At 68.5% G+C, this 53,066-nt stretch carries 48 protein-coding genes; 24 read left to right on the forward strand and 24 right to left on the reverse strand.

Features of this window, described 5'->3' with window-relative positions; all coding sequences use genetic code 11:
- Positions 1 to 268: 268 nt before the first annotated feature.
- Together KQ310_RS09210 and KQ310_RS09215 are read left to right on the forward strand one after the other, a co-directional pair.
- The gene (locus KQ310_RS09210) at positions 269 to 1,105 is read left to right on the forward strand and encodes a hypothetical protein (RefSeq protein WP_259721468.1); all 837 of its coding nucleotides are present in this window, start codon (positions 269 to 271) and stop codon (positions 1,103 to 1,105) included.
- 59 nt (positions 1,106 to 1,164) lie between these two features.
- Positions 1,165 to 1,686, forward strand: a complete 522-nt coding sequence (locus tag KQ310_RS09215; protein ID WP_259721469.1) for a DUF1269 domain-containing protein — start codon at positions 1,165 to 1,167, stop codon at positions 1,684 to 1,686.
- A gap of 63 nt (positions 1,687 to 1,749) precedes the next feature.
- On the opposite strand, the gene KQ310_RS09220 is transcribed toward KQ310_RS09215, so the two are convergent.
- From KQ310_RS09220 to KQ310_RS09265, 10 genes are all read right to left on the reverse strand, one after another.
- Positions 1,750 to 2,271 carry a hypothetical protein gene (locus tag KQ310_RS09220; RefSeq protein WP_259721470.1) on the reverse strand — a complete coding sequence of 174 codons (522 nt, stop codon included), beginning with the start codon at positions 2,269 to 2,271 and terminating at the stop codon, positions 1,750 to 1,752.
- A 185-nt stretch (positions 2,272 to 2,456) separates the two neighbouring features.
- Entirely contained in the window at positions 2,457 to 3,128 is a 672-nt protein-coding gene (locus tag KQ310_RS09225) for a chorismate lyase (RefSeq protein ID WP_399238032.1), read from the reverse strand.
- A 154-nt stretch (positions 3,129 to 3,282) separates the two neighbouring features.
- On the reverse strand, positions 3,283 to 4,449 hold the full coding sequence (locus tag KQ310_RS09230) for a hypothetical protein (RefSeq protein ID WP_259721472.1): 1,167 nt from the start codon (positions 4,447 to 4,449) through the stop codon (positions 3,283 to 3,285).
- 9 nt (positions 4,450 to 4,458) lie between these two features.
- Positions 4,459 to 6,504 (reverse strand): tRNA uridine-5-carboxymethylaminomethyl(34) synthesis enzyme MnmG, encoded by a 2,046-nt coding sequence (gene mnmG / locus KQ310_RS09235; protein WP_259721473.1) that lies wholly within the window; start codon positions 6,502 to 6,504, stop codon positions 4,459 to 4,461.
- A gap of 71 nt (positions 6,505 to 6,575) precedes the next feature.
- Positions 6,576 to 7,493: an S-formylglutathione hydrolase gene (gene fghA, locus KQ310_RS09240; RefSeq protein ID WP_259721474.1), complete on the reverse strand. Its 918-nt coding sequence runs from the start codon at positions 7,491 to 7,493 to the stop codon at positions 6,576 to 6,578.
- An 11-nt stretch (positions 7,494 to 7,504) separates the two neighbouring features.
- Positions 7,505 to 8,617 carry an S-(hydroxymethyl)glutathione dehydrogenase/class III alcohol dehydrogenase gene (locus tag KQ310_RS09245; RefSeq protein WP_399238035.1) on the reverse strand — a complete coding sequence of 371 codons (1,113 nt, stop codon included), beginning with the start codon at positions 8,615 to 8,617 and terminating at the stop codon, positions 7,505 to 7,507.
- 115 nt (positions 8,618 to 8,732) lie between these two features.
- Positions 8,733 to 10,379, reverse strand: a complete 1,647-nt coding sequence (locus tag KQ310_RS09250; RefSeq protein ID WP_259721475.1) for a hypothetical protein — start codon at positions 10,377 to 10,379, stop codon at positions 8,733 to 8,735.
- 39 nt (positions 10,380 to 10,418) lie between these two features.
- Complete coding sequence (dnaB, locus tag KQ310_RS09255) at positions 10,419 to 11,837, reverse strand: replicative DNA helicase (RefSeq protein ID WP_259721476.1); 1,419 nt, start codon at positions 11,835 to 11,837, stop codon at positions 10,419 to 10,421.
- A 115-nt stretch (positions 11,838 to 11,952) separates the two neighbouring features.
- On the reverse strand, positions 11,953 to 12,411 hold the full coding sequence (gene rplI, locus KQ310_RS09260) for a 50S ribosomal protein L9 (protein WP_259721477.1): 459 nt from the start codon (positions 12,409 to 12,411) through the stop codon (positions 11,953 to 11,955).
- Between the two features lie 37 nt (positions 12,412 to 12,448).
- Positions 12,449 to 13,474 carry a fatty acid desaturase gene (locus KQ310_RS09265; protein WP_259721478.1) on the reverse strand — a complete coding sequence of 342 codons (1,026 nt, stop codon included), beginning with the start codon at positions 13,472 to 13,474 and terminating at the stop codon, positions 12,449 to 12,451.
- A 58-nt stretch (positions 13,475 to 13,532) separates the two neighbouring features.
- Here KQ310_RS09265 and KQ310_RS09270 point away from each other — a divergent pair, with 58 nt between their 5' ends.
- Entirely contained in the window at positions 13,533 to 14,342 is an 810-nt protein-coding gene (locus tag KQ310_RS09270; RefSeq protein WP_259721479.1) for a hypothetical protein, read from the forward strand.
- Positions 14,343 to 14,372: 30 nt separating this feature from the next.
- Here KQ310_RS09270 and KQ310_RS09275 read toward each other — a convergent pair whose 3' ends face one another.
- Positions 14,373 to 15,236, reverse strand: coding sequence for a fatty acid desaturase (locus KQ310_RS09275; protein WP_259721510.1), 864 nt, complete (start codon positions 15,234 to 15,236; stop codon positions 14,373 to 14,375).
- Positions 15,237 to 15,477: 241 nt separating this feature from the next.
- Between KQ310_RS09275 and KQ310_RS09280 the strand changes: the two genes are divergently transcribed.
- The 4 genes from KQ310_RS09280 (at position 15,478) to KQ310_RS16035 (ending at position 20,657) form a co-directional block, all read left to right on the forward strand.
- The gene (locus KQ310_RS09280) at positions 15,478 to 16,776 is read left to right on the forward strand and encodes a methionine gamma-lyase family protein (RefSeq protein WP_259721480.1); all 1,299 of its coding nucleotides are present in this window, start codon (positions 15,478 to 15,480) and stop codon (positions 16,774 to 16,776) included.
- A 68-nt stretch (positions 16,777 to 16,844) separates the two neighbouring features.
- The gene (gene gcvH, locus KQ310_RS09285) at positions 16,845 to 17,234 is read left to right on the forward strand and encodes a glycine cleavage system protein GcvH (RefSeq protein ID WP_259721481.1); all 390 of its coding nucleotides are present in this window, start codon (positions 16,845 to 16,847) and stop codon (positions 17,232 to 17,234) included.
- Positions 17,235 to 17,350: 116 nt separating this feature from the next.
- Complete coding sequence (gene gcvP, locus KQ310_RS09290) at positions 17,351 to 20,287, forward strand: aminomethyl-transferring glycine dehydrogenase (RefSeq protein WP_399238049.1); 2,937 nt, start codon at positions 17,351 to 17,353, stop codon at positions 20,285 to 20,287.
- A gap of 172 nt (positions 20,288 to 20,459) precedes the next feature.
- A complete protein-coding gene (locus tag KQ310_RS16035; RefSeq protein ID WP_231598237.1) occupies positions 20,460 to 20,657 on the forward strand; it encodes a hypothetical protein in 198 nt (65 codons plus the stop codon).
- A 105-nt stretch (positions 20,658 to 20,762) separates the two neighbouring features.
- Here KQ310_RS16035 and KQ310_RS09300 read toward each other — a convergent pair whose 3' ends face one another.
- The 3 genes from KQ310_RS09300 to KQ310_RS09315 all read right to left on the reverse strand — a co-directional run bounded on the left by KQ310_RS09300 (position 20,763) and on the right by KQ310_RS09315 (position 23,992).
- Positions 20,763 to 20,981: a hypothetical protein gene (locus KQ310_RS09300; RefSeq protein WP_259721483.1), complete on the reverse strand. Its 219-nt coding sequence runs from the start codon at positions 20,979 to 20,981 to the stop codon at positions 20,763 to 20,765.
- A gap of 277 nt (positions 20,982 to 21,258) precedes the next feature.
- Positions 21,259 to 21,969, reverse strand: a complete 711-nt coding sequence (locus tag KQ310_RS15875) for a rubrerythrin family protein (RefSeq protein ID WP_311134729.1) — start codon at positions 21,967 to 21,969, stop codon at positions 21,259 to 21,261.
- Positions 21,970 to 22,168: 199 nt separating this feature from the next.
- Positions 22,169 to 23,992: a diflavin flavoprotein gene (locus tag KQ310_RS09315; protein ID WP_259721484.1), complete on the reverse strand. Its 1,824-nt coding sequence runs from the start codon at positions 23,990 to 23,992 to the stop codon at positions 22,169 to 22,171.
- A gap of 239 nt (positions 23,993 to 24,231) precedes the next feature.
- Here KQ310_RS09315 and KQ310_RS09320 point away from each other — a divergent pair, with 239 nt between their 5' ends.
- Positions 24,232 to 25,368, forward strand: coding sequence for a branched-chain amino acid ABC transporter substrate-binding protein (locus tag KQ310_RS09320; RefSeq protein WP_259721485.1), 1,137 nt, complete (start codon positions 24,232 to 24,234; stop codon positions 25,366 to 25,368).
- Positions 25,369 to 25,406: 38 nt separating this feature from the next.
- Here KQ310_RS09320 and KQ310_RS09325 read toward each other — a convergent pair whose 3' ends face one another.
- On the reverse strand, positions 25,407 to 27,155 hold the full coding sequence (locus tag KQ310_RS09325; RefSeq protein WP_259721486.1) for a diflavin flavoprotein: 1,749 nt from the start codon (positions 27,153 to 27,155) through the stop codon (positions 25,407 to 25,409).
- A gap of 127 nt (positions 27,156 to 27,282) precedes the next feature.
- Here KQ310_RS09325 and KQ310_RS09330 point away from each other — a divergent pair, with 127 nt between their 5' ends.
- Both KQ310_RS09330 and KQ310_RS09335 read left to right on the forward strand, forming a co-directional pair.
- On the forward strand, positions 27,283 to 27,888 hold the full coding sequence (locus KQ310_RS09330; protein WP_259721487.1) for a divalent metal cation transporter: 606 nt from the start codon (positions 27,283 to 27,285) through the stop codon (positions 27,886 to 27,888).
- Positions 27,848 to 28,624, forward strand: a complete 777-nt coding sequence (locus KQ310_RS09335) for a hypothetical protein (RefSeq protein WP_259721488.1) — start codon at positions 27,848 to 27,850, stop codon at positions 28,622 to 28,624. The genes KQ310_RS09330 and KQ310_RS09335 overlap by 41 nt, the downstream gene beginning before the upstream one ends.
- 36 nt (positions 28,625 to 28,660) lie before the next feature.
- On the opposite strand, the gene KQ310_RS09340 is transcribed toward KQ310_RS09335, so the two are convergent.
- From KQ310_RS09340 to KQ310_RS09355, 4 genes are all read right to left on the reverse strand, one after another.
- Positions 28,661 to 29,254 carry an MEKHLA domain-containing protein gene (locus KQ310_RS09340; RefSeq protein ID WP_311134730.1) on the reverse strand — a complete coding sequence of 198 codons (594 nt, stop codon included), beginning with the start codon at positions 29,252 to 29,254 and terminating at the stop codon, positions 28,661 to 28,663.
- Positions 29,247 to 30,158 carry an SWIM zinc finger family protein gene (locus tag KQ310_RS09345; RefSeq protein WP_259721489.1) on the reverse strand — a complete coding sequence of 304 codons (912 nt, stop codon included), beginning with the start codon at positions 30,156 to 30,158 and terminating at the stop codon, positions 29,247 to 29,249. The genes KQ310_RS09340 and KQ310_RS09345 overlap by 8 nt, the downstream gene beginning before the upstream one ends.
- Positions 30,159 to 30,264: 106 nt before the next feature.
- The gene (cobA, locus tag KQ310_RS09350; RefSeq protein WP_259721490.1) at positions 30,265 to 31,062 is read right to left on the reverse strand and encodes a uroporphyrinogen-III C-methyltransferase; all 798 of its coding nucleotides are present in this window, start codon (positions 31,060 to 31,062) and stop codon (positions 30,265 to 30,267) included.
- Positions 31,059 to 32,477 carry a hypothetical protein gene (locus KQ310_RS09355; RefSeq protein WP_259721491.1) on the reverse strand — a complete coding sequence of 473 codons (1,419 nt, stop codon included), beginning with the start codon at positions 32,475 to 32,477 and terminating at the stop codon, positions 31,059 to 31,061. The genes cobA and KQ310_RS09355 overlap by 4 nt, the downstream gene beginning before the upstream one ends.
- A 78-nt stretch (positions 32,478 to 32,555) precedes the next feature.
- On the opposite strand from KQ310_RS09355, the gene KQ310_RS09360 reads away from it, so the two are divergent.
- A complete protein-coding gene (locus tag KQ310_RS09360; protein ID WP_259721492.1) occupies positions 32,556 to 32,996 on the forward strand; it encodes a hypothetical protein in 441 nt (146 codons plus the stop codon).
- Here KQ310_RS09360 and KQ310_RS09365 read toward each other — a convergent pair.
- Complete coding sequence (locus tag KQ310_RS09365; RefSeq protein WP_259721493.1) at positions 32,920 to 34,479, reverse strand: ferredoxin--nitrite reductase; 1,560 nt, start codon at positions 34,477 to 34,479, stop codon at positions 32,920 to 32,922. The genes KQ310_RS09360 and KQ310_RS09365 overlap by 77 nt on opposite strands.
- A gap of 351 nt (positions 34,480 to 34,830) precedes the next feature.
- Here KQ310_RS09365 and KQ310_RS09370 point away from each other — a divergent pair, with 351 nt between their 5' ends.
- The 7 genes from KQ310_RS09370 to KQ310_RS09400 all read left to right on the forward strand — a co-directional run bounded on the left by KQ310_RS09370 (position 34,831) and on the right by KQ310_RS09400 (position 42,193).
- Entirely contained in the window at positions 34,831 to 35,871 is a 1,041-nt protein-coding gene (locus tag KQ310_RS09370; RefSeq protein ID WP_259721513.1) for an anthranilate phosphoribosyltransferase, read from the forward strand.
- The gene (locus tag KQ310_RS09375; RefSeq protein ID WP_259721494.1) at positions 35,868 to 36,386 is read left to right on the forward strand and encodes a nitrate reductase associated protein; all 519 of its coding nucleotides are present in this window, start codon (positions 35,868 to 35,870) and stop codon (positions 36,384 to 36,386) included. The genes KQ310_RS09370 and KQ310_RS09375 overlap by 4 nt, the downstream gene beginning before the upstream one ends.
- Positions 36,387 to 36,554: 168 nt before the next feature.
- Positions 36,555 to 37,865: a CmpA/NrtA family ABC transporter substrate-binding protein gene (locus KQ310_RS09380; RefSeq protein ID WP_259721495.1), complete on the forward strand. Its 1,311-nt coding sequence runs from the start codon at positions 36,555 to 36,557 to the stop codon at positions 37,863 to 37,865.
- 13 nt (positions 37,866 to 37,878) lie between these two features.
- Positions 37,879 to 38,709 carry a nitrate ABC transporter permease gene (gene ntrB, locus KQ310_RS09385; protein WP_259721496.1) on the forward strand — a complete coding sequence of 277 codons (831 nt, stop codon included), beginning with the start codon at positions 37,879 to 37,881 and terminating at the stop codon, positions 38,707 to 38,709.
- Positions 38,710 to 38,712: 3 nt separating this feature from the next.
- Positions 38,713 to 40,740 (forward strand): nitrate ABC transporter ATP-binding protein, encoded by a 2,028-nt coding sequence (locus KQ310_RS09390; RefSeq protein WP_259721497.1) that lies wholly within the window; start codon positions 38,713 to 38,715, stop codon positions 40,738 to 40,740.
- Between the two features lie 20 nt (positions 40,741 to 40,760).
- Positions 40,761 to 41,594 (forward strand): nitrate ABC transporter ATP-binding protein, encoded by an 834-nt coding sequence (locus KQ310_RS09395; RefSeq protein WP_259721498.1) that lies wholly within the window; start codon positions 40,761 to 40,763, stop codon positions 41,592 to 41,594.
- Entirely contained in the window at positions 41,591 to 42,193 is a 603-nt protein-coding gene (locus KQ310_RS09400) for a Crp/Fnr family transcriptional regulator (RefSeq protein WP_259721499.1), read from the forward strand. The genes KQ310_RS09395 and KQ310_RS09400 overlap by 4 nt, the downstream gene beginning before the upstream one ends.
- A gap of 3 nt (positions 42,194 to 42,196) precedes the next feature.
- Here the strand turns inward: KQ310_RS09400 and KQ310_RS09405 are convergent, their stop codons facing one another.
- Positions 42,197 to 44,386, reverse strand: coding sequence for a molybdopterin oxidoreductase family protein (locus KQ310_RS09405; protein ID WP_259721500.1), 2,190 nt, complete (start codon positions 44,384 to 44,386; stop codon positions 42,197 to 42,199).
- Between the two features lie 114 nt (positions 44,387 to 44,500).
- On the opposite strand from KQ310_RS09405, the gene KQ310_RS09410 reads away from it, so the two are divergent.
- The 3 genes from KQ310_RS09410 to KQ310_RS09420 all read left to right on the forward strand — a co-directional run bounded on the left by KQ310_RS09410 (position 44,501) and on the right by KQ310_RS09420 (position 47,220).
- Positions 44,501 to 45,376, forward strand: a complete 876-nt coding sequence (locus KQ310_RS09410; protein WP_259721501.1) for a VanW family protein — start codon at positions 44,501 to 44,503, stop codon at positions 45,374 to 45,376.
- A 3-nt stretch (positions 45,377 to 45,379) separates the two neighbouring features.
- Positions 45,380 to 46,000: a molybdenum cofactor guanylyltransferase gene (locus KQ310_RS09415; RefSeq protein WP_259721502.1), complete on the forward strand. Its 621-nt coding sequence runs from the start codon at positions 45,380 to 45,382 to the stop codon at positions 45,998 to 46,000.
- 98 nt (positions 46,001 to 46,098) lie between these two features.
- On the forward strand, positions 46,099 to 47,220 hold the full coding sequence (locus KQ310_RS09420) for a GTP 3',8-cyclase MoaA (RefSeq protein ID WP_399238052.1): 1,122 nt from the start codon (positions 46,099 to 46,101) through the stop codon (positions 47,218 to 47,220).
- A 23-nt stretch (positions 47,221 to 47,243) separates the two neighbouring features.
- On the opposite strand, the gene KQ310_RS09425 is transcribed toward KQ310_RS09420, so the two are convergent.
- The 3 genes from KQ310_RS09425 to KQ310_RS09435 are packed head-to-tail and all read right to left on the reverse strand — an operon-like array spanning position 47,244 to position 51,110.
- Positions 47,244 to 48,257 (reverse strand): acetylserotonin O-methyltransferase, encoded by a 1,014-nt coding sequence (locus KQ310_RS09425; RefSeq protein ID WP_259721503.1) that lies wholly within the window; start codon positions 48,255 to 48,257, stop codon positions 47,244 to 47,246.
- Between the two features lie 25 nt (positions 48,258 to 48,282).
- A complete protein-coding gene (locus KQ310_RS09430; RefSeq protein WP_259721504.1) occupies positions 48,283 to 49,809 on the reverse strand; it encodes a metallophosphoesterase in 1,527 nt (508 codons plus the stop codon).
- Positions 49,806 to 51,110: a diacylglycerol kinase family protein gene (locus tag KQ310_RS09435; RefSeq protein ID WP_259721505.1), complete on the reverse strand. Its 1,305-nt coding sequence runs from the start codon at positions 51,108 to 51,110 to the stop codon at positions 49,806 to 49,808. The genes KQ310_RS09430 and KQ310_RS09435 overlap by 4 nt, the downstream gene beginning before the upstream one ends.
- A 36-nt stretch (positions 51,111 to 51,146) precedes the next feature.
- On the opposite strand from KQ310_RS09435, the gene KQ310_RS09440 reads away from it, so the two are divergent.
- The 3 genes from KQ310_RS09440 to KQ310_RS09450 form a co-directional block, all read left to right on the forward strand.
- Positions 51,147 to 52,055 carry an MBL fold metallo-hydrolase gene (locus KQ310_RS09440; RefSeq protein WP_259721506.1) on the forward strand — a complete coding sequence of 303 codons (909 nt, stop codon included), beginning with the start codon at positions 51,147 to 51,149 and terminating at the stop codon, positions 52,053 to 52,055.
- A 21-nt stretch (positions 52,056 to 52,076) separates the two neighbouring features.
- Positions 52,077 to 52,490 carry a phage integrase N-terminal SAM-like domain-containing protein gene (locus KQ310_RS09445; RefSeq protein ID WP_259721507.1) on the forward strand — a complete coding sequence of 138 codons (414 nt, stop codon included), beginning with the start codon at positions 52,077 to 52,079 and terminating at the stop codon, positions 52,488 to 52,490.
- Positions 52,491 to 52,514: 24 nt separating this feature from the next.
- Positions 52,515 to 53,066, forward strand: a 552-nt coding sequence (locus KQ310_RS09450; RefSeq protein WP_259721508.1) for a transposase family protein, incomplete at its 3' end; no start/stop codon positions are given.

Genomic DNA, 53,066 nt, shown 5'->3' on the forward strand with positions numbered 1-53,066 from the left:
CAAATGCCGCAACCGATCTCAAGAGCCAGGCGTCACCGAAGCAAGATTGCCTTTGAGACCATTCCGAGACCGGATTGGGCGTTGGCGCGGAGAGAGTTGGTTCGTTTTGCTCGAAACGGCCTATGTGCAACAGGCTCCTAGGGTCGCGCCATGGACAGCTTTCTCTGGGCCCTGCAGTTCGGCGGTCTCACCATCGCGCTGGTGGGCCTGCGGCGGGAGCGGTGGCTGGCGGGGCGGCGTCGATAGGGTGAATCGAGCAGGTGGCCCGATGAGCGACGAACCCCGTTGGAACTCCCGGCCGGGCAGTGGGCGGCGCGGCGATGACCCGCTGGAGCAGCGGCTGGATCGTTGGGTGAACGCGGGACGGCAACTGGTGGATGGCGTGTCCGGGGCTCGCCCTGGCTCGCGTCCGTCAGGGCGTGGAGCCACCCCCCGAGCCGGTTCACGGCCACGCCTCGACAACCTGGGCCGCTGGATGGGCGACAAGCTCGACTGGCTGCTCGACGACAACGACGACGACTGGCGCGAACCCTGGGAACAGAACGACCGCGGCGGCAGCGACCCCAGAACAGCTCAGCCGTCAGCGGCCCAGGCGTCGTGGCCGTCACCACGCTCTCGTGAGGAACCCTCAACCCGTTGGCGTTCCGGCTCCGGAGCATCCAGCGGCGGATCGTTCAACGCCGAACCCTTCAATGCCGAACCGTTGAACAGCGAATCTTTCAACACCGAACCCTCCAGGGCTGGACATTCCAACCGGGGAGGCGCCAGCCCTGGGCAGGTCAGCGGTGGTCGGCGCCCCCTCGACGCGATCTCCCGGCGCCAACGGACTGGTGGATCCGCCGGCAGCGACCCGCGGATCGCCAGCTCCGCTCTGCGCTCCGCGGAGTCCGTCGACTCCCGATCCGGCCAGGCCAGGCCAGCCGAGCCCAGACCGGCCAGGAGCGGACCAGACACCCAGGAGGACTGGCCCGATCAAACCGACTTCAGCCTGCCCCGCTGGCAGCGTCCCAGCGGCGGCGGCACGACGCCTATGGCTCCCACGGCTCCGATCGAGCCGGAAGCGGGCGGGCGGCCATTGCCCCGCTCCAGCCGTCGCCGGCCATAGAGCTGGCCAAGCGGCGTCCATCCCCCTGCTTAGCCTGAACCTGTACTGGCGCAGAGATCATGAGCAGTCTGGTGGTGGTGAGCTTCCCGAAGGTCGAGGAGGCCGAGCAGGTCCGCCGGGAGCTGGTGGACATCCAGCGGGAGCAACTGATCTCCCTGGAGGATGCCGTGGTGGTGGAGCACGACGCGGAAGGCCAGGTGCATCTGCGCCAGGCGATCAACCTTGCCGCCGCCGGCGCCCTGGGCGGCGGCTTCTGGGGCACCCTGGTGGGTCTGCTCTTCCTCAATCCCCTGCTCGGCGCCGCCGTGGGCGCCGGGGTGGGCGCCGCCTCCGGGTCCCTGTCGGATCTGGGCATCAACGACGGCTTCATGCGCGAACTGGGCGAAACCCTGCCCAAGGGCAGTGCCGCCCTGTGCCTGCTGTTGCGGGAGGCCACGCCGGATCGGGTGATCGAGCGCCTGCGCACCCACGCGCCCCACGCCAAGCTGCTGCGCACCAACCTCAGCCACACCGACGAAGACCATCTGCGCGAGCTGCTCGACAAGGCCAGCAAGCAGGCCGAGGCCCTGCGGCTGGCCTGAGTTTCGCGCGGCACCCCTGGCATGGGCAGGATCGTGCCAGGGGTCTGGCAAAGACTTTCCCAGCTACCTGAGGCTCTCGCGTCGACCAGCCTTGCGCTGACCCTTGCGCTGCGGGTCGCCAGGACGCTGCGGGGGCTGAACCCGGAAGCTGGAGCCGAGCTGGCACAGGGCCAGGTTCACGGGCCGCACCAGCTCCTGGGGCAGTTCTCTGGCCATCTCCTCTGCCGAGGTGCTGATCCCCGGAGCGCCCAGCTGCAGGGCACTGAGCAGATCGGCCCAGAGCGAAACCAGGGAGCGCTGGGCCATGGGCATCAGACCATCACGCTCCAGCACCGCGGCGCAACCCTGGCGGCTCCAGAGGGCGCTGTGATGGTGGTGGCGAGGCGGGCCCATCACGGCCAGACCGAGCCGCAAGGCCTCCACGGTGGGCTCGCCGCTGCGCTCCCTCAGGCCAGCCGCCACCAGGATGCGCCCCGTCTGCACGGCCGAAACGCCATAGAGGCGACCGAGGTCGGTGAGGCTGAGCCATTCCACGGCCGGGCTGGGAGAGGGCAGGCCACTGCGCCGGGAGTGAGAGCTGGCCATGGCGGCATCGATCAGGATGGCCACATGCTCCGACCGCAACGCAGGACGTCAATCTGTCAACAACAAACAGTGACAAGGCGTTACCAACTTCACAAAGCGTTGTGTCCAAGGATTCTGATTGACCTCAGGACGGTCGGCTCCAGGGGCGCCGCCTGCAGAGGCCGCCGACATCAGGACGACCGGCATCAGAGGCGGTGAACCAGCCTCGGGGCGACAGGGGGATGGCTGGGTATCGCGACGGAGGATCCAACCGCCGGGGTGCCGGCGGGCCCGAGCCAGCGCTCCAGCAAGGGAGAGAACACCTCACGGATCACGGTCAGCTCCTGACCACCGCGGAAGAAGCGGTAGTGGCGGCTCCAGAACGGACCCTCCACCCCGAAGCCCTGCTCCAGCCAGGGAGCCTCCACCCGGGCCAGACCATCGACCTCGCGGAACAGCTCCGCCCGGTTGGTGGTGAGGCTGCGCCAGATCGGCAGGCGACGGTCCTGGAGATGGGCTTCCGCCTCCGCCTGATTCCACCAGCTCTCGGCCCAGGCCAGGGTATGGACGCCGCAGCGCAGCCACACCTGGCGGCGCAACAGGGGGAGGGCCAGTTCCGCCACCTCCGCCGGAGGAGAGGCACCGGCGGGAAGTTCAGGCTCGGCCGCCATGGCGATCAGCTCCACCTGCACCGGTGCACCGGTGAGCAGCTGCAGATGGCGGGTCGGGCTGCCATCACCGAGCAACAGCAACTTCCAGGGTCCGCTCAGGGGCTGGGCTGCGGCGGCATCCAGTCCCGCCGTCGCCTCGACCACGTCCTGGTACGGGGCCTGCCAGAGGATCCGAGGCGAGGGCAGCAACGCAGCGGACCCAGTCATGCACAGCCTCCGGCCCGGATAGTCAGCCTAGGCAGCAGCTTCGATCTACCGCGCTGTCCCTGAGCGGGGCGCTGGCCTGCCGCGGAGCGCCTCAACAGGGGAGCGCCTCAACACAGGCCACCCATCGCTGACGCGACAGTGCGCCAGAGCAGAGTCAGAAACCGCTGCTGATGCTGATGCGGCGTTGCTGGCCGCCACGCTCAATCACGGCGCTGTCGCCGGTGGCGGAACGCAATCGCCAGCCAGTGCCACCGATCGACTCGCCCACTCCAGCCGTGGTGGAGGTGCCGCCCATCTGGAAGATGGCCGAACCGCCCCGCCCGGGCACCTGCACCACACCCACCAGCTGGGGAGCATCCCCACCGCCACCTCCGTCGGAGGACCCTGCACTGGCAGTCGCCACCTGGGCAGATCCACCTCCGCCGCCACTGGAGGCCGGGGCAGGGCTGGCAATCGAAGAGCTCACGGGCACCCTCAGCGGCGCGGCAGCCGGAGCACCGCCCTGGGGCAACGTGGCCAGCTCCTCCATCCAGGGCTCCTCGGGTGGCGGCGGCGGCAGGGAGGCGCTGACTCCCTCCTCGGCGGCGGCACCAGGCTTGCCCTCGGCACCTGCGGTGGCGCCAGCTGGAGCAGTGGCGGCCGGACCCAGGGCCCGAAGCCGCTCCACCAGCAGCAGATTGCGTTCCTGACGCAGAGCCTGCTGGGTGGCGTTCCAATGGCCGAGCAGGAGCAACGAACTGGCCCCCATCAGCAGGCAGGTACCGGCAAAACCGGCCAGCGCCATGCCCGGGCGCTCACTGACCCAGTCGCCGAGCTGGCGGTGCCAGGGGATCCGGGTGGACACCACCGCACTCGGCACCACCACACGGCGACCATGTGCCGCCGGGGGCTCAGCGACAGGCTGGTGGTGCGGCTGCGGTGGCTCCGGGGCCAGCGGCGGCGCGGCGGCCATCGGCGGTGCAGCCGCCACGGAGGCTGCCGCGGCCATGGGGGCTGCAACGGCCATCGGCGCTGTGGCAGGTTCTGAAGACACCGGAGTCTGAATTCCAGTCGCCATGGCCTGCATCGCAGTGCCCACGGCCTGCTCGGCAGCCATCGGCGACGACGACGCAGGAACTCCGGTGGCACCAAGCGCCGCTGCGGCGAAGGCCGTGGCCTGGGGCGCCTCCAATGTGGCAGTGCTGAACGCCGATCCGGCCACGGGCGTGTCGCACAACTCCACCTCGATCGTGGGAGCCGGATCGAAGACCCGGTTGAGGAGTTGATCGGCCTTGAGCTCCCAGTAGGCCCGGGAGGTGGGAATGCCTCGACGGGGCGACACGCGTGCGTCTCAGAAAGAGCGCCCTAACGTACCGGCCTTCTCCGGAGTTGACGAGGCGGAGTGGGACGGTGCGGCGGCCGCCTCACGACGCTTGCTCAGCTCGAGCCAGAGCAGCAACGCCGTCACGTCCGCCGGACTCACCCCGGGAATACGGGCCGCCTGGCCGAGGCTGAGGGGCTGAATCGCCGCCAGCTTCTCGCGGGCCTCGCGGGAGAGGGTGGCGATGGCGGCGTACTCCAGGTCGGCGGGGATCGAACGATGCTCCTGCCGTTTCACCTGGTCGATCTGCTGCTGCTGGCGGGCCAGATAGCCGCTGTATTTGATGTCGATCTCGGCAGCTTCCCGCACCACGGCCGGCAGCTCCGGATCGGCGAGCCCATGGCGCACCAGGGCGGTGGCATGGAAACCGGGCCGGCGCAACAGATCAGCCAGCAGGATCGATCCCTTGATCGGCGCACCGGTTTCGGCCTCCACCGCCGCCGCGGCCGGATCGCTCCCCTTGAGGCGCACGGTCTCGAGCCGACGCTTCTCGGCCACGATCGCCTCCTGCTTGCGCTCGTAGATCGCCCAGCGGCGGTCGTCGATCAGGCCCAGCTCGCGGCCCAGGGGAGTGAGGCGACGGTCGGCGTTGTCGCCGCGCAGCACCAGGCGGTATTCACTGCGGCTGGTGAGCACCCGGTAGGGCTCGCGCAGATCCTTGGTGACCAGGTCGTCGATCAAGGTGCCGATGTAGCTGCCTTCACGGGGCACATGCACCGGCTCCTGGCCGCGCAGCCGCCGGGCCGCGTTGAGGCCGGCCACCAAGCCCTGGGCCGCGGCCTCCTCGTAGCCGGTGGTGCCGTTGAGCTGGCCGGCGCTGAACAGCCCCGCGATCCGCTTGGTCTCAAGCGAAGGCTTCAGCTGGGTGGCCGGGAGGTAGTCGTAGTCCACGGCGTAGGCGGGCCGCAGCATCACGCACTGCTCCAGCCCCGGCAGGGTGCGCAGCAACTGCAGCTGCAGGCGCTCAGGCAGCCCGGTGGAAAAGCCCTGGATGTAGAGCTCCGGTGTGTCGCGGCCCTCCGGCTCCAGAAAGATCTGGTGGCTGTCCTTATCGGCGAAGCGCACGATCTTGTCCTCGATCGAGGGGCAATAACGCGGGCCGGTGCTGTCGAGGAAGCCGCCGTAGATGGGGGTGAGGTGGAGGTTGTCGCGGATCAGCTGATGGGTGGCCGCCGTGGTGCGGGTGAGGTGGCAACTCATCGGCTCGCCGCTCACCCAGGCGGCGGGATCGAAGGAGAAGAAGCGGTCGTGGGCATCGCTCGGCTGCTCCTCCAGCTGATCGAGGGCCACGCTGCGGCGATCGACCCGGGCCGGGGTGCCGGTCTTGAGGCGATCGGTGCGGAAGCCGAGGGCCTGCAGGGCTTCGGTGAGGCCTTCGGCGGCCTGCTCTCCGGCGCGTCCGGCCGACATCGACTGGTTGCCCACCCAGATCTGCCCCCCCAGGAAGGTGCCGGTGGTAAGAACCACGGCACCGGCTTCATAGGTGCTGCCGAAGTAGGTGCGCACCCCCAAGATGTGTCCGATGGGGCCACTGATCGGGCCGCCGATGGAGCCACCGATAGGGCCGCTGCCGTGAGAAGCGGCTGGCGGCTGGGTCTGGCCGCTCTCCAGTTCCACCTCCAGACCCGTGACCATCGCCTCGCGCAGGTGCAGGTTGGGGGTGTGCTGCAACAGCTGCAGCATCTGGCGGGCGTACTGGCGCTTGTCGGTCTGGGCGCGCAGGGCCCAGACCGCCGGGCCGCGGCTGGCATTGAGCACCCGTTTCTGCAGGGCCGTGGCATCGGCCAGGCGACCGATCACGCCGCCGAGAGCATCCACCTCGTGCACCAGCTGGCTCTTGGCGGGCCCGCCCACCGCCGGATTGCAGGGCTGCCAGGCGATCCGATCCAGGTTGAGGCTGAACAGCGCTGTGGACAGCCCCAGCCGCGCCGCCGTGATCGCCGCCTCGCAGCCCGCATGGCCGCCGCCCACCACGATCACGTCGAAGGATTCGGTGGGGGGAGCGGAGAAAGCCATGAAAGAAATGTATGGCGCCTGCCACCACTGCGGGGCGCGGGCGAGCTGCCGGCAGCTGAACCGCTGAAACTTCAGCCGATCAGCGCGCGGGCGTGGTGGCGCAGATGGTCGTCGATGAAGCTGGCTATGAAGAAGTAGCTGTGGTCGTAGCCCTGCTGGAGGCGCAGCTCCAGTGGCTGGCCCGCGGCCCTGCAGGCGGTTTCGAGGTCGTGGGGTCGCAGCTGCTCAGCCAGGAAGGGATCAGCCGTGCCCTGATCCACCAGCAACGGCAGCAGCTCCCCGTCAGGGCCCCGCAGGGTGGTGCCGGTTTCGAGCAGGGCACAGGTGTCCCAGGCGGCCCATGGGGCCGGATCGGAGCCGAGCAGATGGCCGAACGCCTTGCGGCCCCAGGGGCAGAGGCTGGGATGGGCGATCGGCGCGAAGGCCGACACGGAGGCATAGCGGCCCGGATGGCGCAGGCCACAGACCAGGGCCCCATGGCCGCCCATCGAATGGCCGGTGAGGCCGCGCCGATCGGAGCGGATCGGCAGCTTCGCCTCCAGCAGGGCCGGCAACTCCTCGACCACATAGCTGTGCATCCGGTAATGGCGGCTCCAGGGCTCGGCGGAGGCATCGGCATAGAAGCCGGCGCCATGACCGAAATCCCAGCCGCCATCGGGATCGCCTGGCACCTCAGGGCCGCGGGGGCTGGTGTCGGGCAACACCAGGGCCAGGCCCAGCTCCGCCGCCAGCCGCTGGGCGCCGGCCTTCTGGCTGGCGTTCTCATCGGTGCAGGTGAGGCCCGACAGCCAATACACAGCCGGCACGGAATCGCCGGCAAGGGCCTGGGGGGGCAGGAACACGCCGAACACCATCGCGCAGTCGAGCTGGCGGGAGTGGTGCCGGTAGCGGCGATGGGCACCACCGAAACAACGGGTCTCACTGAGCAGGGCGAGCGCTGACTCTGCGGGGAAAGACGCCTGGGGAGGAGATCCTGCGGGTGATGTCATGGTGCAGCCGATCAGAAGTGAATCACCGAGCGGATGCTCTGGCCTTCGTGCATCAGATCGAAGGCGCGGTTGATCTCCTCGAGGCCCATGGTGTGGGTGATGAAGGCATCCAGCGGGATCTCGCCCGTCTGGGCCTGTTCCACGTAATCGGGCAACTCGGTGCGGCCCCGCACACCACCGAAGGCCGAGCCGCGCCAGACCCGGCCGGTCACCAGCTGGAACGGGCGGGTGCTGATCTCCTGGCCGGCGCCCGCCACCCCGATGATCGTGGATTCTCCCCAACCCTTGTGGCACGCCTCGAGGGCGGCGCGCATCACATCGACGTTGCCGATGCACTCAAAGGAATAATCCACACCGCCATCGGTGAGGTCAATCAGTACCTGCTGAATCGGGGCGTCATAGTCGCGCGGGTTGAGGCATTCGGTGGCGCCGAGTTGCTGGGCAATCGCGAACTTCTCCGGGTTCAGATCAATGCCGATGATCCGCGTAGCCTTGGCCATCACCGCACCGATCACCACCGCCAGGCCGATCCCGCCCAGACCGAACACGGCCACGCTGCTGCCCGGCTCCACCTTGGCCGTGTTGCGCACCGCACCGATGCCGGTGGTCACGCCACAGCCGAGCAGGCACACCTTCTCAAGCGGGGCCTGCTGGCTGATCTTCGCCACGGCGATCTCGGGCAGCACCGTGTATTCGGAGAAGGTGGAGGTGCCCATGTAGTGGTGGATCATCCGCCCCTTCTGCGAGAAGCGGCTGCTGCCATCGGGCATCAATCCCTGGCCCTGGGTGGTGCGAATCGCCTGGCAGAGGTTGGTCTTGCCGGAGAGGCAGAATTTGCAGCGGCGGCATTCCGGCGTATAGAGCGGGATCACGTGGTCACCCACCGCCACCGAGGTCACGCCGTCGCCCACCTCCTCCACGATCGCGCCGCCCTCATGGCCGAGGATCGCAGGGAACAGGCCCTCGGGATCAGCGCCCGAGAGGGTGAAGGCATCGGTGTGGCACACCCCCGAGGCCACCACCCGCAGCAGCACCTCACCGGCGCGGGGCGGCGCCACGTCCACCTCGGTGACCTCCAGGGGCTGGCCGGGGGCCCAGGCCACGGCGGCGCGGGAGCGGATCATGCAGCAGGAGCCATGGGGTCGTCATCCTCGCGTGGGGCCAGTGCCTGGGGCGAGCCATGCAGCCGCCGTCGGTCAAGCGCGCGATCAGCCGCATCGGTCAGCCGCGTCGGGTCGGTCAGCCGTCGTCGGTGAACTCGTACCAGGCCGCCAGCAACTGATAGGCGGCATTGCGGCGAATCCAGCGGGCCGCGTCGCCGCCCTGATCGGGATGCCAGTGCATCAGATTCCGCCGCCAGGTGGCCCGCACCACGATCCAGGAGCTGCCGGGCACGACCCCAAGCTCCTCACAGGCCTCCTGATAGCTGCTCAGGAAAGGATTGGCGCCACGCCCGCCGGAGGGTTGCAGATCGTCGTTGCGCGCTGCCGCGAAGGCCATCTGCTCCAGCCGATCCACCTGTTGCTGGGCCGCCTCGTTGAGTTGCAGGGCCCTGGCCGCCGCCTCCCGGGCCTGCCCCACCCGTTCGCTCACCACGGTTTCGATCTGATCGACACGCTGACGAGCCGAGGCCACCGCCGCCAGGGCCTGGGCGTGAGCGTCCTGCAGGCCGGCCAGCTCGGCGGCCACCCTGCCCTCCACCTGCTGACGGGCCTGCTGCGCCTGCTGGATCTGCTGCTCCATCTCGTCCAGGCGGGCCGCCACCGCCTCCTGCTCAGACACAGACCCCGCCTGGATGCGCTCGGCCGTGACCAGAGCGGCGCTGGCCTGCTCACGGGCACTGATCAAGCCGGTGGACTGGGCCTGCTGGAACGCCTCCAACAACCTCTGGGCGTCGTGGCGCTGCGCCAGCAGACCGCCGGCGATCTGCTCCACCTGGGCCAGAGCCGCCTCCGCCGTGGTGAGCGCCCCGCCAGCCTGCTGCGATCGGTTGGCGAGAGCCGTCTGCAGATCGGCAGCCACCTGCAGGCGCGCCGCTTCCGCCTCGGCAAGCTGGTGCTCTAGGGCCGTCAGGCGCGTGGCCAGGAGCTCCACGGCGGAGTCATCCCGGCGGTGCAGCTCCCGGGCCACCATCACGGCCTGATGCGCTTCGGCGCGGACCTGGGCCAACTGGTTGTCCTGGCTCTGAACCAGCTGGCGCTGCTGCTGGCTGATCTGGCTCAGCTGCTCCTCCAGGCTGGCGGCGATCCGATCGACGCTCAGCTGGGCGGTGCGCGCCAGCTGCAGGGCATCACCGGCGGGGCCCGTTCCCCTGGTGAGCACACTCTCCAGGTCGGCTTCCGCCCGCGAGCGGGCCTCGCGGCTCTGCTGCAGCAGCTGTTCCAGTTCACTGATCCGGGTGGCCGCCCGCGCAGCGGCCTGTTCCCTGCGGGCTTCAGCCGCCTGGGCGGAGGCCAGCGCCGCCGCCGTTTCGCTCCTCGCCGCACTCAGCTGCAGCTCGGCCTCGGCGGCGCTGGCTGCCAGCGCCTGCTCCGCCGCCTGCGACTGCTTAGCCGCAAGGCTGAGGTCGTTCCTGAGCTGCGGCGGCGTGGTGATCCCGGCGGGGCGGGACGGCATTCCGGCGTAGGGCACGGAACCTTGACGCCGCTGCCGAGCGGGCCCTCCCCGCGGCGTGCGCAGCAGCACCACCCCGAAGCCGGCGAAGACCACCGGCGACACCAGCACCCAATAGGTATCGCGGCTGAGTTCCTGGTTGCCTTCCCGGGACGCCTGCTGGCCGCGGAACAGGATCAGGGCGAACAGCACCGCACCGAGCAGCAGGCTGAACAGGCCGATCGACTGACGCTCGCTCAGGCCCCCGGGGGGCTTGCTGCCGGTTGGGGGCATGGCGGCGACCAGGTGTGCACAACGATAGGAACCTCAGGCTCAGGCGGCCAGGTTGCGGAAGCGGGTGAACTGGGGCTCGAACAGCAGCTTCACCGTGCCCACCGGCCCGTTGCGGTGCTTGGTCACGATCACCTCGGTGATGCCGCGATCGGGCGTGTCGGGGTTGTAGTACTCGTCGCGGTAGATCATCAACACCAGGTCGGCGTCCTGTTCGATCGAGCCCGATTCCCGCAGGTCACTGAGCATCGGCCGCTTGTTGGTGCGCGACTCGACGCCACGGCTGAGCTGGGAGAGGGCCACCACCGGCACGTTGAGTTCGCGGGCCATCTGCTTGAGGCCGCGGGTGATGCGGGAGAGTTCCTGGACGCGGTTATCAGAACCCGACCCCTCCATCAACTGGAGGTAGTCGATCACCACCAGGCCCAGTTCCTTGCCGCTCTCGGCCATCAGCCGGCGACAGAGGGAGCGCATCTCCAGCACGCCGGAATTGGGCTTGTCGTCGATGAAGATCGGCATCTGGCCCAGGGTGTTGATGCCCTGCCCCAGCAGCGGCCACTCCTCCTGCTGCAGCCGGCCGGTGCGCAGCCGGCCGCTCTCGATACCCACCTCCATGGCCAGCAGCCGGTAGGTGAGCTGCTCCTTGCTCATCTCCAGTGAAAACACGCAGACCGGCAGGTTGTGGAGCTGGGCCACGTTCTTGGCCAGGTTCAGGGTGATGGCGGTCTTGCCCATGGCAGGGCGGCCGGCCACGATGATCAGGTCACTGCGCTGGAGCCCCTGGGTCATGGCGTCAAGGTCGTAGAAGTTCACCGGGATACCGGCCACGGCCGTGCCCAGGGAGCGGCTCTCGATCTCGTTGAAGGTGCTGGTGAGGATCTCGGCGGTGGGGGTGAGGCCGGCGCTGGGCCTCTGCTGGCTGATCGCGAAGATCTTCTGCTCCGCTTCATCGAGCACCTGCTCCATCGGCTTGGTCTGCTCAAAGCCGAGCCGGATCACCTCGTTGCCCGACTTGATCAGCTGGCGGCGCAGGTACTTGTCCATCACCAGGCGCGCCACCTGGTCGATCGAGGCGGTCGAGAGGGTGCGTTCCACCAGCTCCACCAGCCGTCCGCTGCCGCCCACCTTCTCCAGGTGGCCCGTATCCGCCAGCCAGGCCGCCATGGCAGTGAGGTCGGTGGGCTTGCCCTGGCTGTGCAGCATCAGGGCGGTGCGGTAGATCTCGCGGTGGGCGCCCAGGTAGAACGCCTCCGGCTGCACCACGTCGGCGATGCGGCCAATCGCATCGGGATCGAGCAGGATGCCACCCAGCACGGCCTCCTCGGCCTCCAGGTTCTGGGGTGGTACCGAATCGGGCAGCGCCTCGAAGCTTGCCTCTGCGGCGGCCCGTGCGCGGCGGCGCGGGCCGGGATCGGCCGCATCGCTGGGACTATCGCTGGGAATCGGAGGCGCGCTCACCATCGGCCGCCATGGAAGGGTGTGGAAACAGCACCGTAGACGGCACACACGACAACGCCGTCAAGGCCCGCAGGCCCCGACGGCGTGACGTTGGCGGCAGCCATGGTCGCCGCAGCGATCAGTAGCTGACCACTTCGAGATTGAGCTCGGCGGTGACGTCGTGGTGGAGCTTCACCTGCACCTTGTAGGAGCCGGTGCGATGGATCTCGGGCACCAGGATGTGGCGGCGATCCACCTCTTTCTTGGTGGCGGCTTCGATGGCCTCGGCCACGTCGCCGTTGGTCACCGTGCCGAAGAGCACATCGTCGTTGCCGGCTTGCTTCTTGATCGTGAAGCGGCCGATCGTGGCCAGGGCGGTGCGGAAGGCTTCTGCCTCGGCCTTGAGGGCGGCCTGGCGTTCGGCCTCCTTGGCCCGGCGGGCCTCCACCTGACGCATCACCGCGGGGGTCACGGGGATGGCCTTGCCGGTGGGCAGGAGGAAGTTACGGGCGTAGCCGGGGGCCACATCCACGAGATCGCCGTCCTTGCCCAGGCTGAGGACGTCCTCGTTCAGTACGACTTGTACGCGCTTGGCCATGGATTCGAAACCGACGCTCTGACGAAAAACCGATTGTTCAACCTACGCCACCGGCCGCGCCCCGCTCCTGGGCATCCGCCAGGGTGGGGCCGCCGAGGGCCGCCTTGGGCAGCCGCACCTTGGTGGCCAGACCCAGGGCCCGCATCAGGCGGATGTGTTCCCAGGTGAGATCGATCTGACCGGGCTCCAGACCCTGCCGGGCCGAATGGGGGAAGGCATGGTGGTTGTTGTGCCAGCCCTCGCCGAAGGTGAGCGCCGCCACCCAGGGGTTGTTGCGGGAGGCATCGCCGCTGGCATGGCTGACCCGACCCCAGCAGTGGGTGGCGGAATTGACCAGCCAGGTGGCGTGATACACGAGCACCAGGCGGAGGGGAATGCCCCAGAGCACCAGGGCCCAGCCGCCGGCACCGGTGACGGTGCCGATCCAGAAGAGCAGGCCGGCCAGGGGGAGCTGCAGGGCCAGGAACCAGTTGTTCAGCCAGCGGTAGTAGGGATCGGCGGCGAGATCACCCGTGAGTCGGGGCACGGCGCCCATGGCCGGGATGTCCTGGAACATCCAGCCCATGTGGCTCCACCAGAAGCCACGGTGGCTGTTGTGATGATCCGCATCCGTATCAGAAAACTTGTGATGGTGGCGGTGCAGACCCGCCCAGTCGATCGGGCCGTGCTGGCAGCTGAGGGCGCCACAGGTGGCGAAGAAGCGTTCCAGCCACTGGGGCACCCGGAAGGCGCGATGGCTGAGCAGCCGGTGATAGCCGATCGTCACGCCCAGGCAGGCGGTGACCCAGTAGAGAACCACCAGCGAGGCCACGGCGGGCACGCTCCAGAAGCGGGGCAACAGGGCCAGCAGCGCCAGCGCGTGGATCGTCGTCATGAAGGCGATGGTGATCCAGCTGCTGCCAGTCGGAATCTTCGGCGTGGGCTCACCGCGGCGGGGGCGACGCAGCCGGGCGGAGCGCTGCAGGGCATCCAGGGAAACGACGGAAGCTGCCTGGTGGCTGCGCAGACCGGCGGCAGGGACGGCAGCCGGGGCGACTGGAGAACGTGTGGCTGTGGCGGTCATAACGGACCGACTCCTGATCAATCGATAAGATGGTAGCAATACGGATCCTGATCAGCAAGTGGGCTATCGAGACAAGCTCGGTGCGGGCCGCGCCGCCTTCGCCCATCTGATCAAGGTGTGGCATGAGCGCAACGACTGGAGTCACCGGGTGCTGCCCGGCCTGGCCGAGGCCCTCGACCTGGGCAAGGTGCACAACTCCCAGATCTCGATGCTGCGCAACGGCAAGCTCGCCTCCCCCGGGCCGGAGGTGTTTCTCGCCCTCGGCAGTGTCAACCAGTGGCTGGCGGCCCAGCCACCCGGCCAACCGCTCACCGCTGACCTGCGCCAGCTGCTGCTGGACACCCCCGAAGCCCTGGAGGCCCTGGCGGTGTCCGCCCAGCCCGTGACCGATCCCCACGGCGGCGTGCTTGGTCCGGGGGAGCTGCTGGAGGTGTTCGTGGGCGTGCGCCAGCCGCCGCCGGCCTTTGATCTGCGCATCGCCGATGCCGAGGCCGCCGGCCTCAGTGCCGCCCTGGCCCTGCTGTTCACCGCCGGCCAGCCCTGGCGGCAGTGCCGCACGCAGCTCCTGGAGGCCTATCCGGTGGCCCGTCGCCAGCGCCGCGAACGCTTCGCGGAGGTGATGGCCGGCCAGAGCGATTACAACGCCAGCGAACTGGATGCCGAACTGCCCGATCTGCGCCGCACCCTGGCGGCCCTGGGGGTGGCGGGGGAACAGGAGCTGAGCGCCGATCAGTTCCTGGAGCTCCTGCGCGACAAGGCCCGGCAGCAACGGATCGGCATGAACGGCCGCTCCATCGACCTGGCGGCGGCGATCCGGCGGGAACTCGGGACGATGCCAGGGCGGGAGACAGGATCGGGCGAAGCCTGAGGGAAGGCTCAACTCAACGGCACTGCGGCGTCAGGCCCGGTAGTGGGCCACACGGACGCGCCGCGCCCAGCCGAAGGCCCGCAGCAACTTGATGTGCTCCCAGGTGATGTCGAACTCGAACCAGCGCAGGCCGTGGCGGGCCGAATGGGGATGGGCATGGTGGTTGTTGTGCCAGCCCTCGCCGAAGCTGAGCAGCGCCACCCACCAGCAGTTGCGCGACAGATCGGGGCAATCGAAATTGCGATAGCCGAAGGCATGGGTGGCCGAATTCACCAGCCAGGTGACGTGATACACGAGCACCAGGCGCAGCGGAATCGCCCAGAGCACCAGGCCCAGGCCACCGCCCCGCACGCCGGCCCGTTCGCCATACCAATAGAGCGCCGCCCCGAGGGGCAGTTGCAGCAGCAGGAACCAGCGGTCGAGCCAGCGGTAGAAGGGATCGCGCTGCAGATCACCGGTGAAGCGCGCCACATGCTGCACCGCCGGAATCTCGTGCAGCATCCATTCGCTATGGGCCCACCAGAGGCCGCGGGCGGCGTCGTGGTGGTCGTTGGGCTGATCAGAGAACTTGTGGTGATGGCGGTGCAGACCCACCCATTCGATCGGGCCGCTCTGGCAGGCCAGGGTGCCCATCAGCACCAGGGTGCGCTCCAGCCAGAGGGGCGCCACGAAGCTGCGGTGCGCCACCAGGCGATGCAGGCCCAGGGTGACGCCCAGCACCGTGACCCAGTAGAGCAAGGCCAGCGCCGCCAACCCCTGCCAGCTCCAGAACTGCGGCAGCAGCGCAAACACGGCCCCCACATGGATGGCCAGCATGAAACCGGTGGTGCCGAGCTTGAACTTGCGTTGCCGCGGCGGCAGCGGCAGGCGCCGGGCCGCCAGGGCGGCGCGGATGCGGGCCTCCTTGCGCTCGCGATGGGCGGTGCTGAGGGCTTCAGCCCCATCGGCCGGATCAAAACCGGGCTCAAAACTGTGATCCGCTTCGGACTGACCGGATCGCGGCGCGGCGGGCACTGAACTCAACGCTTCTGGACTGGAAACCAAGGAACTCTCCGGGTATCTCGTGCCTTGGCTTCTCCGTTCTGTAGCCAATGCAGCCAAGGAAATCTAACGGGCGGCAGCATGGGGCCTGCCGATGCACCGTTCGCCGATGGGCCTGCCCGCCGCCAAGCCCAGCGCTGCCCAGCGGGACTGGGCCCGGCAGCGGCTGGAGACCGCCCTGCAGGGGATCGCCCCCCAGGTGGCGGCGCGCACGGCTGCGGTGCGTCCCCGCCTCGAACGGGTGCTGGAGGCCTTTGCAGCGGAAGGGCTGGGGGTGCAGCACTTCGCCTCGGTGAGCGGCTATGGCCACGGTGATCTGGGCCGGGAGGTGCTGGATCGGGTCTTCGCCCGGGTGCTGCAGGCGGAGGCGGCCGCGGTGCGGCTGCAGTTCGTGAGCGGCACCCACGCCATCGCCGCGGCCCTGTTCGGTGTGCTGCGCCCCGGTGATCGGCTGCTGGCCCTCACCGGCCGCCCCTACGACACCCTCGAGGAGGTGATCGGCATCCGCGGCAGCGGCCAGGGTTCGCTGGCCGAGTTCGGCATCACCTACGACGAACTCGCCCTCACCCCGGATGGGCGGGTGGACACCGATCGGCTGGCGGAGGCCCTGGCCCTGCCCACCCGCATGGTGCTGATCCAGCGCAGCTGCGGCTACAGCTGGCGGCCATCCCTGGACGTGGCGGAGATCGGCCGGCTCTGCGAACGGGTGAAGGCCCTCCAGAGCGGCGTGGTGTGCTTCGTGGACAACTGCTACGGCGAGCTGGTGCAGGAGCAGGAGCCAACGGCGGTGGGGGCCGATCTGATCGCCGGCTCCCTGATCAAGAATCTGGGCGGCACCATCGCCCCCAGCGGCGGCTATGTGGCCGGCCGCGCCGATCTGGTCGAGCAGGCCTGCTGCCGCCTCACTGCGCCTGGCATCGGCAGCGAGGGCGGCAGCGGCTTCGATCTGCACCGTCTGCTCTTCCAGGGCCTGTTCCTGGCCCCGCAGATGGTGGGCGAGGCGCTGATCGGCGCTGATCTGGTGGCCACGGTGTTCGCCGAGCTGGGCTACGCCACCAACCCCGGCCCCGGAGCCAGCCGCAGCGACATCATTCAGGCAGTGCGGCTGGGGAATCCCGATCGGCTGCGGCAGATCTGCCGCGCCTTTCAGGCCGCCTCACCGGTGGGGGCCTATCTCGATCCGGTGCCGGCGCCGATGCCCGGCTATGCCAGCGAGCTGGTGATGGCCGGCGGCACCTTCATCGACGGCAGCACCAGTGAGTTTTCCGCCGATGCCCCCCTGCGGGTGCCCTATGTGCTCTACACCCAGGGCGGCACCCACCACGCCCACGTGGCCATCGCCCTGGAGCGGGCCCTGGCGGCCCTCAAAGCGAACGACCTGATTCCCGATTGACCAACCGGCGCCAGCGCCAGCGGCGGTGCCCTCCTCCAGACTGAGCCAGCACAGCCCCGCCTCCGGCCATGGCACTCCACTTCCCCGACGACTGCCGCTACGCCGACAGCCATGAATACGTGCGCGGCGAGGGCGATCAGCTGCGGCTTGGGCTGAGCGCCTTCGCCATCGACCAACTCGGCGACATCGTCTTCGTGGAGCTGCCCGAGGTGGGGGCATCCCTGAAGCGGGGCGAGAGCTTCGGCAGCGTCGAATCGGTCAAGGCGGTGGAAGATCTGATGGCGCCGATCAGCGGTGTGGTGGAGGCGCGCAACGAGGCGGTGCTGGCCAGCCCGGAGGAACTGCAGAACGATCCCTACGGAGAAGGCTGGCTGCTGGTGGTGCGTCCCTCCGATCGCGGCGAGCTGGACTCGCTGCTGGAGGCGGCCAGCTACCAGGCGAAGGTGGAAGGCGCCTGAGCCGACAAGAGAGCAGGCGAGCCTCCCTAGGATCCCGCCCGACCTTGGGCGCAGCTGCGGTGAGCACGGACTTCCTGGAGCGTCACCTCGGCCCGGGAGCAGGGGAGCAGCAGCGCATGCTCGAGGAGCTTGGTCTGCCAGACCTGGATGCACTCACCGCCTCCGTGGTGCCTGCCGACATTCTTCTGCCTGAGGCTGAGGCCTCCGAAGGCCTGCCGGCAGGCTGCGGCGAAGCCGAGGCCCTGGCCGAGCTGGCGACGATCGCCGCAGCCAATCAGGTGCATCGCAGCCTGATCGGCCTGGGGTATCACGGCACCGCCACGCCTGCCCTGATCCAGCGCCACGTGCTGGAGAACCCCTGCTGGTACACCGCCTACACCCCGTATCAGGCGGAGATTGCCCAGGGCCGCCTCGAGGCCCTGCTCAACTTCCAGACCCTGGTGAGCGAACTCACCGGGCTGCCGATCGCCAACGCCTCGCTGCTGGATGAGGCCACCGCCGCCGCCGAGGCCATGGCCCTGGCGCTGGCGGTCTGCAAGCGGCCGGAGGCCCACCGTTTCCTGGTGGACCGAGCCGTGCTGCCCCAGACCCTGGCGGTGCTGCAGACGCGGGCCGAACCGCTCGGCATCCGCCTGGAGCTGATCGACGCCACCGGCTGGCGGGGTGGCGGGTCATCAGCGCTCGCACCTGATCTCTTCTCGGCCGATCTCTTCGCAGCCGATGTCTTCGGCCTGGTGCTGCAGCTGCCCGGCAGCGACGGCCGCCTCTGGGATCCCACGCCCCTGCTGACCGCCGCCCGGGCGGCGGGGGTGATCAGCATCGTGGCGATCGATCCGCTGGCCCAGGTGCTGCTGGAGCCGGTCGGCAGCCTCGGGGCGGACATCGCCGTGGGCAGCCTGCAGCGCTTCGGTGTTCCGATGATGGGCGGCGGCCCCCACGCCGCCTTCTTCGCCACCCGCGACGCCTTCAAGCGCCAGATTCCCGGCCGACTGGTGGGGCAATCGCTCGATGCGGAGGGCCAACCGGCCCTGCGGCTGGCGCTGCAGACCCGCGAGCAGCACATCCGCCGCGACAAGGCCACCAGCAACATCTGCACCGCCCAGGTGCTGCTGGCGGTGATGGCCAGCTTCTACTCCGTGCATCACGGGCCTGAGGGGCTCACCGCGATCGCCCAGCGGATCGTGGCACTGCGGGCTCGCCTGGCCACGGGCCTGGGCGCGATCGGCCTGCCGCCGGAACCCGGCAGCGGTTTCGACACCCTGGTGGTGCGCAGCCCCAACGCCGCCGCCCTGCTGGCTCGGGCAGCCGGCGCCGGCTTCAACCTGCGGGCCGGCATCGACGGCAGCGGTGTGGCGCCAGGAGGGGGTACGCAGGCAGGGGCCATGCCGGCCGTGGCGATCAGCCTCGATGAGCTCAGCAGCGAGGCCGAAGTCGAGCGCCTGCTGGCCGCCCTGACCGATCCCGATGCAGCCGCCACGCCATCAGACGGAACCACTGCCACGGCCAGCCCTGGCAAGGCCCACCTGCCTGAGCCCCCTGAGCTGGCCAGCCTGCTGGAGGATCTGCCCCTGCGCCGCCACCCCTGGCTGACCCAGGAGGTGTTCCACCGCTACCGCAGCGAAACGGAGCTGCTCCGCTACATCCAGCGCCTCGCCAGCAAGGATCTCTCGCTGGTGCACGGCATGATCCCGCTGGGCAGCTGCACCATGAAGCTGAACGCGGCGGCGGAACTGGTGCCGGTGAGCTGGCCCGCCTTCAGCCAGCTCCATCCGTTCGCACCAGCCGAGCAGCTGGCCGGCAGCCGCCGGCTGGTGGACGACCTGGAGCAGTGGCTGGCGGCGATCACGGGCTTCGCCGGGGTGTCACTGCAGCCCAATGCCGGCTCCCAGGGGGAATACGCCGGGCTGCTGGTGATCCGGGCCTGGCATGCCAGCCGCGGCGAGCAGCACCGCAACGTCTGCCTGATTCCCACCAGCGCCCACGGCACCAACCCGGCCAGTGCGGTGATGGCGGGTCTGCGGGTGGTTGCCGTCGCCTGCGACTCCGGCGGCAACATCGATCTGAACGACCTGGAGGCCAAGGCCTCGGCCCACGCCGGCGAGCTGGCGGCCCTGATGGTCACCTATCCCTCCACCCACGGTGTGTTCGAGACCGGCATCCGCCGCATCTGCGAACTGGTGCATGACCAGGGCGGCCAGGTCTACCTCGACGGCGCCAACCTCAACGCCCAGGTGGGGCTGTGCAAGCCGGGGCTCTATGGCGCCGACGTCTGCCACCTCAACCTCCACAAGACCTTCTGCATTCCCCATGGCGGCGGTGGGCCCGGCGTGGGCCCGATCGGCGTGGCCGCGCATCTGGTGCCGTTTCTGCCCGGCCATCCCCTGGCCGCCTGCGGTGGCACGGCAGCGATCGGCCCGGTCAGCGCCGCCCCCTGGGGCAGCGCCGGCATCCTGCCGATCAGCTGGATGTACATCCGGATGATGGGGGGAGCCGGCCTGCGCCGCGCCAGCCAGGTGGCCCTGCTGGCGGCGAACCTGATCGCCGAGCGGCTGGATCCCCATTTCCCGGTGCTCTACCGCGGTGCCAACGGCCGCGTCGCCCATGAATGCATCCTTGATCTGCGGCCACTGAAGCGCTCGATCGGACTTGAGGTCGATGACCTGGCCAAGCGGCTGATGGACTACGGCTTCCATGCCCCCACCGTGAGCTGGCCGGTGGCCGGCACGGTGATGGTGGAGCCCACCGAAAGCGAGTCGCTGGCGGAGATCGACCGCTTCTGCGCCGCCATGGTGGCGATTCGCGCCGAAGCGGCCGCGATCGAGAGCGGCGGCGCCGACCCGCTCGACAACCCGCTCAAGCGCGCGCCCCACACCCTCGCCGTGGTGACCGCCGACAGCTGGGAGCGGCCCTACAGCCGCAGCCAGGCAGCCTTTCCGGCCGGCCCCCAGCAACGGGAGAACAAGTTCTGGCCGGCTGTCTCCAGGATCGACAACGCCTATGGCGATCGCCATCTGGTGTGCACCTGCCCGACAGTTGAGGAACTGGCCTCCTGATCGTTCAGGGGGTTACATCTTTTGGCGTAATAGCGCATCATTGCGACGTTTCGGGGCTGGTTCCATGGGTAGCGGAGGCAACAGCGAAGATGGCTGGGGGACTCAGACCAACTCAGGACGCACGCTGCGCGCCCTGAACCGCCCTGAGGCCGAAGCGGTCTCGGGCCCCTCCCTGCCCCCTCTCCCCAGCATCAACCGCAGCAGCGGCAGCGAAGCCACCACCCGCAGCGATGGCACCAACGTGGTGCGGGTGCCCTTCGGCGTCCGCCAGCCCCGCCGTCTCCGGCCGACTCGGCCCGATCACTGGGCCACTCTGGTCCTGCCGTTCCAGGTCGGGGGCTCCACCCCGCCACCGCCCCAGGCCGCCTGAGGGCGAGGACCAGGCGCGATCTATCCCGCCCCTGAAACCTGGCACGAACCAGTTCAGGTCAGGAACCTGCACAGGACTGATGGGCGGCTCCCTTGCGGAGCAGGTTCAAGCGGCGAAGCCCTGATCATCAGCAGCCAAGCTCTGATCCAGGAGGCGTCCGTCGATCTCAGCCTTCAGTTGATCGAGTGACGCGGCAGGGAACCGAAACGGCAACACCACCATCGGGCTGCGCTCAGGACGCACCAGCCAGCCGGTTGGAACGATCGGAATCAGCACGAATCCTCGATAGCGCACCACCACGTTGTCCGGGATAACTGGAGCCATTGACGACAGCACCGATGAAGTGGAGTGGCCTCGGAGTTGCCACTCCGCCACACCCAACTCCGTGAAGAGCGTTACAACTCCATAGTGAGGCCATCATGGCCAGAGCATTGGTCGCGAATGTATCGGATTGCGGATCAAGCGCGGCGGATTGAGATGAAGAAATTTGAAGCAATCGTGCCCATGGTGAAGAGACCTGGATGAGATGAAGAGGCCTGGATGAACAGAGTCGTCCATCCAGGCTCACCCCTGATCCAATCCCCGTCCAACCGGCGATGACTCAGGCCGCCAACAGTTCGGGCTCGCGATACGGGATGAAATTGGCCTTGCGGGTGCCGCAGATCGGGCAGGTCCAGTCGTCTGGAATGGCCTCGAAGGGCGTACCGGCGGCGATTCCGGAATCGGGATCCCCTTTGACAGGGTCGTAGATCATCGAACACACCTTGCAGATCCACAGCCCGGGCACCGGGGCCGTCTCGCCGGCCTGGCCCTTGCCTTGAAGCGCTTCGAGGGCAACGCCATAGCGCTCGGCATGGTGGTGCTCGATCGGCGTGAGCAGGCCGAAGTTGCTGGCCGCCTTGCGGAAGATGCCGGCGTGTTCCTCGGATTCGTCGATCTGGTCCTGGAATTCAGCCGCGGCATCGGCATCCCGATCGAGGCGTGCCTGGGCCTCGAACTCCGGGTACATGGTGGTGTACTCGTAGGTTTCGCCCTCAATCGCCAGCTCCAGACAGCGGGCCAGCACAGCCTGCTTCTGCTCCTCGCTCAGACCGGCAGGATCGGCCACCACCAGCTCCGGATGGAGCAGGCGGAAGTGGGCGAAGGCATGCTCGGTTTCCTGATTGGCCGTGTCGCGGAAGAGCTTCGCCAGCTCGGCATTGCCCAGCTGCTTGGCCACATCGGCGAAGAAGAGATATTTGCGGTTGGCCATGCTCTCACCGCCGAAGGCGGCCTCGAGGTTGGCCTGGGTGGAGGGGTTGGACAGATCCATGACGGAAAAACGCAGAGGATGGAGCGCGGAAGGAAGGAGCCCAGAAGGATCAACCCGATCAGGATCGAACGCGAGAGGGATGGAGACCGGGCCCACCGATCTCCAGAGCTTACACGAAGTCATAACCACTTCGAGTTAGGGCCTGAAGGGTTTTGGCGAGCGGGCTTCCTCCTGCGGCCCCCTCACTCCTGCGGCCCCCTCAGTAGTTGGCCCCGCTCCGGCGCTGGTGGACGGCCGTGACTCCCGTGGGATCCAGCAGGCCGCCGCTGCTGAGCTCGGCATAGAGCAGCCAGTGGTCGCCGCACTCCATCCGCTGCTTGACCGTGCCCTCCAGCCAGGCCAGCGCCTCCGGCAGCACCGGATAGCCCCCAGGGCTCTCCTGGAGCTCCAGCCCGGCGAAACGATCCGCTCCCGGCGGAAACGGCTGCAGAAACTGCTTCATCGGGCCGCTCTGCCGGCCTGCCGCCAGCACGTTGAGCGCGAAACCATCCCCCACGTGCAGCAGGCTCTCCAGGGCCCGGTCCCGTGCCACCGCCACCGTGAGACCGGGCGGCGAGAAGCTGGCCTGGCTTACCCAGCTGGCCACCATCGCCCCACTCAGGCGCGTTTCCCCCTCCCCCTTGGAGGTGGTGAGCACACACAGGGAGCCCACCAGTCGGCCCAGGGCCAGCACCGCCGGATCGCTGCGGCTCTCGCTGAGGCCACCGGCGGCGCTGCGGCGCTGGCTGCGGCGCTGCTCCACCAGCAGGCTGCGGCCCAGGGCCGTGCCGGTTTCCTCGATCGTTTTGATCGTGGCGGCATCGGGACTGAACTTGACCTTGATCGGCTCGAAGGCGAACTGGAAGCCGCCATCGCGCAGCTTGCTCTCAAGCAGATCGAGCGCCTCACCACTCCAGCCGAAGCTGCCGAAGACTCCCACCGGCTTGGCCCGATCTCCCTCCGCCAGCAGGGTGCCCAGAGCCGACACGATCGGCGTGGGCGCATGCCCCCCCAGGGTGGGGGAACCGATCAGGACAGCGTCGCAGGAGCGGATGGCGGCGAGCAGCTGGTCAGCGGGCGCAAATTCGCAGTTGATGCTCTCGACCCGTACGCCGGTGCGTCCCACCCCCTGGGCCAGGGCATCGGCGATGGCAGCGGTGTTGCCATAGGCGCTGGCGAACAGCAGGGCCACCGACAGTCTGGCGCGGTCCTGGGTTTCGCCCCAGCGGCGGTAATCGGCCAACAGGCTGCGCCAGCTCTCGGCGATGGCGGGTCCGTGGCCGGGGGCGATGGTGCGGATCGGCAGCTCATCCAGCCGGTTGACCACGGCCTCCACCTGGCGGGCGATCGGCGCCATCAGGCAGTCGTAGTAGTAGCGGCGGTCCTCCTCGCTGCTGTTGCGGTCGCTTTCGGCAAACGCCTCGCTGCAGAGGTGGGCAGCGAAGAACTTGCCGCTCATCAGCAGGCCGGTCTTCTGCTCGAAGGCGATCAGGGCCCCGGGCCAGCGGGGCGTGGGGGTGGGGATCAAGGTGAGCTCATGGCCATCCCCAAGCTCGCGGGTCGCCTCCTGCTTCACCACATCGATGGCGGGCAGGGGCGGAATCAGCGATTCGGGCTGGGTGCTGCCCGGCGGGGCCGGTTTGCGCTGGTCCCACAGCTCCGCCAGCAGCTTGGCACCGGTATTGGAGGCCACCAGCATCAGTTGGGGCCACTGGCTGGCCAGGCGCCGCAGCAGGCTCACCCGGTTGGGGTTGACGTGACCCACCACCACCTTGAGAGCCGCCTCGGCCGGCACCAACCCGGCCAACTGCTCCAGGAACGGTGCGGCGAAGGACTCCCCGGGCGGATGCACCAACACCGGCGGTACCGGCTGGCCACTGGCGGTGGTTCCGGCGGTGAACAAAAAGCTGTTGGCGCTCGTGCCCCGCTCCAGGCCGTACTCCACTTCAAAGCGCAGCCGCTTGGGACTCAGCCCCCGCAGACAGACCAATCCGGGCTCGATCGGCAGCTGAATGACTTGACGTTCAGCGTCGTTCACACCCATCGCTTGCCTTCCCTTGCAGCACGATCTTAGGAAGCGTGGGGAGAGTGGATGGCGGAGCCTTTACTTGCAGGTTAAGGTTCGAAGAGGTTGCGGAAAAACACTGTCGGCGATTCGTTCGTCACCGTTTGTGATTTCCAGGATGCCGGTGTTACTGAGCTTGGGGCATGCTGTTTGTTGCTCCAATGGCGTCCAAAGGGCGTTGTTCAGCAGTCTCCTAAGCACTGACACGCTTTAACTCCATGGATCCAGCGATTGTCCCAGGCCCAGGCCTTTCAAGGGAGTTCTTTTCAGGCGGGGGCTTTCAGCTGGATAACCCGTTCTTTGAAGGCCGCTCACCAAGCGCGCTCGAGCCGATCGTGATTGGCCTGGAGGCCCCGTTGAGCGGCTCCCAGAGAGCCAATGGTCGCGACATGTGGCGCGGCGCCAGATTGGCGGCTGAGGAGCTGAATCTCCAGGGCGGGATTCTGGGGCGCCCCATCGAGCTGGTGCAGGCCGACGACAGAGCTGATCCGAATCGGGCCTTACCCGTGGCGCAGAAGCTCAAGCAACTGGGGGCCGATGCGGTGATCGGCCCCTACAACTCCGGCGTGGGCGTCCTCAACCTGCCCTATTACCTCAGGCACGAGATCGTGCCGGTGCATCTCACGTCCACGGATGACACCAATGGCCAGGGGGTCACCGTCCAGCCCAAGAACAGCCAGATCGCTCCGGTCGAGGAGGCCTACATCCTCGCGCAGGACATCAAGACCGTGTCGATGCTGGTGGACCCTTCCACCTTCACCACGGGGATGGCGGATCGGCTCGAGGCGGCCCTCAGGGCCGATGGGGTGGCCGTGGAGCGAATCAGCATCACCCCGGGGGCCCAGGACTACAACGCGGCGATCCAGCAGGCCCTGGCCAGTAACCCCGGCCTGGTTTATGTGAGCACCTATTACCCGGAGGGCAGTGTCATCGCCAAAGGGTTGGCCGCCAGTGGCAGCAACGCCCAGCGCTTCATGGGTCTGGCCAACGTGGATCCGGCCTTTGTGGAGCAGGCCGGTCTGGAGGTGGCCCAAGCCTGTGTGTTCAGCGGGACGCCTGAAGCGACCCAGTTACCCTCCGCCAAGGACTACGTGAACGCCTATGAGCAGCGTTTCGATCGCACCCCTGGCGTCTGGGGCACCTTTACCTACGACTCCCTGCAGGTGCTGGCCGAAGCCATGGAGCAGGCCGACAGCAGCAATTTTGAACCTGCCCTGGATGCGCTGTTGCAGACCCGCAACTACCAGGGGGAGACCGGCACGATCACGATCGACCCGATCACCGGCAACCGACTGAAGCTGCCCGTCTTCATCCTGCAGGTCAACCAGGATGGGATCTTCACGATCAAAGGCTGAGGCAACGGATGGGATTAGGGGCTGGGATTGGGCCCACTTCAATAGTGGTTGCCCACTTTGCGGTGGTGAACGGCGGTGGAGGCCTCCAGGTCGGAGACGGTGCCCTGTTCCACCGCGGCGTAGATGATCCAGTGATCCGGACCCTCCATCCGCTGAACCACGCGGCAGCCCAGGTAGGCCAGGGCATCGCCGAGCACCGGACCGCCAGCGGCGACGCCGTCCAGGGTGATGACGCCGGCGAAGCGATCGGCACCAGGGGGAAAGCGCTTGAGGAAATGGCGCAACAGCACCTGGTGGTTGTCCTCCCGCAGGATGTTGAGCACAAACCGGTCGCCCACCTGCATCAGGGCCTCGATGGCACGGTCTTTGGCCACGGCCACCGTGAGACCCGGAGGATCAAAACTCGCCTGGCTCACCCAGCTGGCCACCATCGCACCGCTGCGGCTGCCGCCCTCGGCATCGTCCTGGCGGGCCGTCACCACATAGAGGCCTCCTGAGAGGCGGCCAAGCGCCTTGTCGAGGTCGCCGTCGAGGCTCTTCATGGCCGCGATCGTCTTCTCGCGGGTGAGCAGCTGGCCCAGGTCGGTGCCGGCCTCCTCGCAGCGCTGGTAATCCTGCCCATCCGGCACCTGGCGGATGCGGAGCGGCTCGAAGGCGCTCTTCTGGCCGAGGCTGCGCAGCTGGGCCGCGACCGTGTCGATCGGCTCGTCGTTGCCGCCGTAGGCGTCGTAGCAGGCGACCCACTGCTTGGGCTTGAGGGCCGCCAGCAGCGTGCCCACCTGGGCCTGCAGCTCGGCGTCGGGCGCGGCCGGCCAGGTAGGCACCACCACAGCACTGGCCTCGCCGATCAGCGCAGTGAGCTCCTGGGCATCGGTGGCGCGCAGATCCACAAGCTGCACCTGGGCCTCGGCCTTGCCGATGCCGCGAGCGATCGCCTGGCTGAGCCGGTCGCAGAAGCCGTACTGGCTCAGATAACAGACGGCAGCATAGGCCTCCCCCTTGCTGCGCTGGCTGCTCCAGTCGCGGTAGTCACCCACCCAGAGGCCGAGATGCTGCCGCAGCAGGGGGCCATGGCCCACGGCGATGGTGGTGATCTCCGGCAGCCCCTCCATGCGCTTGAGCGCCTGCAGCACGCTGCGGGCATTGGGCCCCATCAGGCAGTCGTAATAAAAGCGGAAATCCGGGGCGATGGCACCGGGATCGCTGTCGTACAGCTCCTCGCTGCAGTAATGCAATCCGAAGGCGTCGCAGGTGTAGAGGATGCCGGTGCCGTGATCAAAGGAAAAGATCGTGTCCGGCCAGTGCAGGTTGGGGGCACTGAGGAAGTCGAAGCGGTGCTGAATCCCACTGGCGGGATGGGTACCCAGATCGAGGCTGTCGCCGCTCTTCACGGCGCGGCTGCGGAAGGGGCGGTGGACCTGGTCTTCGAGGAACTGGATCGCCACCTTGGAGGCCACGATCTCGATCTCGGGATTGCGGTCGAGCAGGTGGCCGATCAGCCCGGAATGGTCGGGCTCGGTATGGGACACGATCAGATGATCGATCGCCAGAGGATCGATCTCCTGCTCGAGCAGCGGCAGCCAGGTGTCGGCGAATTTGAGGTGGCTGGTATCGATCAGGGCCGTGCGCTCACCCCGCACCAGAAAGGCGTTGTAGGTGGTGCCGTTGCGGAGGCCGAATTCGATGTCGAAGCGGCTGCGGTCCCAGTCGAGGGAGCGGATCGCGGTGGTATCGGCGGCGATCACCTCGCACTGGAGGCTCAGACGCGGCGGTGCGACAACGCTCATGAACGGCTCCTCCGGGGGTCAGGACTGTAGGCAGACCGGCCCGCCAGCTGGCGGATTGCGGCGGGCCCTCGATGCCAGCGGGCCACACCATCGCCAAGCTGGAACCCCCTCTGAAGGCGTCATCGCCATGACGGCAGGCGAAGCCGGACAGCCGGATCCGAACGACCAGCCGCAGGCGGCCCTGAAACCGGCCATGCCGCTCACCCTCAAGGGCTTTCGGCAGAGCCTGGGGCCCGGCATCCTGCTGGCCGGCGCCGCCATCGGTGGGTCTCACCTGGTGGCCTCCACCCAGGCGGGAGCCCGCTTCGGCCTCGGCCTGCTCGGTTTCGTGCTGCTGGCCAACCTGTTCAAGTACCCCTTCCTGCTGGTGGGAAGCCGGTTCACGGCGGTCACCGGGCTGAGCCTGCTGGAGGGGTATCAGCGCCAACGCCCCTGGTATCTGCCTCTGTTTCTGCTGATCACCCTGGCCACCGGCGTGGGCAACATCGCGGCGGTGGCCTCGGTCTGCGGCAGCCTGGCCACCAGCATGGTGCCGGCCGGCCGGCCCGGCGGCCTGAGCACACCGACAGGGCTGGCCCTGCTGATGGTGGGGGTCTGCGTGGCCGTGCTGCTGCTGGGCCACTACCGCAGCCTCGATCGGCTCAGCAAGGGCATCGTGCTGCTGCTCACGATCAGCACGGTGGTGGCCGGCGGTGGCCGTGCTGGGCCGGGGTCCGGTCGCTGTCAACGTTGACCTGTTCAGCCCCAGCCCCTGGAGCCTGACGGCCCTGCCGTTCCTGGTGGCCCTGATGGGCTGGATGCCCTGCCCGCTCGATCTGGCCGCCTGGTCGTCGCTGTGGATCTTCGCGCGGCAGGACGACTCGGGCCATCGCGGCTCCCGTGCCGAAGTGGAAGCCGACTTCAACCTCGGCTATCTGCTCACGGTGGCGATGGCGGTGCTGTTTCTGTTGTTGGGGGCCTGGGTGATGCACGGCACCGGGCAGACCTTCTCCCCCAGCGGCGCGCGCTTTGCGCAGCAGTTGATCACCCTCTACACCGCCAGCCTCGGTGGCTGGGCCTATCCGGTGATCGCGATCGCGGCCTTCACCACGATGTTCAGCACCACCCTCACCTGCCTGGACGGCTATCCCCGCTCCACCTCCGCCGGCTTTCGGCTGCTGCGCGGCTTCCGCGGCCACGCCGTCCATGACCGGCGGGAGCACGGGATCTGGATGGTGCTGCACGGTGTCGGGGCCGCCGCGGTGCTCGCCTTCTGGCCCGGTTCGATGGGGGCCCTGGTGCAGCTGGCGATGGTGGTGTCGTTCCTCACCACACCGGTGCTGGCCTGGATGAACCTGCGGGTGATGCAGGGCCGCCAGGTGGCCCCAGCCGATCGGTTCGGAACCGGCCAACTGCTGCTGGCACGCATCAGCCTGATCGTGCTCAGCGCCTTCGTGGTGCTGTTCGGCATCAGCCTCTCGCAGGGCTGAATTAGGGGCCCGGGGAATCCTCGCCAGGGAGCTCCCTTACAACCAGTACCAATCGCTGAAACAGGCGGCCTGGCCGCGGCTCTGGCCAGCGGCATCGCGCAGGGTCCAGAGGCGGGCACCGCGCAGCTGGAAGCGGCGGCCGTGGCTATCGATGCGCACACCGCTGTAGTGGGCGATCGCCTCGTCGCGCAAGGCCTGCCGCAGGGCACGGGCCCGCTCCGCCCGCGCCACCGGCTCAGCCGTGAGCCACGAGGGCAGGCCCACCATCGTGGCCCAGGGGCGACGCCAGAGCCGCAGGGCGGCGACGTTGGCATAGATCAGCCGCGGCCCGATCGGATCCACCTCTGAATGACCGGCAGCAGACGCACCGCCAGCAGCCTCACCGGTCTGCCCAGGATCGTCATGGGCGAGCACCACCACTGGGGCGACGAACAACTCCTGGGCCGCCAGGCGCCGGTTGGCCGCAGCCGGGATCAGGGGGCGGCCGAAGGCGGCCTGGTGGGAGGTGAGGATCCAGGCCACCCGTTCCAGCACGGGCTCAGCCAACCAGGCGGCCTCCAGCTCTGGAGCCAGCACCGAGCGCGGCTCAGCCCTCAGATTCGGCTCGAGCACCAGATTCGGCTCAGCCACCGGCGACCCCGGCGCCCATGGCCAGGGCCATGGCCTGGTTGGCCTTGGCCTGGCCCTGGCTGCGCAGATGGTCGAGGAAGTGGCGGTTGGCCTCCGGGAAGCGGGGTTCTTCCGCCAGGGGCAGCGGACCGGCGGCATCAAGCCCCGTGTCCCCCTCCAGGGCCGGCGTGATCACCACGAGATCCGGATCGAGGGCTGCGTCGTAGCGCCACCAGCGGCTCGGATCTCCGATGGCTGGATGGGTGGGATGGGGCGACTGGCCGGCGTCCGGCGCCGAGAGCGGTCCGGCTGGAGTGCCGCCCGCTGCGCTGGCCCGCAGCGCCGCCGCCCGTTCGGCCAGGGCCTTGCGGCGGCGCACCGCCAGATCGGCCAGCAGCTGGGATCGGGTGCGGCCCCGCAGCTGGAACAGCACGAAGGGGTCTTCGCTGAAGCGATCCCCCATCAGGTAATAGACAGCGCTGGTGTGCTTGCAGGGATTGGCCTTGTCCGGGCAGGTGCATTCGCTGCGCACCTCCTGCAGCTTGAACGGAAACAGGCGCTTGCCGCTGGCGGCGAAGGCGCGCTCGATGTCCTGCGGCATCACGCCGGCCAGCAGCTGGGCCGACCAGCGGGCCTTCTGGGTGAGCGCCTCGAGCACGTAGCCCCAGTCTTCCTCGCTGAGCACATCGAGCCACAGCTTCACCTTGTAGGGCTCGGGTTCGGTGCCCTGCACGCGGGCATGCACCCGCCGCCCCTCGAAGCGGATCGAGAGCACATTGCCCTCACGGGCGTAGGCCCAGGCGCGCTCCAGCCGCTTCTTGTAGCGGAAGGAGTTGATCAGTTCCATCCACTGCTCCACCCACCAGGGCTGCTGCCCCAGTCCCTGGTCGCCCAGCTGGGTGGTGATGGCGGGGGTGGCGGACATGGACGCGGGCATGGCGGGACGGGTGCCGAGCCCAGACAGCCCAGGCCTCAGCCACCAGTCTTGCCGAAGGGTGGCCCGAGCGGCACTGCGGCGCCGGGGCTGATGCTCAGAAGGGGATCGGCATCTCGGCATCGGCCGGCGCGGGGGCGCAGGCCGCCACCCGTTCCGCCACCACCTGCCCCACCACCACGATCGAGGGCGACACGAACCCCTGCTCCGCCACCCGATCGGCCAGCTCGCCCAACGGGGCCACCAGATCCCGCTGCCCCAGCACCGTGCCCTGCTGGATCACGGCGGCCGGGGTGTCGGGCGCCAGGCCACCGGCGATCAGCTCCTTGCAGATGCGGCTGAGGTTATGGAGGCCCATGTAGATCACCAGGCCGTCACTGCAGCGGGCCAGCCCCTGCCAATCCACACCGGGGCGCGCCTTGTCGATCTCCTCATGGCCGGTCACGAAGGTGACGCTCGAGCCCGCCCGGCGATGGGTCACCGGAATGCCGGCATAGGCCGGGGCGGCGATCCCCGCCGTGACACCGGGCACCACCTGCACCGGGATGCCTCGGGCCGCCAGGTGGGCCGCCTCCTCGCCGCCGCGGCCGAACAGGAACGGATCGCCCCCTTTGAGGCGCACGACCGTGCGATGGCGACCGGCCAGCTCCACCAGCACCGCATTGGTGCTCGGCTGCGGAACGGAGTGGTGGCCGCGGCGCTTGCCGACGAACTGCCGCTCGCAGCCCTCCGGCACCAGATCCAGCAGGGCCTTCGGCACCAGGGAGTCGTAGACGAGGGCGTCGCAGCAGCGCAGCAGCCGGTGGGCCTTGAGGGTGAGCAATTCGGGGTCGCCCGGGCCTGCTCCCACCAGATAGACGGTGCCCTGGGTGGAGAGCGGGGAGGCGGCGCTCATGGCAGGGCCTCAAGCAGGTCGAGCAGGCACGTGTGGAATCGGGGACGCTGCAGCAAAGGGGCTCCGCAGGCCGCGGGCAGGCCGTCGGTGAGGCGGTTGGCGGCCAGCACAAGCGGCAGCACGGGCAGCGGGTCAGGGGCCTCCAGCAGGGACAGCAGCTCCTCGCGATCCGACGCATCGTATGGAGTGGCGCGGCACGGGGCAGCGCAGAGACCCGCCAGGTGGGCCAGGTAGCGGCCCGCAACCGCCGAGGCGAGCGGGTGATGCAGCAGCAGCGGCGGAGCCCCGGCGGCGGCCTTCAGGGCGGCGACCTCCTCGCGCAGGGCGGTCTGCCAGGCAGGCCAGGCGCCGAGAAATGGCAGGGACCGCAGCGGGCCGGAGGTCCGCCAGGCGGCAGCGATGGCCGGCAGGTCGCGGCAGACGTGGGAACCCGGCAGCAGCAGGAGCGGCAGCAGGCTGACCGGCCCAGAGGCAGCGGCCTGGCGCAGGGGCCGGGGATCGGGCGGCAGCACCGTGCCGGTGAGGCTCTGCAGCAGCACGGGAGCCCCGCGACGACGCTCCAACTCGGCGGCCAGAAGCTCCAGCTCCGGCGGGATCAGACCACCACTGCGGCCGTGCACCACCAGCACCAGCGGGGCGGCGGGCAGAGCGGCCAGCCGCCGCTGCCGTCGCCGCAGCACGGCGGGATCCAGCTGGCCCGGCTGCAGGCGAGCCAGGGAAAGCCGTCCCTGGGGCAGGCGGGCGAGCAGGTCCACCGCGGTGGCCGCCAGGGTGCCATCGAGATCCACCGCCAGGCCGCGCAGCAGGGTGCGCAGCGCTGGTAGGGGCCAGGCCGGCAAGCCCACCGCCAGCCCCTCCAGGGCCGCCTGGCGCAGCCGGGCGGGATGGGCCCCCCTCACCCAACCTTCAAGGGCGGGGAAATCGGCCGGATCGCGCTGGTGACCCAGCAGGGGCAGCAACAGCGCGGCCCGCTCCGGTGCCGCCGCCGCCAGGGCCTCGCGCAGCAGCCGCGCTACAGCGGCATCACGGGGGCGCGCCAGGCTGGCCAGCAGGGCCGGATCCGCCTGCGGCCGGGCCAGCCACCAGGCCAGCAGACGGCGGCAGGCGGCGGCATCCAGCCGGTCGGCCAGGGCCGCCAGCAGCTCCGCGTCCAGCTCAATGGCACCGGTCTCGATCGCCTCGAGCCAGGGCTCCAGGGCGACGACGGGCTGGCGGCGCAACTGCTGTAGCCAGCTCCATCGGGTGGGATCACCCACCGCGGGCAGGGCAGCAGTGGAACTGGCGGCGACGCGGCTCGACTCCAAGGGCTCCGGCGACGACCCACCATCGGCCGTGGGGCGCGACCCCCACCATGGCACGTGTTTCCGGGTGGGGCGCGGCGATCCGGGGAGCGGCGCCGGGGGCAGAACAGTCACAATCGATACGTTTGGTGTGGCAAGGAGCCGGGCGATCGGAAACGGCTCTACGACAGGGGAGTCGTCGCCCGACACGGCATGGACAGGGTCGTCAGCAGCACCAGGGCCATCAGCACCACCAGGGCCGTCAGCACCACCACCCACGAGCGGGAGCCGGTTCAGGACCTGGATGCCCTCAAGGAGCGCCAGCTGCTGGTGCGGCTGGTGGCGGAGCTGGGAGCCGCCCAGTTCGCACAGGGCAACGGGCCTCGCAGCGAGCGCCTCTGGCGGGAGGCGGCCCAGATGGGGCTCGATCCGGAGCGGATCACCCATCTGCTCTATGGCGGCCAGGATCTCCAGGATCGGGAGGCTCTGTTGAGCCTTGATCGAGCCTGGACCACGACGCGACCCGGACATCGGAGCCCGGCCTGGAGCCGGCCCGCCTGGCTGGGGGGACAGGGCGTCAGGCCGCGGCCGGCTTTCGCTGCGCACCGAAGTGCTCCACCAGCAACTGCTCCAGCACGGCGGGCAGGTCGCTGAGGGGAACGCCCTTGTCGTGCAGTTCGGCCAGCTTCGGGTCGGCATCCATGCAGCCGCCCAGGAAGATCTTGGCCGCCTCCACCATCTCCCCGTCCTTGCGGGCCTTGGCCCCCATCAGGCCGATCTGGCCCATGTAGGGCTGGCCGCAGGCATTGGGGCAGCCGGTCCAGTGCATCCGCACTGCATGGGGAAGATCAATGCGGCGCTCCAGCTCCTCCAGCACGCTCTGGGCCGTGGTCTTGGTGGGGATGAGGGCGAAACTGCAGTAGGTATTCCCCGTGCAGCTCACCGCCTCCGCCTGCAGGGGCGAGGGGTCGGGACGGAAGCGTTGCAGCAGCGGCTCGGCCAGCAGCGGCTCCCGCTGCTCCAACGGCACCTGGGGCAGCAGCACATTCTGGGCCTCGGTGAGGCGCAGTTCGCCGCTGCCATAGGTGCGGGCCAGGCGAGCCAGCTCCAGCATGGCGTCGGCATCGAGGCGGCCCATCGGCACATGCAGCCCCATCCAGGCCCGGCCCGGCTGGGGCTGCTGGTTCCAGCCGAGCCCATCACGGGGGGCCCGGTTCACCAGATGGGAGCCGTCGTGGGGAAGGGGCGGCAGGGCCGCCGCACCCACCAGCTCGCCATAAGACGCGAGCACGGCCCGGCGATAGTCCTCCAGGCCGAGGTCATCGATCAGATACATCAACCGGCTCCGATTGCGAGCAGCCCGATTGCCACAGCGCTCGAAATGGCGCAGCACCGCCAGGGTGAACTCGGGCAGCTGGTCGCCCTCCAACCACAGACCCAAGGGAATGGCGAGCTCATTGCGCTGGGCGGAGAAGAAGCCTCCCACCATCACCGTGAAGCCAAGCCGCCCCTGGTGGTGAGCCGGCAGGTAGGCCAGGTCGTTGTGGAGCAGGAAGCTGTCGGGGGCTCCGCCCACAGCCACATTGAACTTGCGGGGAAGGTTGCGGGGGCCATCCTCGGCCAGCAGCCGGGCCTGTATCGCCTCCACCAGCGGACGGGTGTCGACGATCTCCTCCGGATCGATGCCGGCCAGGGGATTGCCCGTGATGTTGCGGGGATTGTCGTGGCCGGACTGGCGGCTGGTGAGGCCCACCCGCTCCATTGCCGCCAGCAGTGGAGCCATGTCTTCGAACAACAACCCCCGCAGCTGCAGGTTCTGGCGAGTGGTGATGTCGGCGCTGCCGTGATCGCCGCAGCGGTCCACCGCCTCGGCCAGCACCTCCAGTTGCTCCGCCTGGATCACGCCGTTGGGCAGGCGCAGCCGCAGCATGAACCGACCGGGAGTGACGGGCCGGAAAAAGATGCCCAGCCACTTGAGGCGAATCGTGAGCGTGGCCTCATCCAGCTGCTCCCATCCATCCCGTGCCAGATCAGCCAGCCGGGGGGCCAGATCGAGGCCGCAGCCGTCGAGCTTGGCTTGCTCGATCTTGCTGAGCTTCGGCAGCGGGGCGGCGGAGTGGGCGGAAGCTGAGGTCATGGGGAAATGAGCCACGCGGAAGGACGCGCGACGGAAACCTGACGGGCAGGAACGACGGAAGAAGCACTCGGCACAGCCGTGAAGCCTCCAGGGCGCTGGGGTCACGGAACCGACGGACGCCGATGAGGGATGCGTCGCCGGTGGCGATGAGGATGGAGCGCGCCAAACGCTGCTGCGCGACACCACCGAACGAGGAGGCCCTAGCTTCTGCTTCAGCGCCGCAACCCCGTGTCGCAATCGCTACCGAAGCCTTCCTCGTCGCCCGCCGGTGTGGATCACCGCGACGCCGCTCGGCCCACCACCTCTGCCGGCCGGCGGCAGGAGGGATGGGCCGAGCGGCGCGAGGAACGGCTGCGGTCACTCGGCAGCGGGCCCGCCCGCTTCCGTGAACTGATCGGCAAGGTGGGCAGCGGCGAACACACCAGCACCGGCCTCGACCGACAGGAGGCCCGCGAGGCGATGGACCTGATGCTGAGCGGCCAGGCCAGTGCCGCCCAGATGGGCGCCTTCCTGATCGCCCACCGCATCCGTCGGCCCCTGCCGATCGAACTCACCGGCATGCTCGACAGCTACCGGCAACACGGGCCGGTGCTTGAAACGCCCGGCCGCCGGCCGCTCTGTTTCGGCGTGCCCTACGACGGCCGCAGCCGCACGGCACCGCTGCTACCCCTGGTGGCCCTGGTGCTCGCCAGCGCGGCGGTGCCGGTGGTGCTGCACGGTGGCGATCCGATGCCGGTGAAGTACGGCGTGACCCTGGCCGAACTGTTCGAAGCGCTCGGCATCGGCTGGCGGGGGCTGCCCCTCTCGGCGGCACAGGAACGGCTCAATCGCCACGGGCTGGCGCTGACCCACCAGTGCGACCACTTCCCCCTCGCCGATGGACTGGTGCCGGTGCGGGACGCCATCGGCAAGCGTCCCCCGGTGGCGAGCCTGGAGCTGCTCTGGACCCCCCATCGCGGCGAGCACCTGCTGGTGAGCGGCTTCGTGCACCCGCCCACCGAAAGTCGGGCCTGGGAAGCCCTCACCGCCGCCGGTGAAACCGATGTGCTCACCGTGAAGGGTCTGGAGGGATCCACCGATCTGCCCACCACCCGGGCCTGCATCACGGCCCGGCTGCGGCAGGGCGACGCGGAGCGGATCCTGCTGCACCCGCGCGACCATGGCATCAGCGCCCCCGAGGTGCCCTGGCAGGACCTGGACACCTGGCAGGGTGAGGCCCTGGCGGCCCTGGGTGGGGAGGGGGTGCTGGCCGAGGCGCTGCGCTGGAACGTGGGGGCCTATCTCTGGTTTGCCGGGCGCTTCGAGTGCCTGGACGCGGCCCTGGAGCAGGCCAGCGCCCTGCTGATGGCCCGCAGCGGCGAACGGCTGCGGCGCGAGATGGGGGCTCCGTGAGCCTCCATGGCCGCTGCTTCGCCTTCGAGGCCGACTTCGTGGACAACCTCCGCTGCCTGCCGATGGCGGTGCGGCGCAAGCTCGACCTGGTCGGGGTGAAGCTCAAACTGGTGCACTGGTCTGGGCTCGAACCAGAGGAGCGCCAGCGCCTTCTGGCCTGGCCCGATGACAAGGCGAGCCTCGATGCCCTGCGGCAGTGGCTGCTGGCGCGCAGCGCGGCACTGCCGCAGGGTCCGGCCTTGCCTTTGCCGCCCGCCCAGTGGGAACCCTGGCAGCAGGGAGAGCAGATGCCCGCAATCCTGCTGGCCTCCTACCAACAGCTGGGCCTCACCCCGGCGGCGGAACAGTGGAGAAAGCTCGACGAACTGCAGCGTTTCGCGTTAGTGAAACTCAGCCATCCGGGCCACGAACACCGCAACCTGCCCCGCGCCCTGGAGGAGTTCGGCTTGGTGACGCTGGCACCATCACTGCCAGAGAGCGGATCGCCTCACGAAGACAAAAGTCGCGGTCGGTAACAACCGCAACTTATAGGGGTGTCGGCGGCGTGGTCTCTTGAGAGTCGTTGGTCAGCCTGAGCGCCAGCGATCACTCACCGGCACGGTGCGCTTCGTTGTGGAGCCCGTCCGGAGTGCATCGCCCCGGCGGTGCCACCACTCCGGTCCTCTCCAGGCTCAGCAGGCTTCATGTCCAGTCTTTCCCGCCGCAAGTTCCTGATCACCGCCGCCGGCACGACAGCCGGCGCTCTCTGGCTGAGTGCCTGCGGTGCCAACAAGTCGACCACCAGTTCAGCACCGGCCGCCAGCGGCACCGCTACCGACACCGAGGTGAAGGGCGCCACGCTGGGGTTCATCGCCCTCACCGATGCAGCTCCGCTGATCATCGCCAAGGAGAAGGGTTTCTTCGCCAAGCACGGCATGCCCGACACCAATGTGGTGAAGCAGACGTCCTGGGCCGCAACCCGCGACAACCTGGAATTGGGTGCCGCGAGCGGTGGAATTGATGGTGCCCACATCCTTTCACCCATGCCCCTGCTGCTCACGGCAGGCACGATCACCAAGTCCAACAAGCCGTTGCCGATGGTCACTTTGGCGCGGCTGAATCTGCAGGGACAGGGCCTCTCCGCCTCCAAGGACTTCCTGGCCAACAAACTCACGGTTGACAACAAGGCTGGCTTGGAGGCGGCAGTCGCCGGGGCTGCAGAAAAAGGCAAAAAATTCAAGGCAGCGGTCACGTTCCCTGGTGGTACCCATGACCTCTGGATGAGGTATTGGTTGGCGGCCAACGGCATCGATCCAAACAAGGCCGCTGACCTGGTGGTGATCCCGCCGCCGCAGATGGTGGCGAACATGCAGACCGGCACCATGGATGCATTCTGCGTCGGGGAGCCCTGGAACCAGCGGCTCGTCAACAAGAAGCTTGGTTACACCATCGCTCAGACCGGTGAGGTCTGGAAGCTCCATCCGGAAAAGGCCTTCTCGATGCGGGCCGACTGGGTGGAGAAGAACCCCAAGGCAACCCAGGCACTGCTGCAGGGCGTTCTGGAAGCCCAGATGTGGTGCGACGATCCCGCCAACCTGGAGGAGATGTGCACGATCCTCGCCAAAGACAAGTACATCAAGGCGTCCGTCAATGACATCCAGCCCCGTCTGGCAGGGAATGTCGACTACGGCGATGGTCGGGTCGTGAAGGACAGCCCCTTCAAGATGCGCTTCTGGGCGGATAACGCCTCCTTCCCCTTCAAAAGCCACGACCAGTGGTTCGTGACCGAGGACATCCGCTGGGGCTATCTGCCGGCGACCACCGACATCGATGCGCTGGTGAACAAGGTGAACCGGGCTGATCTCTGGAAGGAGGCAGCCAAGGCGATCGGCCAGGAGAAGGCGATTCCGTCCAGTGATTCTCGCGGCAAGGAAACCTTCTTTGATGGCGTGGTCTTCGATCCCGAGAACCCCAAGGGATACCTCGACACCCTCAAGATCAAAGCCCTGGCCTGACTGAACTGACTCCATGACTCTCACAGCCGCCGCCGGAAGGCGCCGTCCTCGATCGCGCCGATCGGCCCTGCTCAAGGGGCTTCTCCCCTATCTGGTCTGCATCGGCGCCTTCCTTCTTCTCTGGCAACTGCTCTCAGCCCTGCTCGGAACAAGCCGATTGCCAGGGCCGCTCAACGTGCTGATCGACACCTGGGATCCCTACATCAGTCAGCCGTTTTTTGACGATGGTGGAACCAGTAAAGGATTGGGTTGGCAGATCCTGATTTCGCTGCAGCGTGTTGGAGTTGGTTACATCCTCTCTGCTGTGGTGGGGATTGCAATTGGCGGGTTGCTCGGCTTGAACCGCTTCATCGGTAAAGGGTTTGATCCTGTCATTCAGGTGTTGCGCACAGTGCCGCCGCTGGCATGGTTCCCCATCGCTCTTATGCTGTTCCAGGATGCCAACACGTCGGCTGTTTTCGTTATCTTCATCACCGCCATCTGGCCCATCATCATCAATACAGCCGTTGGAATTCGCCAGATTCCCCAGGACTACACCAACGTTTCCAGGGTATTGAGGCTCAGCAAAAGTGCCTACATTCGTGAGATTGTGGTTCCCTCTACTGTTCCGTATGTCTTTACGGGCCTGAGGATCGCCATCGGGCTGGCCTGGCTGGCCATTGTGGCAGCAGAAATGCTGAAGGCTGATGGAGGTATCGGCTATTTTATCTGGGATGCTTACAATGCCGGCGGTGATTCCAGCTCAAGCCAGATTATCCTGGCCATTGTGTATGTGGGAATTGTGGGCCTGGCGTTAGATCGCCTGGTAGCTTTCGTGGGCTCGAAGGTAAGCGGAGGACACTGAATTATGCCAGCTCTGTTCACCGTTGACCATGTCACCCAAACATTTCCTCTTAAGGATGGTGGCAGCTATGTAGCCCTCAAAGATATTTTTCTCAATGTGGCAGAAGGGGAATTTCTCTCCCTTGTGGGTCACTCCGGTTGCGGCAAGTCGACCCTGCTGAATCTGCTCGCTGGCCTGACACGAGCCAGTGAAGGCGGGATCCTCATGAGTGGCCGGGAAGTCACCGAGCCCGGTCCAGATCGAATGGTGGTGTTCCAGAACTACTCACTGCTTCCCTGGAAAACAGTCCGCGAGAACATCGCCCTGGCCGTCAATAATGTGATGCGTAACTTCAGCAATAAGGAGCGCGAATCGATTATCGATTACAATATCAAGCTGGTGGGCTTGACGGCTGCTGCTGAAAAGTATCCCCATGAAATCTCGGGGGGAATGAAGCAACGTGTCGCGATTGCCCGAGCCCTGGCTCTGCGTCCCAAGCTGTTGCTGCTGGATGAACCCTTCGGTGCGCTTGATGCCCTGACCCGGGGCAATCTCCAGGAACAATTGATGCGCATCTGTGAGGAGGCCAAAGTCACCACGGTGATGGTCACTCACGATGTGGATGAGGCCCTGCTTCTATCAGACCGGGTGGTTCTGATGACCAATGGGCCGGAGGCCTACATCGGTCAGATCCTCGACGTGCCCCTGGCCCGGCCACGCACCCACCTCACGGTGGTGGAAGACCCTGGCTATTACAGCCTGCGCGGCGAGGTGGTCCAGTTCCTCACCCAGCAGAAGCAAGCCCGCAAGCAACGGCTGAATCCCTCGGCCGCCATCGCTGCCCATGGTCTCGAGAAGGTGAACCTCAGCCTCGGCTTCATTCCCCTCACCGACTGCGCCCCTCTCGTGGTGGCCCTCGAGAAAGGATTCTTCGCCAAACACGGCCTGGACCTGGTCAGCCTCAGGCGCGAGACCAACTGGAAAACCCTGGAGGCCGACCTGCGCCAGGGGGTGATCGACGGCGGTCAGGTTGTGGCCGGCATGCCCCTGGCCATCACCCTGGGCGCCCAGGGCAAGCCGCCCCTGGCCATGGTCACGGCGCTCACCCTGTCGCGCAACGGCAACGCCATCACCCTGCATCGCCGCTTCCACGACGCCAGCGTGCGCAGCCTTGCCGATTTCAAGGCCTGGATCAGCGCCCACCCCGAGCACAAGCCGGTGCTGGCGATGGTGCATCCAGCCTCGATGCACAACCTGATCCTGCGGGCCTGGCTGACTTCGGCTGGCATTGATCCCGACCGAGACGTCAGTCTGATCGTGATTCCGCCGCCCCAGATGGTGGCCACCCTCAAGGCGGGCACCATCGATGGCTTCTGCGTCGGGGAGCCCTGGAACACCCGGGCTGTCCAGCAGCATCTGGGCACGGTGATCGCCACCGATACCGATCTCTGGCCCGGCCACTGCGAAAAGGTGCTCGGGGTCCGCGAAGACTGGGCAGCTGCCTATCCCCGCACCCACCAAGCCTTGATCAAGGCCCTGCTCGAGGCCTGCCGTTATTGCCAGGACCCAACCCATCGCTCGGAAGTGGCTGAACTGCTCGCCCGGCGGGAGTACGTGGGCACCGAGCTGGCCACGATCCGCCCTGGCCTGGTGGATCCCTACGACCGCGGCACCGGTGCTCCGGAGCTGATCCCGGACTTCAACCAGTTCCACGGTGCCCAGGTCAATGCCCCCAATGTCCGCGATGGGCTCTGGATCCTCGCCCAGCTGGCCCGCTGGGGGATCACCGCGTTCCCCGAGAACTGGAGCGAGGTGCTGGATCGCGTGCAGCGCCCCGATCTCTTCGCCCAGGCCAGCGCCGAGCTGGCGCCCGACCCGAGCGCCAACGGCCACCAGCTGTTGCCCGTGCCGTTGTTCGAGAACCAGCCCCTGGATCCCAGTGATCCGATGGCCTACCTCAAGCATCTTGAGGCCTCCAGAGCCATCCGCTACGAAACGATTTCGTTGCCCGAGCGACCCACCACCCTCGAGCCGGCTGCGCCGCTGCGCTGAGCTTCTTCTCCTTCCAACCGATGCAGACCCTCCCCTCCACCGCCGCAGTCACGACCAAGGGATCGGAGCCGTTTCTGGTGATCGATGGGGTCTCGAAGGTGTATCCCACAGCCAACGGCCCCTACACCGTTCTCGATGATGTCCACCTTGAGGTTCGGGAGGGCGAGTTCATCTGCGTGATCGGCCACTCCGGTTGCGGCAAGTCGACGCTGCTCGATATGGTCTCCGGCTTTCGCGAGCCCACCACCGGCCAGGTACGACTGGAATCGGAGCCGATCGTGGAGCCCGGCCCCGATCGCATGGTGGTGTTCCAGAACTATTGCCTGCTGCCCTGGCTGTCGGCCTACGACAACATCGCCCTGGCGGTGAACAACGTCTATCCCGAGCTCAGGCGCAACGGCCAGGCCAGGGCCCTGGTGGAAAAGCACCTCGCCATGGTGGGGCTCACCGAGGCTGCAGCCAAGAAGCCGGGCAGCCTCTCCGGTGGCATGAAGCAGCGGGTGTCGATCGCCCGGGCCCTGGCCTTGCAACCCAAGGTGCTGGTGCTGGATGAACCATTCGGCGCCCTCGATCCGATCACCAGGGAGGAGCTCCAGGAGGAGCTGCTCAAGATCTGGTCGGAGCACAGAATCACGGTGTTGATGATCACCCACGACATTGATGAGGCACTCTTTCTGGCCGACCGGGTTGTGATGATGACCAATGGACCGGCGGCGACGATCGGCGAAATCCTTGATCTTCCCTTCCCGCAGCCCCGCGATCGCGCTCGGCTGATGGAGCTGCCCGAATACTTCGACTACCGCAACCGCGCCCTCGATTTTCTCTATCGCCGTTTCGCCCACGACGACACGTGAGGACAGCTCTTCCGGCCCATCAGTCCGTTGGCCAGTTGTCGATGACGGTGGGCAAGACCTTGCTGCTCGATGGTGGCGACGCTGCCGCCACGTCGCCGATGCGGGTCCTGACCGGTACCCTTCGCGTCTTTCTGCTGGCCTCCTCAGGCCAGGACATCACGATCGGTTTTCTGCAACCGGGTGATGTCTGCGATGTCCTGGCCTTTCGCCGCGATTGGGTCGGCCTCGAAGCTCTCACCTTGGTCCAGATCGAGCGGGTGGAACGAACCGAAGTGGTGCGTGATCTCACGGATCTCAGTGCCTGGACCCTTGAATTGCTGATGATTCGCCACCACCCGGATACCGAGAAGCGACTGAGGGCGCTGCTGGCCTTACTGGTGGAGCGGCTGGGACGACGTAATGGCCTCTGGTACGAATTGCCGATCCGGATCACCCATGAGCGCCTGGCAGAGTTGATCGGCAACACGCGCGTCACAGTCACCAAGATGTTGTCACGCTTGCGTCAGTCGGGATTGGTTGAAGACCATCCTGGCGGCAGTGGCCCTCTGGTGCTGCGCCTCTCACCCGAGTTGGTGGAAGCGATGCTGCCGATCAGCTGAGCCTCAGCCGGCGATCTCCGCCCGCTCCACCTGCACAGCCGCTGCCTTGAGTTCGGGTTGCTTCGAGACCGGGCAGCCGAGGGCATGCATCAACCGGTTGGCCTCGCAGGCCTGCTCCTGGGCGGCACCCCAGTGCATCGGCAGAAATACCGTACCCGGCCGGATCCGGTCGGTGATCTGTACCTTCACGCTCAGCTCGCCGCGGCGCGAGCTGACCCGGGCCAGACAGCCATCGTCGAGGTTGCAGCGCTTGGCGTCGGCCGGGTGGATCTCCAGCAGGGGTTCCGGGTGGCTGCGGCGCACCCGCGCCACATGAATGGTGCGGGTCATGGTGTGCCAGTGGCCCAGATAGCGACCCACCGTGAGCACCAGAGGGAAGCGGTTGCAGGGGGGTTCGGCCAGCCCCAGGGGGAGATCGGCCTGCAGGCGGGCCCGGCCGCTGGGGGTGGGGAAGCGATGGCCGGCCGGTGCCCCCGGGAAGGGACTGCCCTCGGCGCCGTAAAGGCGGGCCTGGCCGCCCCCGGCAGCGGTGCCGAGCGGGAAGGGCCACTGCTGCGGTCCGTGGGCAGCCAGAAGGCCATGGCTGAGGCCGCTCATGTCGCAGATCCGATCAGCGGTGAGGGCCACCAGCTCGTCGTAGACCTCCGCCGCCGATGCCCAGCAGAACTGATCCGCGAAGCCCAGCCGCCGCCCCAGCTCCGCGAAGATCGCCCAGTCGGCCCGCGCCTCGCCGGGGGGCTCCCGGAAGGCGGGACAGAGGGTGACGCGGCGTTCGGAATTGGTCATCACACCGCTCTTCTCGCTCCACTGGGCGGCGGGCAGCAGCAGATGGGCCACCGCCGCGGTCTCGGTGCCGGCATAGGCCTCGCTCAGCACCACCAGCGGACACCGCGCCACTGCGGCCCGCACCCGATCAAGCCAGGGCAGACTCACCAGCGGGTTGGTGGCGGCCACCCACCAGAGGTCCAGCTCGCCCCGCTCCATCGCCTCGACCTGCTGCCACACATCGAGGCCCGGATCCGGAGCGATCGAGCCCGGCGCAAAGTCCCAGTAGTGCTCCACCTCCCGCCGGTGCAGTGGATCGGCCACGGAGCGGTAGCCGGGCAGGAGCTGGGCCAGGCCACCGGCCTCCCGCCCCCCCATGGCATTGGGCTGGCCGGTGAGGGAGAAGGGGCCGGTGCCGGGCCGGCCGATCTGGCCACTCACCAGGTGGAGGTTCACGATGCCGGAGACGGTGGCACTGCCCTCGACGCTCTGGTTCACCCCCATCGACCAGAGGCTGAGCACGGCCGGGCTGCGCCGCCAGAGCTCCGCGAGCCGCTGCAGATCAGCCTCGGGAATGCCGCACAGCGCCGCCACCCGGGCCGGGGGCCAGTCGCTCCAGAGGGCTGCCAGCTCCTCAAAACCCTCGGTGTAGGCCGCCACGAAGGCCTGATCGACGCCGCCGTCGCGTAGCAGCAGGTTGCCGAGGCCGTGGAGCAGGGCCAGGTCGGTGCCGGGGCGGATCGCCAGGTGCAGGTCGGCCGCATCGCTGGTGGCAGTGGCGCGGGGATCCACCACCACCAGCTGCAGCGCCTCCTTCAGCTTGCGCTTGCGCTTCAGCAGGCGCTGGAACAGCACCGGGTGACACTCGGCGGTGTTGGTGCCGATCAGCAGCACCAGGTCGGCCTGATCGAGGTCGTCGTAGCAGCAGGGGGGGCCGTCGGAGCCGAGGCTGCGGGCGTAGCCGCTCACGGCGGAGCTCATGCACAGCCGGGAATTGGCATCGAAGTTGTTGCTGCCCAGGGCCCCCTTGAGCAGCTTGTTGGCCGCGTAGTAGTCCTCACTGAGGAACTGACCGGAGCCATAGATCGCCAGGGCGGAGGGCCCCCGCGTGGCCAGGGTGGCGCGGATGCGGTCCACCAGGATCGTGAAAGCCCGCTCCCAGGAGATCGGCGCGAAGGGCTGGTCGGTGCTCTCCCGCCAGAGGGGCGTGGTGAGGCGGTTGTGGTGCAGGGTTTCGCCCACCGTGGCCCCCTTGACGCACACCTGGCCGAGGGAAGAAGGGTGGTGACGGTCACCCCGGGCGCTCCAGAGCGGTTCCTCGGAGTCGGGCGCTGGAGGCTTGAGCTCCAGTCCACAGCCCACACCGCAGTAGGGGCACTGGGCCCGGGCGGCCACCGCTGGTGTGGGGGCTGCGGAGTCGACAGTCATGGAATGGGCGACCCGTGCCGGCGATGCCCCGCCATCCTGTCTGGCAGTGGCGCGATGGATCCAGGAAACATTCGTGTCGAGGCTGTCGATCTCTAGCGATGTCTGATCAGCCTGTTGGGCGCGGCCGCTCGTCCTGCCTGGCCCAGCCGCACCGCCTGCCCCGCCTTGGTCACCCCCCACGACGCCAGCACCAACCTTGGGCTGCAGCAGCTGCGGCGCTGGCTGCCGCTGGAGCTGCGGCAGAGGGTTCTGGCGGTGAAGCGCCACCTGAACGACCGTCGCCAGGCTGTGCGCTGGAGCGAGGCTGTTGGCTGGAGCGAAGCCAGGAACGGTCACGAGGCCGTGCACGGTGGTGAGGCCGCAGCTGCTGTGGGAATGGCCGCCGTGGCCGAGCTGGAACAACCGGTGCTGCCCAGTGAGCTGCTGGCCAACAAGCTGGCGAACCTTCAGCTCGCCATCGCCCAGCTCAACGGCACGCTGCTGCCACCAGGACACACCTGGTCGTTCTGGCGGCTGGTGGGGCGGCCCGGCCGGCGGCGCGGTTACCTCCTGGGCCGCAACCTGGTGGACGGCCGGCTGGTGCCCCAGCGGGGAGGTGGCCTCTGCCAGCTGGCGGGGCTGGTGTATCACCTGGCCCTGCTCGCCGGGGTGGAGGTGGTGGAACGCCACGCCCACAGCGTTGACCTCTACACCGACGACAACCGCTTCACCCCCCTGGGCGCGGATGCCGCCGTGGTGTGGGGCGTGAAGGACCTGAGGCTGGTCAATCCCCATCCGGTGCCCCTGCGGCTGGGCTGCCAGCTCGCGGGCCAGAGGCTCCTGGGCCGCCTGGAGGCCCCGCTGCCCCTGCGGCCGCGGGAGGTGCGCTTCGAAGCGGTCGAGCCGGGCGCGAACCGGGTCCGGGTGCACACCCTGGTGGACGGCACTGTGATCCAGAGCAGCAGCTACCACCGATCTCCGCCAGCCCAGCCGCCGGCCCCGGGGAGCTGACCCTTGCTGCGCAGCTGCCTGCTGAGCGGTGGTGACAGCCGCCGCATGGGCCGCGACAAGGCCCTGTTGCCCCATCCGGCCGGCGGCACCTGGCTGGAGCAGGGTCTATGGCGGCTGGCGGACCTGGACCAGCCGATCACCCTCTGCAGCCGCCATGCGTCCCACCTGGCCCTGGCCGCAGGGTTAGCGCAGCCCCTGGGCGTGCCGTTGGAGTGCTTTGGCGAACCACCCCCCTGGCATGGCCCTCTGCAGGCCCTGGCGCGGTTGATGCACCGTCACCCCGAGGAGACCCTGCTGCTGATGCCGGTGGACATGCCCTGGCTGGAGACCCAGAGCCTGCGCCAGCTGCTCGCGGCCGCAGATCAGCACCCCCACCAGTTCTGGCTCGCCCACGACGGCCAGCGCCTGCAGCCACTGCTGGGGGTCTACCCGAACACGCCGACGCTGCGCCGCGATCTGGAGGGCTGGCTGGCGCTGGGCCATCGCCGCCTGCAGGGCTGGCTGGATCGCCAGCCGGTGCTGCCGGTGAAGCTGGAGCCCTCCCAGCTGAGGAACTGCAACCATCCGCACGACTGGCCACACGACGGGCCAGCCGCACGACCGGACAAGGCAGCCGGGCCGTGATTCGCCAGCCCGGGGCGGAACCCGGCAGGCTGAGCGAAGCCGAAGCCTCAAGGGCTGATGCCCGCGTGGACCCTGCCGCCTCAGACCCCCCAGCACCCCTGCTCGATCGCCACCACCGCACGCCGGGGGTGCTGCGGCTGTCGCTCACGGCCCGCTGCAACCTGGCCTGTCCCTACTGCTGCCCGGACGATCGGGATCCGCCCGAGCTGCTGACCCTGGCGGAACGGCGGCAGCTGGTGGAAACCGCCGCCGGGCTGGGCTTCTCCTCGCTGCGGCTCACGGGCGGGGAACCACTGCTCTATGCACCGCTCGAGGAGCTGATCAGCAGCCTGCAGCCCCTGAAAGGCGGTGAGGCCGGCAGACACGGCAACCGCGGCCCGGACGGCCAGCTGCGCGAGATCGCCCTGACCAGCAACGGGGCACTGCTCACGGCGGAACGGGCCAGGGCGCTGCGGCAGGCCGGGCTGGATCGGATCACGCTCAGCCTCGATGGCACCGATGGCGCCAGCGTGGCCCGGATGGCCGGTCTCACCAGCACCGCCCCGCCCGCCGAGGCCGATGCGGCACGGGGTGAACGGCTGCTGCAGCGGGTGCTGGAGGCGATCGAGCATGCCCGCGCCGCCGGCTTCGATCCAGCCCGGGGGGAGCTCAAGCTCAACGCGGTGATCGCCCGCGGCCGCAACGACGACCAGCTGATCCCGCTGGCGGCCCTGGCGCGTCAGCGGGGGGTGGAGTTGCGCCTGATCGAGTTCATGGATGTGGGCAACCGCAACGGCTGGGACCCGCAGCAGGTGCTCAGTGCCGCTGAGATGGTGCGGCGGATCGGAGCCCACTGGCCGCTGCAGCCGGTGGGGCGTCCCGCCCAGGGCACCGCCAGCCGCTGGCGCTACCTCGACAGCCCCGGGTCTTCAACCGGCGCCGCGCCGCTGCATGTGGCGGTGGTGGCCTCGATCAGCGCCCCCTTCTGCGGTGATTGCAATCGCCTGCGGATCACCTCCGACGGCGTGGCCTACACCTGCCTGTTCGCCAGCTACGGCAGCGACCTCAAACCCTGGCTCCGGCCAATCGCAGCCGCAGCGCCGGATGCGGCGGGATTGCGCGCGGCCATCGCCGCGCTCTGGCAACAGCGGCAGGACCGCTACAGCGAAGAACGTATGGAGGCCGTTGGCCCGGCCGCGGGCCGAGCTACTCCGGCGGAGATGGCCTATCTGGGGGGCTGAGGCTGACGCCGACCCCATGAGGCTCAGCCCAGTACCGCCTCCACCACGCTGATCGGCGACGGCGTGGCGGTGATCACCTCGAGACGCAGGCCGGCCCGCTCCAGCAGCTGGGCGTACTCGCCGGGGGTGCGCTCGCGGCCGCCTTCGGTCATCACGAGCATGTTCAGGTCCAGCATCTTGGCGGGGGCCGGATCGTTGCCTGGCGGAATCACCTGCTCGAGGATCAGCACCCGGCCGCCGGGGGCAAGGCCGGCGCGGATGTGGCCCAGGATCGTCAGGCAGGCGTCATCGCCCCAGTCGTGGAGGATGTGCTTGAGCAGGTAGGCGTCGGCTCCGGCCGGCACGGAGTGGAAGAAGTCACCGGAGGCGACCTGGAAGCGCCCCTCCAGTTCCGGCGGCACCGCCACCGGCTCCACCACGGAGGGCTGATCGAACAGGGTGCCGCGCAAGTGGCCGTGGTGGCGCAGCACCGCCTGCAGCAACTGGCCCCGGCCGCCACCCACGTCAACCAGGTGGGTGATTGAGCTGAAGTCGTAGGCCGCCAGCAGGCCCAGGGTCTCCACGCGGGAGAAGTCGGTCATGGCGCCGTCGAAGATGGCGCCGCGCTCGGGGTTGTGGCCGTACCAGGGGAAGACGGGTTCGCCGAAATGGTGGCGGAAGGCGCTGTCGCCCGTGCGCACGCTGTGGAGCAGGTCGGCCCAGGCGTCGTAGTGCTCGCCGCCGAGCATGCGAGCGAACTGGCGCTGGGAGCCGGGATGGTCGCTGCGCAGCAGTTCCGCCAGGGGGGTGAGCACAAAGCAGCGCGGCTCGGTTTCGGTGAACAGGCCGAGGCTGGCCAGGCCCCGCAGCAGCCGGAACAGGGCATCGGCATCGGCGCCGCAGCGGGCGGCGAGCTCCTCGGCGGCCAGGCCCTGCGGCCCGGCGGCGGCCAGATGGTCGGCGAGCCCCAGTTCCGCTGCCACGTGGATCATCTGGGTGACCCAGTTACCGCTGGCGAGCTGGAGAAAGTGGCTGGTGAGATCCGCGCGGAGGTCCATGGAAGCGGGGCTTGTGCCAGCCGGTCTACAGCGCGATGCCTGCTCCGCGGTAGGGCCGCCATTTCCCTTCAGCCTTCTCCGCCACCAGCGGCGTGAGCGTGAGTTTCAGAGGGATGCCGGCCGCCACGTCGACCCGCAGGGCGGAGTAGGAGCGGCGCAGGGAGGAGCCCCGGCCGCAGCGGCCGAGGAAGAGGCGGGAACGAGCCACCACGCGCTCGCTGCCAGGTGGACCCTCCAGCAGCTCGGGCCCCTCCGGCCGCTGGCGGCGCAGGCTGTAGCCGCTGCCGCCGCAGATGGCCCAGGGGATGTGGGCGTCGCCGTGGCCGGTGTCGCCGGTGCTGAGCAGCTCCAGGCAGTGGGCGTGGCCGCTGAAGGCCAGATTGAGCAAAGGGCGGCCGGCCGGCAGATCGCCGAGGGAGGCGGCCACCCGATCCAGCACGCGGCGCAGCTGGACGCGCACCGCCAGGGTCTGGCCCTGGTCCCACTTACTGGTTTCGGTGACGTAGGGGGGATGGTGCAGCACCAGCAACCGGCCCCGCACCGCCGGGTTGCGCCAGGAGGCGATCAGGGCATCGGCGAACCAGTCGAGCTGGGCCTCATCCACGGCCCTTGGCCCGCCGCTGAGCTGCTTGTCGATGTCACGGATCTGTTCATCGAGCTGCTCGGCCTTGGTGGCCCGGTCATCGCGGGCGTCCTCGTCGCCGCCGAGGGGGCCGAGGGAGAGCAGCAGGGAGGCGCGTTCGGCGTCGAGCCGCTGGCGGCGCTCGCTCAGCTCCCCGTCGTCGTCGCCGGCCGGCAGGGGCTGGTTGAAGGTGTTGGAGTCGAGGGCGAACACGTCGACCCCGGCCCAGCGGAAGCTGTAGTAGCGGTGGGGCAGGCGGGTGAACTGGCCGGGGCGGTAGAGCAGGCAGCGGGCCCCGTCGACCGTGGCGGTGCGGGTTCTCGCGAGGTGCTCTCCCAGGCTCGTCTCAGGAACGGCGTCGAGCACGTCGAGGAAGGCGCGGGCCCAGGCCTGGCCCACGAAGGAGCCGTGCCAGCCCACGTCGAGATCCATCCAGGAGCGCAGCAACCGCCGTGGCGGCGCGGTCAGGCCTGCAAGCAGCCCCAGCGGCAGCGGCAGGTCGTAGTAGTCGTGGTTGCCGAGCACCGGCAGGAACGGCACCCGGAAGACGAGCCGGTCGTAGCGCAGCCGGCGCCAGTCTTCGCCGTCCACGATCCACTCGCGGTAAGGACAGATGAAGTTGTCGGGGTACTGCTCACTGGAGCCCACCTGGTAGACGACATCACCGGTGTGGAGCAGGAAGCGGGCGCCTGTGCCATGGGCGAGCAGCAGCTCGGCCACCCGCCGCTGGGGGGTGTCGCGACGGTGCAGCCCGGTGCCGCTGTCCCCCAGCACGAGGAAGGAGAAGGCCTCCGCTCCGCCCGGATCTCCTTCGATCGCCAGGCGGCAGGGATCGATGCCACGGCGGGCGATCTCGGGATGGCCCCAGCGCACCCGTTCGGCCATACGGTCGACCTTGGTGGCGATATCCGCCTCGGAGGCGAGGTTCACGGTGAGGACAGCGGCGCGAACACTGTGAGGGCGCCGGGCAGGCAGGTGAAGGTCACCGGGTCGGCTTCGAGCATTTCGCCGTCGATCACCAGCCGCTGGGGAGGGTCGGTGGTGATCGTGATGTGGCGGGCCCGCAGACACAGAAGATCGGGGTGGGTGCTGGGCGACTGCACCACGGCTGAGGTGAGCAGGGAGGCGAGGGCGTTGAGGCCCTGCAGGCGGGTGCTGGGCGAGGCGATCGTGACCTCCAGCAGGCCGTCGTCGGGAATCACCCGCCCGAAGCCCTGGGCGAGCACGGAGGTGGCGGGGGCCACATTGGCCACGGTGATGGCGGCGGCCTGCATTTCGGTGACGGTGCCGTCAATCTCGACGCGGGCCTGGAATGTCTGCTGGCTCACCAGTTGCTGGGCGCCGGCGAGCACATAGGCGAGCGGGCCCAGCATCGTCTTGAGTTCGCGGGTGGCGCGGTCTACCATCCCGGCCTCGAAGCCGACCCCGGCCAGCAGTGTCATCGGCAGGCCGTTGCAGCGGGCAGCGTCCACCATGTGGGTGTGGCCGGCCAGGATCGTCTCGCAGGCGGCCACCAGGTCGGTGGGAATTGACAGCGCCGAGGCGAAGGCGTTGGCCGTGCCGCGGGGAATGACGCCGAGGGGAATGCCAGTGCCCGCCACCGCCCCCGCCACCGCCGAGACGGTGCCGTCGCCTCCACAGGCCACGATCATCACGTTCCCCACGTCGCTGGGCGGCCGGGCCTGGAGCAGCTCGACCAAATCCCGGCACTGGTCACCCGGATCGGTGCTGGCACTGGTGAGCAGCACCGTCACCAGCAGCTGGGGCTCGAGGATCGAGCGGATCAGGGCCAGGTCGGCGTTGGCATCCCCCTGGCCGGCGACGGGGTTGAACAGCAGGTAGGCCGAGCGGCCATGGGCCAGGCCGCGCAGGGCCAGGTCGGCGGTGGCGGCATTGAGGGCCAGGGGCACGGCTGCCAGATCGCAGGCGCGAATCAGCAGCCGGCTGTCGGGGGGCGATCCCGCTGGTGCCTCCGGATCGAGGAAGGCGATCACCGCCGCCACCTCCCCGGCCAGCAGCCGGGCTGCCACCTGGATGTCGCCCCCTTCGGTGAGCGCATTGAGGGCCATCACCGGCAGCCGGGCGGTGCGGGGATCGCTGCGGATCCGTCCGGCCAGTTCGGCGGTGGCGAGCAACGGAAAACCGGCGATGGCCAGGGCCTGGCGGTCAAGCCAGTCGAGCAGCGCCTCGAGGCGCGACTCACTCGCCAGCAGCACCAGGGTGTGGGCCATCGGGACCAGGCTAGGGGGACATTGTCACCTGCTTCCATGGCCCGCCCTCAGCAGCGCCTGGCCGCCAATGTGGATGGCCCCTTCTACGTGGATGCCAACTGCATCGACTGCGGCACCTGCTGGCAGTTCGATCCAGCCCACTTCGCGCCCAGCGGCAGCACCTCGCACGTGTGGACCCAGCCTCAGGGTGATGCCGAGACCCGCGCCGCCCTGCTGGCGCTGCAGGCCTGTCCGGTGGCCGCGATCGGCACCAGCCGGGACCTGCTGGCGCTCACTCCAGCCGATGGCTTCCCATTGCTGGTCGTGAGCCTGCCGCAGGGGGAGGTGCACTACTGCGGCTGGGCGTCGCGCCAGAGCTTCGGGGCGAGCAGCTGGCTGATCACCCGGCGACGCCCCGACGGCGGCTCCGACAACGTGCTGATCGATTCACCGCGGTGGAGCGCGGCGCTGGCCCGCAGGATCGAGGCCCTGGGCGGCATCAGCCGCATCCTGCTCAGCCACCGCGACGATGTGGCCGACCACCAGGACTGGGCAAAGCGGTTCGGCGCCGAACGCTGGATCCACAGCGCTGATGCGAAGGCCGCGCCGCAGGCGGAGCACCACGTCGAAGGCACGGAACCGATCAGGCTCGATGCCGACCTGCTGGTGCTGCCGGTGCCAGGACACACCGCCGGCTCGGTTGCGGTGCTGTTCGCCGAGCAGGTGCTGTTCAGCGGCGACCACCTCTGGTGGGGCGTGGATCCGCCGGGGATCGTGGCCTCCCAGCGCTATTGCTGGTGGAACTGGCCAGAGCAACTGCGTTCGGTGGAGCGGTTGCTGGATCTGGACGTGCGCTGGTTGCTCCCCGGCCACGGCCGCTCCCACACCTTCACGCCGGGCGAGTGGCGCCGGGAACTGGAGGCAACGCTGGCGCGAGCTCGGCAGGGACCGGGCGGGGAACCCTGAAGGTGGTTCCGCACCGCAGACATGACTCCTCATCACGTTCTGCACTTTCACGGGATGCGCCATCCGCGTGAGATGGGCGAGCAGGAGATCAATGCGTTCCTTTCGCATCTGGCCACGGTGGGACAGGTCAGTGCCTCCACGCAGAACCAGGCACTGTCGGCTTTGCTGTTCCTCTACAGGCATGTGCTGGGCGGTGATGTGGGCAACCTGGAGGGAGTGGTCCGTGCCAGGCAGCCCAAGCGGCTACCGGTGGTGTTCACGGTGACGGAGACGAAGGCTGTGCTGCAACAACTCGAGGGCACTGAACAGCTCGTGGCGCAGATGCTGTATGGCGGCGGCCTGAGGCTCATGGAAGCCCTGCGGCTCCGGGTCCAGGACAGGGCTGATTCAAAGTGTGTCACAAGCTCTCTGGCCTGGGCTGCCAGCATGGGTTGAGGTCGGTGGAATCGCGCTCTTCCTGTGCCCGAAACCGCTCTTCCCGCAACCGATCTCGACCTGATCAGCTTTCTCAGGGCGATCCCTGATGCGCGGATGCGGCTCGGGATCCGCATTCCGGCCTGGTATCTGCTGCTGGTGGCGGTGCTGGGGATCCTGAGCCGTTGCCAGAGCCTGCGGGATCTGGAGCGCTTTGCCATCCGTCACCACAGCGTGCTCACCGAGGCACTGGGCATCGAACTCAGGCGTCCGCCCTCCGATTCCGCCTTCCGCTACTTCTTCCGCCAGGTGGACGTGGCGGCTCTCTGCGCTGCAATCCGGGACTGGACGATCGCCCAGATCCCTGGTGGCGCAGCGGATCTCGATCAGCTGGTGTGTGACGGCAAGACCTTGAGAGGCTCGATCGAGCCCACAGCCGGTGGCGGTTCGGCGTTTATTGCCCAGGTGACGCTCTACTCCGCCGCCCTGGGCGTAGCCATCAGCCAGGCCTGCTACGCCACCGGCGAGAACCACGAGCGGGCCGTGCTCAAAACGCTGCTCGGCGAGCTTGATCTCGAGGGCATTCTGATCCAGGCA

It is taken from the genome of Synechococcus sp. CS-1328 (assembly GCF_025128095.1).
Lineage (GTDB): Bacteria > Cyanobacteriota > Cyanobacteriia > PCC-6307 > Cyanobiaceae > CBW1002.

What these genes read in the sequence shown, in the direction of transcription:
- KQ310_RS09210 (WP_259721468.1), top strand. Translation starts at nt 269, where the DNA reads ATGAGCGACGAACCCCGTTGGAACTCCCGGCCGGGCAGTGGGCGGCGC.
- KQ310_RS09215 (WP_259721469.1), top strand. Translation starts at nt 1,165, where the DNA reads ATGAGCAGTCTGGTGGTGGTGAGCTTCCCGAAGGTCGAGGAGGCCGAG.
- KQ310_RS09220 (WP_259721470.1), bottom strand. Translation starts at nt 2,271, where the DNA reads ATGGCCAGCTCTCACTCCCGGCGCAGTGGCCTGCCCTCTCCCAGCCCG.
- KQ310_RS09225 (WP_399238032.1), bottom strand. Translation starts at nt 3,128, where the DNA reads ATGACTGGGTCCGCTGCGTTGCTGCCCTCGCCTCGGATCCTCTGGCAG.
- mnmG (WP_259721473.1), bottom strand. Translation starts at nt 6,504, where the DNA reads ATGGCTTTCTCCGCTCCCCCCACCGAATCCTTCGACGTGATCGTGGTG.
- fghA (WP_259721474.1), bottom strand. Translation starts at nt 7,493, where the DNA reads ATGACATCACCCGCAGGATCTCCTCCCCAGGCGTCTTTCCCCGCAGAG.
- KQ310_RS09245 (WP_399238035.1), bottom strand. Translation starts at nt 8,617, where the DNA reads ATGATCCGCTCCCGCGCCGCCGTGGCCTGGGCCCCCGGCCAGCCCCTG.
- KQ310_RS09250 (WP_259721475.1), bottom strand. Translation starts at nt 10,379, where the DNA reads ATGCCCCCAACCGGCAGCAAGCCCCCCGGGGGCCTGAGCGAGCGTCAG.
- dnaB (WP_259721476.1), bottom strand. Translation starts at nt 11,837, where the DNA reads ATGGTGAGCGCGCCTCCGATTCCCAGCGATAGTCCCAGCGATGCGGCC.
- rplI (WP_259721477.1), bottom strand. Translation starts at nt 12,411, where the DNA reads ATGGCCAAGCGCGTACAAGTCGTACTGAACGAGGACGTCCTCAGCCTG.
- KQ310_RS09265 (WP_259721478.1), bottom strand. Translation starts at nt 13,474, where the DNA reads ATGACCGCCACAGCCACACGTTCTCCAGTCGCCCCGGCTGCCGTCCCT.
- KQ310_RS09280 (WP_259721480.1), top strand. Translation starts at nt 15,478, where the DNA reads ATGCACCGTTCGCCGATGGGCCTGCCCGCCGCCAAGCCCAGCGCTGCC.
- gcvH (WP_259721481.1), top strand. Translation starts at nt 16,845, where the DNA reads ATGGCACTCCACTTCCCCGACGACTGCCGCTACGCCGACAGCCATGAA.
- gcvP (WP_399238049.1), top strand. Translation starts at nt 17,351, where the DNA reads ATGCTCGAGGAGCTTGGTCTGCCAGACCTGGATGCACTCACCGCCTCC.
- KQ310_RS09300 (WP_259721483.1), bottom strand. Translation starts at nt 20,981, where the DNA reads ATGGCTCCAGTTATCCCGGACAACGTGGTGGTGCGCTATCGAGGATTC.
- KQ310_RS15875 (WP_311134729.1), bottom strand. Translation starts at nt 21,969, where the DNA reads ATGGATCTGTCCAACCCCTCCACCCAGGCCAACCTCGAGGCCGCCTTC.
- KQ310_RS09315 (WP_259721484.1), bottom strand. Translation starts at nt 23,992, where the DNA reads ATGGGTGTGAACGACGCTGAACGTCAAGTCATTCAGCTGCCGATCGAG.
- KQ310_RS09320 (WP_259721485.1), top strand. Translation starts at nt 24,232, where the DNA reads ATGGATCCAGCGATTGTCCCAGGCCCAGGCCTTTCAAGGGAGTTCTTT.
- KQ310_RS09325 (WP_259721486.1), bottom strand. Translation starts at nt 27,155, where the DNA reads ATGAGCGTTGTCGCACCGCCGCGTCTGAGCCTCCAGTGCGAGGTGATC.
- KQ310_RS09330 (WP_259721487.1), top strand. Translation starts at nt 27,283, where the DNA reads ATGACGGCAGGCGAAGCCGGACAGCCGGATCCGAACGACCAGCCGCAG.
- KQ310_RS09345 (WP_259721489.1), bottom strand. Translation starts at nt 30,158, where the DNA reads ATGTCCGCCACCCCCGCCATCACCACCCAGCTGGGCGACCAGGGACTG.
- cobA (WP_259721490.1), bottom strand. Translation starts at nt 31,062, where the DNA reads ATGAGCGCCGCCTCCCCGCTCTCCACCCAGGGCACCGTCTATCTGGTG.
- KQ310_RS09360 (WP_259721492.1), top strand. Translation starts at nt 32,556, where the DNA reads ATGGACAGGGTCGTCAGCAGCACCAGGGCCATCAGCACCACCAGGGCC.
- KQ310_RS09365 (WP_259721493.1), bottom strand. Translation starts at nt 34,479, where the DNA reads ATGACCTCAGCTTCCGCCCACTCCGCCGCCCCGCTGCCGAAGCTCAGC.
- KQ310_RS09380 (WP_259721495.1), top strand. Translation starts at nt 36,555, where the DNA reads ATGTCCAGTCTTTCCCGCCGCAAGTTCCTGATCACCGCCGCCGGCACG.
- ntrB (WP_259721496.1), top strand. Translation starts at nt 37,879, where the DNA reads ATGACTCTCACAGCCGCCGCCGGAAGGCGCCGTCCTCGATCGCGCCGA.
- KQ310_RS09390 (WP_259721497.1), top strand. Translation starts at nt 38,713, where the DNA reads ATGCCAGCTCTGTTCACCGTTGACCATGTCACCCAAACATTTCCTCTT.
- KQ310_RS09395 (WP_259721498.1), top strand. Translation starts at nt 40,761, where the DNA reads ATGCAGACCCTCCCCTCCACCGCCGCAGTCACGACCAAGGGATCGGAG.
- KQ310_RS09405 (WP_259721500.1), bottom strand. Translation starts at nt 44,386, where the DNA reads ATGACTGTCGACTCCGCAGCCCCCACACCAGCGGTGGCCGCCCGGGCC.
- KQ310_RS09425 (WP_259721503.1), bottom strand. Translation starts at nt 48,257, where the DNA reads ATGGACCTCCGCGCGGATCTCACCAGCCACTTTCTCCAGCTCGCCAGC.
- KQ310_RS09435 (WP_259721505.1), bottom strand. Translation starts at nt 51,110, where the DNA reads ATGGCCCACACCCTGGTGCTGCTGGCGAGTGAGTCGCGCCTCGAGGCG.
- KQ310_RS09440 (WP_259721506.1), top strand. Translation starts at nt 51,147, where the DNA reads ATGGCCCGCCCTCAGCAGCGCCTGGCCGCCAATGTGGATGGCCCCTTC.
- KQ310_RS09445 (WP_259721507.1), top strand. Translation starts at nt 52,077, where the DNA reads ATGACTCCTCATCACGTTCTGCACTTTCACGGGATGCGCCATCCGCGT.